Below are 55,470 nucleotides of genomic sequence, written 5' to 3'. Positions count from 1 at the left end.
AATAATCCAGCTTAGTATCTTATAATATTTCCCCATCCTTGCTCCCCCTCCCTAACTATTCCTCAATATATGGGACAAGGATGGGATTTATGCAACATTAATCAAGCTTAAGGCGACGTCTTATCTTTCCCTTCTCCATTCCAAGCGTCCACCATCTCTGAAAAAAATCTCGACAAATTCTCTCTCCCCGCAACGCAAACCACCCATTTCGAGCTGTAGCCTCCTGCCAATAATCTAGATAGTCATAAAAATCATAAACGATTGTATCCAGCTCTACTCTGTATCGGCTACTGACTTCCTTTACGTCATCTCCATTGCACAGATATTGACTAGCTTCTGCACCTAGTAAATAGGCTTCCATAGCCTGCTCTACGGCTTCTTCTCGAATAGCTGTATCATAAACGTAATAGGAAAGGAATAAAGACCGAAAGCTGCCTTCTACATCTTTTTGAACCTCATCTAAAGTAAGCTCACGCAATAAATTACGTTCAAATGCTAATTGTTTATTTAATCGAAGCTGTTCTAATGGTACAACAGACATACCGCTTCACCTCCGCTTGCCATTTAGTGTATTCGGTAAGCTGCTAAACCATTCTTTCCTATCACAGTTCCCTTAATTGGAAGAAATGGGCGGGTATGAGGACATAAAAAAACCCCAGGACCGATAAGGACCTGAGGTTTTGTATATAAGCGATACGATTAACGCTTAGAGAATTGTGGTGCACGACGTGCTTTCTTAAGACCGTATTTCTTACGCTCTTTCTTACGAGGGTCACGAGTTAGTAGACCTGCACGCTTAAGTGGAGTGCGGTATTCTGGATCAGCTTCTAGAAGCGCACGCGCCACACCGTGACGAATTGCACCAGCTTGACCAGTGAAGCCTCCTCCGTGTACATTTACAAGGATATCGTAATTACCTTCAGTCTCAGTAATAGCTAGAGGCTGTTTAGTAATCATGCGTAAAGTTTCATATGGGAAATAGTCTTCTGCATCGACGTTGTTAATTACAAGACGACCTGTACCTGGTACAAGGCGTACACGAGCAGTAGAGGTCTTACGACGACCAGTACCGTAGTATTGAACTTGTGCCACTATATTTACCTCCTTTGATTATCCGCGAAGCTCAAGTGCTTCTGGTTTTTGTGCTTCATGCTTGTGTTCTGGACCAGCATATACATGCAATTTCTTGCCCATTTGACGACCTAGTCTGTTTCCAGGAAGCATTCCTTTAACAGCTGTCTCGATCATTTCACGAGGATACTTCGTACGCATTTCGTATGCGGAACGAGTTCTCAATCCACCTGGGTAGTTAGAGTGGTTATAATACATTTTGTCATAGATCTTTTTACCTGTAAGATGAACTTTTTCTGCGTTTACGATGATTACGTGATCACCGGTATCAACGTGTGGTGTGTAGGTTGGCTTGTTTTTACCACGTAGGATAGTAGCTACTTCACTAGCCAAGCGGCCTAGAGTCTGGCCTTCCGCATCCACAACATACCATTTACGTTCAATGTTGTTCTCATTTGCCATAAAAGTTGAGCGCATTGGTCGGTTCCCTCCTAAATGTTTATATATTCGTTCGTTTTATTTTATCCTTAACACAATTAGATTTCCGGGGCTAATCATGGTTTAGAAATAAAATGCCATAGATTATATTATAATAGAATGACACCTAATGTCAAGAAAATGTTACGCCAGGACACGTTGTTTTTATTTGTATAAGACATCCCATAGAAATAATCCGTTAGCAGGAGCTGTCATGCCCGATTTCGTCCTATCCTTTGCCTCCAACATTTCTCTAACATCCTCCGGCTGAAAATAACCTTTGCCGACTGCTAGAAAAGTCCCCACCAGAATTCGGACCATGTTGTACAAAAATCCGTCTCCTTTAAAAGTAAAGATTAATTCATTTCCTTCCTTTATACAGGAAGCCTCTGAAATAGTTCTTACCTTCTCTCCTTTTATGTGGGTCTTCATGGAGCAAAAGGAGGTGAAATCGTGTGTTCCAAGCACATAGGTGCATGCCTCCTGTATCGCTGCTACATCTAAATCAAATGGTACATGATAGGTATAATGTCGTCTGAAGATATCTGTTTCCTTTTGATGCAGTACAAAGTAGCGATACTCTTTCCCGATGGTATCATGTTGGGCGTGGAACGTTTTCTCAGCCTTCTCTACGCTCTTCACCTTGATATCGGCTGGGAGGAGAGTTTGCAATGCACGTTTCCACTTAAAGGCTTCAATTTGTATAGTGGTATCGAAATGAATGACCTGTCCCATTGCATGAACGCCCTTATCGGTTCTTCCAGAAGGAATCACGCGGATATACTCTCCCTTATGCATCTTGGTCAGTGCCTGTTCTATTTTCCCCTGAATGGTAACTCCATTAGGCTGTATTTGAAACCCGGAATAATTTGTCCCGTCATATTGAATCACACACTTTAATCGTTCCATGATCATTCGCCTCTAGTTCCTTGTAAAAAATAATCCAATCACTAAAAGGATAAATAATCCTAAAGCTAAAAAATCCTTCGTTTCAAGCTTTAATTCACGGAGCTTGGTTCGTCCTTCTCCACCTTGATACCCTCTAGCTTCCATCGCCATTGCTAGTTCCTCTGCCCGTTTAAAGGCACTGACAAACAGCGGAACCAGCAAAGGAACTACAGCTTTTACTCGTTCTTTAATCGGACCACTGCGAAAATCAACACCTCTTGAAGCCTGGGCTTTAGAAATCTTCTCTGTTTCTTGCATTAAGGTCGGTATGAAACGTAAAGAAATCGACATCATTAATGCTAGCTCATGAACAGGAAAACGAACCTTCTTCAACGGACCTAACAAATCCTCCACCGCGTCTGTTATGGAAATGGGGGTCGTGGTGAGTGTAAGCATGGAGGTGACTAATATTAATAGAAAGAATCGTAAGGAGATGGACACTCCTTGTACTAAAGCACCCGAATAAATCGGGTAAGAGAATAACTCAAACATTACTTCTCCCTCTTTGGTCATAAAGACGTGGAGGAGAAATGTAAAAATAATAATAAACCATACGGGCTTTAGCCCTTTCGATATAAATCCAAGTGGAATTCTAGTTATCACTACACTACATATAGCAAAAAGAGTCAGCAGCGTATAGCTAGCTAGAGAGTTAGCCAAGAACACGATAATAACAAAGAAGAAAATGATTGATATCTTAGTCCTCGGATCTAACCGATGGATAAACGACTCTCCCGGCACGTATTGACCAATAACCATAGAGTTATTCATAAGTCGCAGCCCCCTTCTTTACCTGCTCCAATAGAGCTGCTGCTATTTCTTTAAGGGACTGACCTTGGTACTCCATCGTCATGCCAAGTTCATCATTCAATGTAGTAATTAGTTCAATGACCTCTGGCACTTCTAAACCAACCTTATTTAATTGCAGCTTCTGTGTGAATACCTCTAAGGGACTACCTTGCATGTACACCTCACCGTGATCCATCACGATAACATGATCAGCATATGCAAGAGCATCCTCCATGCTATGGGTCACTAAAACAGTGGTTAACCCTTTATCATGGTGCAAGTCATAAAACATATCCATAATATCGGTCTGTCCTTTAGGGTCAAGTCCAGCAGTCGGTTCATCCAGCACAAGTACTTCTGGATTCATGGCGAGCACACCTGCAATCGCAACACGACGCATTTGACCGCCACTTAAATCAAATGGAGACCGCTCCAGCATATCTGATGACAACCCCACGGCCTGCAAAGAAGTATAAATTCGTTCGTCTATCTCTTTTTCCTCCACACCGAAGTTAGAAGGTCCAAAGGCTATATCCTTGTAAATCGTTTCCTCAAACAGTTGATGCTCGGGATATTGAAACACAACCCCTACATGCTTTCGTAAGCTCTTCAGCTGTTTATTCTTTGCATCTGACTTCAGAGTGAATTCTCCAATACTTACTTCACCATGTGTTGGGGAGAGCAGACCATTTAAATGTTGAAGGAGTGTTGACTTACCAGAACCAGTATGACCAATAATCGCCACAAAAGATCCGGACGGAATAGTAAAGGAAACATCGTTTAAGGCTTTGTGTTCAAAAGGTGTATTGGGTTGGTATATATAGCTTACTTTGTCGAATGTGATTTCCATAGTACATCTACCAATTCCTTATGAGTTATAGGTTCTTCTTCCATCGTTAAGCCAAGCTCCTTTAGTTCATGGGCTACCTGCGTAACAAGAGGAACTCCAAGACCAATATCGTGCAGCTCTGATTTCTTAGCAAACACGTCCCTTGGTGTACCCTCATACCATATTTCACCCTTATTCATGACGATGACTCGATCAGCAAGGGTTACTTCGTTCACATCATGGGTAATGGTGACAACGGAAACGTCTCTTTGACTCCGAAGATGATGAATGGTACTCATAATTTCTCTTCTGCCATAGGGATCTAGCATAGCCGTAGCCTCATCCAGAATTATCATTTCAGGGGCAACTGCCAGTACACTTGCAATCGCAACTCTCTGTTTCTGTCCCCCAGATAGACGATGGGGTTCATGATTTTTATATTCTGTCATTCCAACTGCTTCCAGGCTGGAATTAATACGCTCAATCATCTCTTCACGGGGCACTCCATGATTCTCTAACCCGAAGGCGACATCATCCACGACAGTAGTACCAACAAATTGGTTGTCAGGGTTTTGAAACACCATTCCTACTTTTTTGCGAATCGACCATATATTCTCTTCCTGTAAGGATAAATCGTCTACTACAATTTGCCCTTCCTGTGGGAACAGCAATCCATTCATCAGCTTAGCGATGGTAGATTTTCCAGAACCGTTGTGGCCGATTATCGCAACCCACTCATTGGGGTGGATAGTCATATTCAATTGCTTGAGTATATTGGGCTGGTCTTCCTGATAGCGAAACGATACGTCTTGGAAAGACAAAAAACCACGCTCCATCTCACCCCTCCTCTTCTCTACTCCCATCCCTTATTAGGATCGGACCATCCAGGCCCCTCCATAAAAACAGAGCCTGGAACCCGTAACCCTAAAAAAAAAGGGCTGGGATTAACCTCGAATGAGATTTGCTCCTGCCCTTTTCTAACAAGGATTATACTAACTCGATAATCGCTGTTTTTGCACCGTCACCTTTACGTTCACCTAGTTTTAACACGCGAGTGTAACCACCTTGGCGCTCTTCATAACGGGGAGCGATGTCAGTGAATAGCTTTTGAAGTGCAGTTTGTTCACTGTCTTCTGCTTTTTCATTGTATAAGAATGATTCAGCCTGACGACGGGCATGTAGATCACCACGTTTACCTAGAGTGATCATTTTATCCACTACAGAACGTAGCTCTTTCGCTTTCGCTTCTGTTGTTTCAATGCGTTCATGAATGATCAGGTCAGTTGCAAGGTTACGTAGCAATGCCATACGAACGTCAGTTGTACGACCTAGTTTTCTAGCCATGTCAGTTCCCTCCTTTACAGCAAATCTCTATCGCAATTAATCTATTTTAATCATCTTTACGTAAGCCTAAGCCAAGCTCATGAAGCTTATGCTTCACTTCTTCCAGGGATTTACGGCCAAGATTACGAACCTTCATCATATCCTCTTCGGATTTCTGAGCTAGTTCTTGAACCGTATTGATTCCTGCACGCTTCAGGCAGTTGTAAGAACGTACGGATAAGTCCAGTTCTTCGATAGTCATTTCAAGAACCTTTTCTTTCTGGTCCTCTTCTTTTTCTACCATTATTTCAGCCTTCTGAGCTTCATCAGTAAGTCCAACAAAAATATTTAGGTGTTCCATATAAATCTTAGCACCTAAAGATACTGCTTCTTCTGGTCGAATGCTTCCGTCAGTCCAAACGTCTAACGTCAGCTTATCAAAATTTGTTACCTGACCTACACGAGTATTTTCTACTTGGTAGGTTGCACGAGTGATTGGTGTGAAGATGGAATCAACTGGGATAACACCAATTGGTCTATCATCGCGTTTGTTTGCTTCAGCCGGACGATACCCACGTCCTTTTTCTGCAGTAATACGCATACGTAAACTAGCGTTAGTTTGCAGAGTAGCAATGTGAATATCAGGGTTTAGAATCTCAACATCACTATCATGCGTAATATCTGCTGCCGTAACTGATCCTTCTCCCTGAACATCAATCTCTAACGTCTTCGTTTCTTCTGAATAAATCTTCATTGCAAGCTTCTTCAGATTAATAATGATAGTAGTAACGTCTTCTACAACACCATCGATAGTAGAGAACTCATGGAGAACACTATCAATTTCAACTGATGTTACAGCTGCGCCAGGAAGTGAGGATAATAGGATACGACGCAAGGAGTTTCCAAGTGTAGTACCATACCCACGTTCAAGCGGTTCGACGACGAACTTTCCAAATGTTGCATCATCGCTGATCTCAACCGTTTCAATTTTTGGCTTTTCAATTTCGATCATTAAATATAACCCTCCTTCAAAACGTCGAAACCTCGGTTAGACCCACAGTCTAACCGAAATTCCTCAGGTAGGCAGTCCCCGATTTATGCGCTTCTCTTTTTTTGCTTTTGTCGATGCTGTTTAATAGCTATCATAACCCATTATAGACAGGGTGACAAATTCTATACAGGTAAATTACACACGACGACGTTTTGGTGGACGGCATCCATTGTGAGGTACTGGCGTAACGTCACGAATGGCTGTAACCTCTAGTCCTGCTGCTTGTAGAGAACGGATAGCCGCTTCACGACCTGCACCAGGGCCTTTAACTGTTACTTCTAGAGTTTTCATTCCGTGTTCCTGAGACGCTTTCGCTGCTGCTTCCGCTGCCATTTGGGCTGCGAAAGGAGTAGATTTACGGGAACCTTTGAAACCTAGGGAACCAGAACTGCTCCAGCTAATTACGTTACCTTGAACATCAGTAATAGAAACAATTGTGTTGTTGAATGTAGAACGAATGTGAGCTACACCAGATTCTATATTCTTTTTCACGCGTTTTTTACGTGTATTAGTTTTACGTGCCATAGAGTTAGCTTACCTCCTTTACTTATTTTTTCTTGTTAGCTACTGTACGACGTGGGCCTTTACGCGTACGAGAGTTGTTCTTCGTCTTTTGTCCACGTAGTGGAAGGCCACGACGGTGACGAACTCCACGGTAGGAGCCGATTTCGATTAGACGTTTAATATCAAGGGATTCTTCACGGCGAAGATCACCTTCTACTGTGAAATTCTCTAGCGCTTTACGGATGCTAGCTAGTTCGTCTTCTGTAAGATCACGAACGCGAGTGTTTTGAGAAACACCAGCTTCAGCTAGTACGCTCTTTGCTGTTGTATGACCAACACCATATACATACGTTAGAGAGATAACTACACGCTTGTCACGTGGAATATCTATACCTGCTACACGTGCCATAGTTTCGCACCTCCTTATTGATTAACCTTGTTTTTGTTTATGCTTAGGGTTATCACAGATAACCATTACTTTTCCTTTACGACGGACAACTTTGCATTTTTCGCAAATTGGTTTTACAGATGCTCTTACCTTCATCATCCATACCTCCTTTTAGACGGAGTATTTTACGCTATTTATAGCGATAGGTAATACGTCCTCTTGTTAAGTCATAAGGAGAAAGTTCAACCGTCACTTTGTCGCCAGGCAAAATACGAATGAAGTTCATACGAATTTTACCGGAAACATGGGCTAGCACAGTATGACCGTTTTCTAACTCCACTTTAAACATTGCGTTCGGCAATGTGTCAATAACGGTACCTTCTACTTCAATTACATCTTCTTTCGCCATCGAGTTGATCTCCCTTCTTCAGATCAGTCACTACTTCATTTCCAAATTTTGATAAGGCAAAGCGTAGTTTGCCATTCGTTACGCGACCAGTTTCTAGAAGGCTATTTTGGACTTCTGGAGAGACATAATCCATCAGTTCAATATGCTGAACGTTTTTCTTTTTAGGACGATCATACTTTCTCTTCTCTCCGTCAGCAAGCAGCAAAAAACGATCATCTATTATATCGATGATTATCATGAATTGCTCTACTTCACGCCCCTGTAAGACACGAACAACTTGACCCAATCGTGCTGGACTCGACTCCGATTCGTTCAACAACGATCACCTTCACTTAGGCTTTAGTTAGAATTTCAAAACCATCTTCTGTAATAGCAATCGTGTGTTCAAAATGAGCACACATCTTACCATCCTCTGTTACTACCGTCCAATTGTCATCAAGTGTTTTCACGTACCGTTCACCTGCATTGACCATTGGCTCAATTGCTAATACCATTCCTGGCTTTAACCTAGGACCTTTATTAGGAGGCCCAAAGTGTGGAATTTGCGGATCTTCGTGCAGGTCCTGCCCGACACCATGACCAACATATTCCCTAACAATTGAAAAGCCTTTAGGCTCTACATATGACTGTATCGCATGAGAGATGTTGGATAACCGAACAGCGGGCTTTGCTTCGTTGAGTCCTTTAAATAGGCTTTCTTCTGTAACATCTAGCAATTCCTGCGTCTCTTCATCGATCTCCCCTACGGGGTAAGTCCAGGCTGAATCACCATGATATCCTTTGTATTTAGCGCCAATATCAATAGAGATAATATCTCCATCATTCAAGACGCGCTCACTAGGGATACCATGAACAAGCTCTTCGTTCACGGAAACACAAATACTACCACGGAACCCATTATACCCTTTAAAAGAAGGAATTGCATCCATATCGCGGATGAATTTGTCTGCTATATCATCCAAATACTGGGTGGTAACACCAGGTTTAATATGCTTTTGCAATTCTTGGTGCGTTAGCGCAACGATTTTACCTGCGTGACGCATGATGTCGATTTCGCGTGGTGTCTTCGTAATGATCATTCAGCTAATCCTCCGAGCTTTTGGTCAACATCCTGGAATACTTTATCGATGTCCTGGTCGCCATCAATGGTAACAAGATAGCCTTTATCTTCATAGAAGTTTAATAGAGGCTGCGTGTTCTCCAAGCTGACTTCCAGACGCTTACGAACTGTCTCTGGTTTGTCGTCATCACGTTGAATGAGATCAGAACCATCGTGATCACATTTTCCTTCCACTTGTGGAGGGTTGTATTTCACGTGGTACGTTGCCCCACATGTCGGACATACACGACGACCGGTCAAGCGTTCAATAAGTTGTTCAGTATCAACGTCGATATAAAGTACATAATCAAGTGTAGTACCTAAATCTGATAATATAGTTTCTAATGCATCAGCTTGTGCAATGGTTCTTGGAAAACCATCAAGCAAAAAGCCTTCTTTACAATCATCTTTGGCAAGTCGCTCTCGAACTATACCTATTGTTACTTTATCCGGTACAAGCTCTCCAGCGTCCATATAGGACTTCGCTTCTTTTCCTAGCTGTGTTCCTTCTTTGATCGCAGAACGGAACATATCTCCTGTTGAGATATGAGGGATTTCATATTTTTCAACAATTCTTTCCGCCTGGGTGCCTTTTCCGGCCCCGGGAGGACCCATTAAGATTAAATTCAAAATGTTCCCCTCGCTCTCATATTACAGTTTTATTTAATGAAGCCTTTATAGTGACGTTTCACTAGCTGGCTCTCTAATTGTTTCATTGTTTCTAAAGCTACACCTACTACGATTAGCAGGGAAGTACCTCCGATTTGAACACTTTGCGGAAGACCAGCTAATCCACCGAGTAATATCGGTAAAATCGATATTGCTGCAAGGAAGATGGATCCTACAAAGGTTAAACGGTAAAGCACACGAGTAAGGTACGTTTCCGTATTCTTTCCTGGTCGAATACCCGGGATGTACCCACCCTGCTTTTTCAGGTTCTCTGCCATTTGCTCAGGATTTACCTGAACGAACGTATAGAAGTAAGTGAATGCTATAATAAGTGCAACATAAATCACCATTCCAGGCCAGTTTTGATAGTCAAAAATGTACTGGATGGTCGTTGCAATTTCATTATCTCCAAAAAATCCGGCAACTGTTCGTGGTGCTACAATAAATGAAATCGCAAAGATTACCGGAATAACACCCGCAGCATTTACCTTAATAGGTAGGTGCGTTGAATGACCACCTACTGGTGAACGGTTTACTAAACGCTTCGCATATTGGATTGGAATCTTGCGAAGTGCTTGTTGAATAAAGATAACACCTACGATGATACCCACTACAACAAGGGCAATGATTGCCAAAATAACGATGTTAATAAACAGCTGTTCTCCAGCATCTACGATATATTTCTCATAAAGCTGATTGACTCCACTAGGAATACCTGCAGCAATACCAGCAAATATCAGAATGGATATTCCATTACCTACACCATGTGCAGTGATTTGTTCACCTAACCACATTAAAAAGGCTGTTCCACTTGTTAAGACCAGTGCGATAACAAGAAACTTGAATACGCCTGGATCTTGAATCAATTGACCTTGTGTTAAGGTGTTAAACCCAATGGACATGCCAATTGCTTGAATAAAAGCTAGAACAACCGTTGCATAGCGGGTAAACTGAGCTAATTTACGACGTCCAACTTCACCCTGCTTTTTCCACTCAGCGAATTTAGGAACAACATCCATTTGCAAAAGCTGAATGATGATGGATGCCGTGATATACGGCATGATTCCCATCGCAAAAATAGAAAATTGCTGAAGTGCTCCTCCACCGAAAGTATTGAGAAAACCAAAGACATTATTTTCATTCATAAAGTCAATGGCTCCCTTATCGGTGAACGGAACAGGAATAAATGTTCCAAGTCGGAAGACAATCAGCATTACAAGTGTAAAGAAGATCTTCCGTCGTATGTCACCCACGCGCATAAAATTGGAGATTGTCTGAAACATTAAATCACCTCAGTTTGACCGCCCGCCGCTTCAATAGCTTCTTTAGCAGAAGCAGAGAACTTATGAGCCTTTACAGTCAATTTCTTTTCTACAGAACCTTTTCCAAGTACTTTAAGACCGGATTGTAGTTTGCTAACTACGCCAGTTTCCAGAAGAAGTTCTGGTGTTACTTCTGTACCTTCTTCGAATCGGTTAAGTGCATCAAGATTTACTACTGCAAATTCTTTACGGTGAATGTTTGTAAAGCCTCGTTTTGGTAGACGTTGGAATAAAGGCATTTGACCACCTTCGAAACCTGGACGTACACCGCCGCCGGAACGAGCTTTTTGCCCTTTATGACCACGGCCAGATGTTTTACCATTACCAGATGCCATTCCACGGCCTACACGGTTACGCTTTTTACGTGAACCTTCTGCTGCCTTCAACTCATGAAGTTTCATTAGAGCACCTCCTCTTTTTACGCTTTAAGTTTATTAAACTTCCTTAACCGTTACAAGATGAGATACTTTGTCTGCCATACCACGGATGGCTGGAGTATCGTCATGAGCTACGGTTTGACGGATTTTGTTAAGACCTAGAGCTTTTACTGTCGAACGTTGAGCTTCTGGTCTGCCAATTACGCTGCGCGTGAGGGTAATTTCTAATTTTTTAGACATGTCATTTCCCTCCTTATCCTAACAGTTCTTCTACAGACTTTCCACGAAGTTTCGCTACATCTTCAGCACGCTTCAGTTCGTCAAGTCCGTTTAATGTCGCACGTACCATATTAATTGGAGTGTTGGATCCTAGTGATTTGGATAGGATATCGCCAATACCTGCTAGTTCTAGCACGGCACGAACAGGTCCACCTGCGATAACTCCTGTACCTTCAGCTGCAGGCTTCATCAAGATGTTACCAGCACCGAAGCGTCCAACAATTTCATGCGGAATTGTAGTACCTACAGTTGGTACTTCAATTAAGTTTTTCTTCGCATCTTCAATAGCTTTACGAATTGCTTCTGGTACTTCAATTGCTTTACCAGTACCAAAACCAACATGACCATTCTTATCTCCTACTACAACCAATGCAGCAAAGCGGAAACGACGTCCACCTTTAACAACCTTCGCTACACGATTGACAGTAACAACGCGTTCTTCAAGATCTAATTTGCTTGGATCAACGTATGCACGCATGTGTGTCCCTCCTTTTTCTATTAAAATTCTAGACCAGCTTCACGAGCAGCGTCAGCTAATGCTTTCACACGTCCGTGATATAGATAGCCTCCGCGGTCAAATACGATTGCTTTAAAACCATTCTCTTGCGCACGTTTAGCAACTAGTTCGCCTACTTTGGATGCAGCTTCTACGTTACCAGTTTCGTTAAGTTCAAAGCCGTTATCCATTGTGGATGCACTAGCTACTGTTACACCATTCACATCATCAATAAGTTGTGCATAGATGTGTTTGTTTGAACGATAAACGTTTAAACGTGGACGTTCCGGAGTACCAGTTATTTTCTTACGTACGCGTGAATGTCTTTTCTTACGCACAGCGTTTTTATCAGCCTTTGTGATCATCCAGGTCACTCCTTTCTGTTCCCTACCGAACTTTATTTAGCAGTCTTACCTTCTTTACGACGAACAACTTCGCCTTCATAACGGATACCTTTACCTTTGTATGGCTCAGGTGGGCGGATAGCACGGATGTTTGCAGCTACTGCTCCAACCAATTCTTTATCGATACCTTTAATGGTAATCTTGGTTTGAGACGGTACTTCAATCTCGATACCTTCGCGCTTTTCAATTTCAACCGGGTGAGAGTAACCAGCATTTACAACAATTTTATCGCCTTGTTTTACAGCACGGTAACCAACACCTTGGATCTCAAGGCTCTTTTCATACCCTTTAGAAACACCTTCAACCATGTTTCCGATAAGGCTACGAGTAGTTCCGTGTAAAGAACGGTGCTCTTTGTTGTCGCTTGGACGTTCAACACTCAACACGTTGTCTTCAATTTTAACATTCATATCCGGGTGGATGGTACGAGTTAATTCACCTTTAGGTCCTTTAACTGAAACCTCATTCCCATCAATAGTAATTTCGACTCCTTCAGGAATCTGTAATAATTTTAAACCTACGCGGGACATTCTAGCACCTCCTGTCTTTAAAAAATGAATTACCAGATATAAGCTAGCACTTCGCCACCAACAGCTTGTTGACGAGCTTCTTTATCAGTTAACACACCGTTAGATGTGGATACTACAGCGATACCAAGACCGTTTAGTACGCGTGGTACTTCATCAGCTTTCGCGTAAACACGAAGACCAGGCTTACTGATACGTTTCAGGCCAGTAATTACTCGCTCATTGTTCGCTCCGTATTTCAAGAAAATACGTAGGATACCCTGTTTGTTATCTTCTACGAATTCGTAATCACGTACGAAACCTTCACGTTTTAGGATGTCAGCGACTTCCTTTTTAAGGTTTGAAGCAGGAACTTCAAGCTTTTCGTGACGTACCATGTTTGCATTACGAATACGAGTTAGCATATCTGCAATTGGATCTGTCATGACCATTCTAAATTACCTCCTTCCCTACTTTGGGATTACCAGCTTGCTTTTTTGACTCCAGGAATTTGACCTTTATATGCAAGTTCACGGAAACATATACGGCAAAGTTTAAAGTCTCGTAGTACAGAGTGCGGACGGCCACAGCGTTCACAACGTGTGTATTCGCGTACTTTATACTTTTGAGGTTTCTGTTGCTTTACGATCATTGATTTTTTAGCCACAATTTTCCCTCCTTTTAAAGCTTTCTAGCTTATTGTTGGAAAGGCATACCGAATTGAGTTAATAGTTCACGGGCTTCTTCGTCATTGTTAGCTGTAGTAACAACTACGATGTCCATTCCGCGTACTTTTGTAACTTTATCATAGTCAATCTCTGGGAAGATTAATTGTTCTTTAATTCCAAGAGTATAGTTCCCACGACCATCGAATGCTTTCTTAGAAATTCCACGGAAGTCACGAACACGTGGTAGAGATACATGAACTAGTTTTTGTAGGAACTCATACATGCGCTCTCCGCGAAGTGTAACTTTCGCACCGATAGGCATTCCTTCACGTAGACGGAAACCTGCGATAGATTTCTTCGCTTTCGTGATTAGTGGCTTTTGACCAGAGATAATAGATAACTCCTCAACCGCGTTGTCTAATGCCTTCGCGTTTTGAACTGCGTCACCAACACCCATGTTGATGATGATTTTCTCAACCTTTGGTACTTCCATAACTGATTCGTATTCGAATTTATTTTGTAAAGTTGGAATAATATCTTCTTTATATTGTTTCTTAAGTTCGTTCATCAAGTAGCCCTCCTTTCGTCGCTAATTATTTATCTAACGCTTCACCGGATTTTTTAGCGATGCGAACTTTCTTACCGTCACGTACTTCGTGTCCAACGCGAGTTGGTTCACCAGTTTTCGGATCGATTGGTAAGACGTTAGACACATGGATTGGTGCTTCCTGGCTAAGGATACCGCCTTGAGGGTTGTCTTGTGATGGCTTCGCATGTTTTTTAACAACATTTACGCCTTCAACAAGGACACGCTCTTTTTTCGGATAAGCTTCAAGGATCGTTCCTTGTGTTCCTTTATCCTTACCAGTGATCACCATAACTTTGTCACCTTTTTTTACGTGCATGGGAATGGCACCTCCTTACAAGGCAATATTCTTCACTATAATACTTCTGGAGCTAGAGATACGATTTTCATGAATTTACGATCACGTAATTCACGAGCAACCGGTCCAAAGATACGAGTTCCGCGTGGGCCTTTGTCATCCTTGATGATTACGGCAGCATTCTCGTCGAAACGAATGTAGGAACCGTCTTTACGACGCATACCAGACTTAGAACGAACGATTACAGCACGAACTACTTCGTTCTTTTTGACAACGCCTCCTGGTGTTGCTTGTTGCACTGAGCAAACAATAACATCACCAATATTAGCAGTTTTACGGCCAGAGCCACCTAGAACTTTAATCGTTTTTACTTCACGAGCACCAGAGTTGTCTGCAACTTTAAGCATGCTTTCCTGTTGGATCATACATGTTACCTCCCTTCGGCATACATTCCGAACGAAATCTCATCTCTATTAGATAATAACTGATTCTTCAATTACTTCTACTAAGCGGAAACGTTTGTTAGCTGATAGTGGACGAGTTTCCATGATTCTTACTACGTCACCCATCTTAGCTGTGTTATTTTCATCATGTGTTTTGAACTTCTTAGAGTACTTAACACGTTTGCCATATAGTTGGTGGAATTTATACGTTTCAACTAGAACCGTAATTGTTTTATCCATTTTGTCGGATACAACACGACCAACATATACTTTACGATTATTGCGTTCTTCAGTCATCGAGGGTAACCTCCTCTCTGTTATCTGTTATTTACGCCTACTTCACGTTCACGAACTACTGTCTTCATACGTGCAATAGACTTACGAACTTGACGAATACGCGCAGTGTTCTCCAGCTGACCTGTAGCAAGCTGGAAGCGTAAGTTGAAAAGCTCTTCTTTAAGAGATTTAACTTTTTGTTCAATTTCGGCAGTGGTTAATTCTCTGATTTCATTAGCCTTCATTGATTTCACCACCAATTTCTTCACGTTTTACAAACTTTGTTTTAATCGGCAGTTTGTGAGATGCAAGACGCAATGCTTCACGTGCAACTTCTTCAGATACACCTGCAATTTCAAACATGATCTTACCGGATTTTACGTTAGCTACCCAACCTTCTGGAGCACCTTTACCGGAACCCATTCGTACTTCAAGTGGTTTAGCAGTATAAGGTTTGTCTGGGAAGATTTTGATCCATACTTTACCGCCACGTTTCATGTAACGAGTCATGGCAATACGAGCTGCCTCAATCTGACGGCTAGTAATACGAGCTGAACCTACAGCCTGTAATCCAAATTCACCAAAAGCTACAGAAGTACCGCCTTTTGCACGGCCATCTAAACTCTCACGATGTTGCTTACGATATTTAACACGTTTTGGCATTAACATAATGCTGATCCCCCTTCCTTAGTTCTTTTTAGATGGAAGGACTTCTCCACGATAAATCCACACTTTAACACCTAGCTTACCGTAAGTGGTGTCTGCTTCTGCAGTACCGTAATCGATGTCTGCACGAAGTGTGTGAAGTGGTACAGTACCTTCGCTGTAATATTCAGAGCGAGCAATATCTGCTCCGCCAAGACGACCAGAAACCATTGTTTTGATACCCTTCGCTCCAGAACGCATAGCGCGTTGAATGGATTGCTTTTGAGCACGACGGAAAGAAACACGGTTTTCTAGTTGTTTTGCAATGTTCTCAGCAACTAATGCTGCGTCAAGATCTGGTTTCTTCACTTCAACAATGTTAATGTGAACTCGTTTGCCAGTCAACTCATTTAATGACTTACGAAGCGCTTCTACTTCAGAACCACCTTTACCGATTACCATTCCTGGCTTAGCAGTGTGAATGGAAACGTTAACGCGGTTCGCAGCACGTTCGATTTCAATAGTAGATACAGCTGCATCTACCAGACGATTTTCAAGATATTCACGAATTTTAATGTCTTCATGTAATAAATCTGCATAGTCTTTACCAGAGTACCATTTGGACTCCCAGTCACGAATGACGCCAACACGCAGACCTACCGGATTAACTTTTTGGCCCACTTCTTATCCCTCCTTCTTTTCTGATACAACTAAAGTGATATGACTTGTGCGTTTGTTGATTTGGCTTGCGCGGCCCATCGCACGTGGACGGAAACGTTTCAAGGTTACCCCTTCATTGACAAACGCTTCGGAAACCACCAAGTTGTCAGGGTCCATTTCATAGTTATGCTCCGCATTTGCAATAGCAGAGTTCAATACTTTTTCTACAACAGGAGAAGCTCCGCGTTGAGTATTGCGTAGAATCGCAACAGCTTCGCCTACGTTTTTTCCTCGAATTAAATCTACTACTAAACGAACTTTACGAGGAGCTATACGAACGGATTTCGCAACGGCTTTGGCTTGCATCTTGTGTGCCTCCTCTCTTTAGCGTTTTGTTTTCTTGTCATCGCCACTATGGCCTTTGAACGTACGAGTTGGTGCAAATTCACCAAGCTTATGACCTACCATGTCTTCTGTTACAAAAACAGGTACATGCTTACGACCGTCATAAACTGCAATTGTGTGTCCAACAAAATTAGGGAAAATTGTAGAACGACGAGACCATGTCTTGATTACCTGCTTTTTGTTGTCAGCATCTAGTGCTTCCACTTTTTTCATCAAGTGATCATCGACAAAAGGTCCTTTTTTAAGACTGCGTCCCATTTGTTAACCTCCCTCCGTATTGGACAGTCAGCTTGCTGCTAACTGCCTTTTTCAATTATTTTTTACGACGACGAACGATATACTTATCGGACTGCTTGTTACGTTTACGAGTCTTCTTACCAAGAGTAGGTTTACCCCATGGAGACATAGGAGATGGAAGACCGATTGGTGCACGTCCTTCACCACCACCGTGCGGGTGATCTACTGGGTTCATAACGGAACCACGAACTGTAGGACGAATACCTTTCCAACGAGAACGTCCAGCTTTACCTACTGTGATAAGTTCGTGTTCAAGGTTACCAACTTGACCTACTGTAGCGCGGCAAGTACCTAGAACTAGGCGAACTTCACCAGAAGTTAAACGAACTAGAGTATATTTACCTTCACGACCTAGGATCTGAGCTTGCGCTCCTGCGGAACGAGCAAGTTGACCGCCACGGCCTGGTTTTAATTCAATGTTGTGTACTGTAGTACCAACTGGAATATCTTTAAGTGGTAGAGCGTTTCCTACTTTAATGTCTGCAGCTTCACCAGAAACAATTGTTTCATCTACTTTAAGACCTTTAGGAGCAAGAATGTAACGCTTCTCACCATCAGCATAGTTAATTAATGCAATGTTAGCGGAACGGTTTGGATCGTATTCGATCGTAGCAACGCGGCCTGGTATTCCATCTTTGTCGCGTTTAAAATCGATAATACGATAATGACGCTTATGACCTCCGCCCTGATGACGAACAGTTAGACGACCTTGGTTGTTACGTCCACCTTTACCATGTAGTGGAGCTAGCAAGGATTTTTCTGGCTCGTTCGTTGTGATTTCTGCGAAATCGGAACCAGACATAAAACGACGTCCATTAGTTGTGGGTCTGAATTTTTTAATCGCCATCTTTTTTCCCTCCTTTATTTTTAGTATTTATTATGCGCCTTCGAAGAAGTCTAGTTCTTTGCTATCCTCAGAAAGTTTCACGATAGCTTTTTTACCGTTTGGACGGTAACCTCCATAACGACCCATGCGCTTGAATTTACCTTTAGTATTCATAGTGTTAACTTCCTCAACAGTTACATCAAAGATAGTCTCAATAGCTTCTTTGATTTCTGTCTTGTTAGAGTCAGTGTTAACAGAAAACGTATATTTTTTCTCAGCCATTAAATCAGCAGAGCGTTCTGTGATAATGGGGCGCTTAATAATATCACGTGGATCTTTCATTATGCAAGCACCTCCCCTGCTTTTTCAGCCGCATCTTGAGTCAAGATTAGCTTGTCATGCGTTAATAGGTCTAGGACACTGATTTGCTTAAGTGCTACTGCTTTCACACCAGGAATGTTGCTTGCAGAGCGTACAACATTTTCATCATGGTCAGCTGTAACAATTAGAGCTTTCTCAGCACTTAGGCCATTTAGAAGACTTACAACCTCTTTTGTTTTTGGAGCATCGATAGATAGGCTGTCAAGAACAAAAAGATCGGAGTCTACTGCTTTTTGAGAAAGAGCCGATTTAAGCGCTAAACGACGTACTTTCTTTGGTAGTTTGAAGCTGTAGCTGCGTGGTGTAGGACCGAATACAGTTCCGCCACCAACCCATTGTGGAGAACGAATAGAACCTTGACGGGCACGTCCTGTACCTTTTTGACGCCATGGTTTACGTCCACCGCCTCTTACTTCAGAACGGTTTTTTGTTTCGTGAGTTCCCTGACGAAGGGATGCACGCTGCATCACTACTGCCTGATGCATAACATGTTCATTTGGTTCAATACCAAAAACGGAGTCATTCAGTTCAACATCGCCAACCTGAGACCCGCCTTGGTTATAAAGAGTTACTTTAGGCATGACTTATCCTCCTTTCGTTTGGTAATTATTGAGCCTCGCTCGGGCTGTTAATTTCAACGTAAGATTTTTTAGCGCCTGGTACATTCCCTTTAACTAGTAGTAGATTACGTTCTTCATCTACTTTAACTACCTCAAGGTTTTGTAGAGTGACTGTTTTACCGCCCATGCGTCCTGGTAGATTCATACCCTTGAACACGTGCATGGAGTTAATGTCACCTAGAGTACCTGGGCGACGATGGTAACGAGAACCGTGAGTTTTTGGACCAGTAGATTGATTGTGGCGCTTAACTGCACCCTGGAATCCTTTACCCTTTGAAGTACCAGTTACATCAATTTTATCTCCTGCTGCAAAAGTATTAACAGAAACCTCTTGACCAATTTCATAGTCATCAAGGTTAATATCACGGAATTCACGAACGAAGCGCTTAGGAGCTGTGTTCGCCTTTTCAGCATGACCCTTTTCCGGGCTGTTAGCTAATTTATCACGTTTGTCAGCAAAACCTAATTGAATCGCTTCATATCCGTCGTTCTCAGCTGTTTTCTTTTGTAGAACTACGTTTGGTTCTGCTTGAATAACAGTTACTGGGACTAACTCGCCGCTCTCATCGAACAACTGAGTCATACCAATTTTACGACCTAAGATTCCTTTCGCCATCCGTTACACCTCCTATTTCTTTCCTATTTATTATAGTTTAATTTCGATATCCACACCGGATGGTAAATCTAAACGCATTAGAGAGTCAACCGTTTGTGGTGTCGGATTAACAATGTCGATTAAACGCTTGTGCGTACGCATTTCAAATTGCTCACGAGCATCTTTGAACTTGTGAGTCGCACGAAGTACAGTGTAGATAGAACGCTCAGTTGGAAGCGGGATTGGACCAGATACATTAGCACCGGAACGCTTCGCTGTGTCAACGATCTTCTCAGCGGATTGATCTAGAATACGGTGATCATACGCTTTTAATCGGATACGAATTTTCTCTTTTGCCATTATTTTCCCTCCTTTATTCGCCCATTTTTAAATAGACATTCTCCGCGAAAATTAAGCCTGATGCACCTTGCCATGGCAAAGGGGCCGGGTGTGTCAGCAACCTTTCGCTTCATCGCCTTTATGACCAACATTCTCCATTATAAAGAAAACTAGGCCACAATGCAAGAGGAATTCAATAATTATCTGATGAATTCACACTTAAAGTATTATACACGGGACATGCCCATTTTTCAAGGGTGCAGAAAAAATTGTTTTCTATAGATTCATATAGTTCTATAGAATAGAAATGCGTTTTCAAGTTGTGTGGTAGATCAAGCTAGATTTAGTGCTTCTTTTATATAATTATGACCTTCCTGTATAGCGCCCATATGTGGAAATTTTCCTTAAAAAGAATGGACAGAAATCACTCTGCTTCTCGGCCTTTCTTTCCTCCTGTATTCCTAAAGAAACCAAGTCATCCGCTATCTTATTTACTATATATTTAGTTACATAAATAAAAAAGCAGCGAGCTCGGAAGCTCACTGCTTTATATTTATCGAAGATTACTCAACGATTCTAGAAACAACGCCAGCGCCTACAGTACGTCCACCCTCACGGATAGAGAATTTAGTACCATCTTCGATAGCGATTTTAGAGATTAGCTCAACGTCCATTTCAACGTTATCGCCAGGCATAACCATTTCTACGCCTTCTGGAAGTTGAATTACACCAGTTACGTCCGTAGTACGGAAGTAGAACTGTGGACGGTAGTTGTTGAAGAATGGAGTATGACGTCCACCTTCTTCTTTAGAAAGTACATAAACCTCAGCTTTGTACTTGTGGTGTGGAGTGATAGTTCCAGGATGAGCTAGAACCTGTCCACGTTTGATATCGTCACGGTTAACACCACGAAGTAGCGCACCGATGTTGTCACCAGCTTCAGCATAGTCAAGAAGCTTACGGAACATTTCTACACCTGTAACTGTAGTCTTGAACGCATCTTCAGCCATACCGATGATTTCAACGTCTTCGCCAACTTTGATAGAACCACGTTCAACACGGCCTGTTGCAACAGTACCACGACCAGTGATAGAGAATACGTCCTCAACTGGCATCATGAATGGCTTGTCATGGTCACGTTCAGGAGTAGGAATGTACTCATCAACTTGATCCATTAGTTCAAAGATTTTGTTTACATACTCTTCTTCGCCTTCAAGAGCTTTAAGAGCAGAACCGGATACTACTGGTACGTCATCGCCAGGGAAGTCGTATTCAGATAGTAGGTCACGTACTTCCATTTCAACTAGTTCTAGTAGCTCTTCATCGTCTACCATGTCAACTTTGTTTAGGAATACTACGATTGCAGGAACACCAACCTGACGAGAAAGTAGGATGTGCTCACGAGTTTGTGGCATTGGACCGTCAGCTGCAGATACAACTAGAATCGCTCCGTCCATTTGTGCAGCACCTGTGATCATGTTTTTAACATAGTCAGCGTGACCTGGGCAGTCAACGTGTGCATAGTGACGTGCTTCAGTTTCATACTCAACGTGTGCAGTTGCGATTGTGATTCCACGCTCGCGCTCTTCTGGAGCACCATCGATTTGGTCATATGCCATAGCAGTTCCAGAACCAGAACGCTGGTGAAGGCATGTAGTGATTGCTGCTGTTAAAGTAGTTTTACCATGGTCAACGTGTCCGATAGTTCCAATGTTCACGTGGGATTTGGAACGGTCAAATTTTTCTTTACCCATTGAAAACTTCCTCCTTTAAATATGGAAAATTGTATTATTAGCTTAATTTATATGTGGCATAGAATCAAGATAGTGGCTTGTGACACACTACCTGATTCTATACTTACATTACAAGTTATACTTGAAGCAGGTCAAAAAATCAATTATTGGCCTGAATTTTTCTTAACGATTTCTTCGGAAATGCTCTTCGGTACTTCTTCATAATGAGAGAAGTGCATCGTGTACGTTCCGCGACCTTGTGTGTTAGAACGTAGACTTGTTGCGTAACCAAACATTTCAGAAAGTGGAACGAAAGCTTTTACAAGCTGTGCAGAGCCACGAGTATCCATGCCATCTACACGTCCACGACGAGATGTTACATCACCCATGATGTCTCCCATATATTCTTCTGGAATAACGATTTCTACTTTCATCATTGGTTCTAGAAGAACTGGCTTACATTTGTTCTTCGCTTCTTTAAGTGCCATAGAAGCTGCAACTTTATAGGCCATTTCACTGGAGTCAACATCGTGATAAGAACCGTCATATAGTGTTGCTTTGATGTCGATTAGCGGGTAACCGGCAACAACACCGTTTTCCATCGCTTCTTCCACACCTTGTTGAACAGAAGCAATGTATTCACGAGGGATTACACCACCGACGATCTTGTTTTGGAATTCAAAGCCAGCGCCTTCTTCGTTAGGTTCGAATGTCATCCAAACGTGACCATATTGTCCACGTCCACCAGACTGACGTACGAACTTACCTTCAACCTGAGCGGACTCACGGAAGGTTTCACGATAAGCAACCTGAGGGTTACCAATGTTCGCTTCAACTTTGAATTCTACTTTCATACGGTCAACGATAACGTCAAGGTGAAGTTCACCCATACCAGAAATGATGGTCTGACCAGTTTCTGGGTTCGTTTCGGTTTTGAAAGTTGGATCTTCTTCTGCAAGCTTCGTTAACGCGATTGCCATCTTGTCTTGGTCTGCTTTAGACTTCGGTTCGATAGCAACGGAGATAACTGGGTCTGGGAATTCCATAGATTCAAGAATTACAAGATTCTTCTCATCACAAAGAGTGTCCCCTGTTGCAGTATCCTTCAAGCCAACACCCGCAGCGATATCTCCTGCAAATACTTCGGAGATTTCTTGACGAGAGTTCGCGTGCATCTGTAGAATACGACCAATACGCTCACGCTTATCCTTAGTGGAGTTCTTCACGTAAGATCCGGAAGTTAATGAACCAGAATACACGCGGAAGAAGGTAAGTTTACCAACGTAAGGGTCTGTCATAACCTTAAAGGCTAGGGCAGAGAAAGGCTCACTATCGTCTGGACGACGCACTACTTCTTCCTCTGTACGTGGTACGAAACCTTCGATTGGAGGTACGTCTAGAGGAGAAGGTAGGTAATCGATAACGGCATCGATTAATAGCTGAACACCTTTGTTCTTGAATGCAGAACCACAAAGTACTGGGTAGAAATCTACGTTTACAGTAGCTTGGCGGATTGCAGCCATAAGTTCATCATTAGTGAACTCTTCACCTTCAAGGTATTTCATCATTAATTCTTCGTCAGATTCCGCAACTGCTTCAATAAGCTTATTGCGATATTCTTCAGCTTGCTCTTTGTATTCGTCTGGAATATCACGAGCTTCTGCACGTGTACCTAGATCATCAAGATAGAAGTAAGCCTGCATACCGATTAGGTCGATAACACCATCAAATTCGTCTTCAGCACCAATAGGTAGCTGGATTGGGTGCGCATTAGCACCAAGACGATCTTGAAGAGTTCCAACAGAATATATGAAGTCTGCTCCTACTTTGTCCATCTTGTTTACGAATACAATACGAGGAACACCGTAAGTAGTAGCCTGACGCCATACAGTTTCTGTCTGTGGTTCAACACCAGACTGTGCGTCAAGTACTGCTACAGATCCATCAAGAACACGTAGGGAACGTTCAACCTCAACTGTGAAGTCTACGTGACCTGGTGTGTCAATGATGTTAATACGATGGTCCTTCCACTGCGCTGTAGTCGCAGCAGATGTAATGGTAATCCCACGATCTTGTTCCTGGGACATCCAGTCCATTTGAGAAGCACCTTCGTGTGTCTCCCCTAACTTGTGAATACGTCCTGTATAGAAAAGAATACGCTCGGTAGCAGTGGTTTTACCTGCATCGATGTGCGCCATGATACCAATGTTACGCGTCTTTTCCAAGGAGAACTCTCTTGGCATGAATTCTTCTCCTTCCTATTGGGTGGTATAGTTTTGTTTTCGCTATTACCAACGATAGTGAGCAAATGCTTTGTTTGCTTCAGCCATCTTATGAACATCTTCGCGTTTCTTAACAGAAGCACCTGAGTTGTTAGCTGCGTCAAGAATCTCGTTAGCTAAACGCTCTTCCATTGTTTTCTCACCGCGAAGACGGGAATAGTTTACGAGCCAACGCAAGCCTAGTGCTTGGCGGCGCTCTGGACGTACTTCAACTGGAACCTGGTAGTTAGATCCACCTACACGACGTGCTCTAACCTCCAGTACTGGCATTACGTTTTTAAGAGCTTGCTCGAATGTTTCCATAGCGTCATTTCCGCTACGTTCTTGTACTAGGTCAAAAGCTTTGTACAAGATTTTTTGTGCTTTACCACGCTTGCCGTGCACCATGATTTGGTTAATCAGGCGAGTTACAAGCTTAGAGTTGTACATTGGATCTGGTAATACATCACGCTTTGGTACTGCTCCTTTACGTGGCATGTGTCCCCCTCCTTTCAATTTGAATAGTGTTTATCATGAGATGCATGAGGTTATGCATTACTTTTTAGGTTTCTTAGTTCCGTACTTGGAACGACCTTGCATACGTCCTTCAACACCTGCTGTATCAAGCGCACCACGAACAATGTGATAACGCACACCTGGTAAGTCCTTAACACGACCGCCACGGATAAGAACAACACTGTGTTCTTGTAGGTTGTGGCCAATACCAGGGATATAAGCAGTTACCTCGATGTTGTTTGTTAAGCGTACACGTGCATATTTACGAAGCGCGGAGTTCGGCTTCTTAGGAGTTAATGTTCCTACACGTGTGCAAACACCACGTTTTTGAGGTGAAGAAAGATCAGTTGGAGTCTTTCTTAAGCTGTTATAGCCTTTGTTAAGAGCTGGTGAGTCAGACTTTTTCGTCTTTGATACGCGCCCTTTACGTACTAATTGATTAATAGTAGGCATTCTATATCCTCCCTTCATTACTTTTTAGTAATACCACACATCCAGGTGGTTCATAAATGGGTAAAAAACAAAGCTTCAGCGATTATTCAAAAATAGTCGCTAAAACTTCATTGCTTTATAGCAACTACAGCTGCGGCTACGTCAATCCCGCAAGCTTTTCCTAGTTTTTTCATAGAATCCACTTGGTTTACCGGAGTGTTTAGCTGCTCCGCCAGACGTAACACATTGGTAGTAACTTGCCTATCAGCATCTTCAGCAATGATAACCTCTTGAACTTCACCATGTTTCATAGCCTTCATGGTTTGTTTCGTTCCAATAACTATATTTGCCTTAGCCTGTGCTACTTTTTCATAAGACATTGCTCATATCCTCCAAAGTAACAAGGATAAATGGAAGCACCTTGAATATATTATCACTCACTTTCTATAATGTCAACTTCGTTTGTGAGTTTTTTCAAGATGCATCCGTTATTATCACTTGCAAATGATCTTTATATCATTAAGATTGGGTAATCTCTTCAGGCTCTTCAGCCTTAATCATATCTTCTGTTAGTTCGTCAGAGGCAGGTTGAACACTGCGGTATCTAGGCATTCCAGTACCAGCTGGTACCAGCTTACCAATGATAACATTCTCTTTCAGACCTAGCAATTCGTCACGTTTTCCTTTAATAGCTGCATCTGTAAGGACACGAGTTGTCTCCTGGAAGGAAGCTGCTGATAAGAAGGAATCTGTTTCAAGTGACGCTTTCGTAATACCAAGTAATACAGGACCGCCAACAGCAGGCTGCTTGTTATTAATTAACGCAGACTCGTTTGCTTCCTTGAACTGGTGTATTTCCAGCAAGGAACCAGGCAGAACATCTGTATCCCCGGAATCAAATACACGTATTTTACGAAGCATCTGGCGTACCATAACTTCTACGTGCTTATCACCGATTTCAACACCCTGCATACGGTAAACTTTCTGTACTTCTTTCAACAGATACTTTTGTACGCCTTCGAGGCCTTGAATTTTAAGAAGTTCTTTCGGATCAATTGAACCTTCTGTTAGTGGTTCTCCTGCAGCCACCGCATCACCGACAGTTACTTTCATACGAGCACCGTATTGTGCAGTATAGCTGCGTTTTTCCACTTCTCCTTGAACTGTAATCTCTAGACGGTCTTTGACTTCATTTACTTCTTCCACAGTACCATGGATTTCTGTTATGACAGCCTGACCTTTCGGATTACGAGCTTCAAATAGCTCCTGGATACGAGGAAGACCTTGGGTAATGTCATCCCCAGCAACTCCACCTGTGTGGAATGTACGCATGGTAAGCTGCGTTCCTGGCTCACCGATAGATTGTGCAGCAATAATTCCTACAGCTTCTCCTACTTCTACTTCTGAACCAGTAGCAAGGTTTCTGCCGTAACATTTCTTACATACACCATGGTGAGTATTACATGTGAATACAGAACGGATGACAGCCTTCTCTACACCAGATTCAATGATATATTTAGCAATATCTTCTGTAATAAGCTCATCAGGCTTAATGATAACCTCCCCAGTTTCTGGGTGGTACACCGTCTGATAAGCAGTACGACCAATTAAACGATCAAAGAATGGTTCAATGGTCTCTGTACCTTCTGTTAGATTCATTACTTCCAGGCCGCGGTCTGTTCCGCAATCATCCTCACGGACAATTACATCCTGCGCAACGTCAACTAGTCGACGAGTTAGGTAACCTGAGTCCGCGGTCTTCAGTGCTGTATCGGCAAGACCTTTACGAGCACCGTGCGTGGAAATAAAGTATTCCAATACCGTTAGACCTTCACGGAAGCTAGATTTGATTGGTAGCTCAATGATCTTACCAGCCGGGTTGGCCATTAGACCACGCATACCAGCTAACTGTGTAAAGTTAGATGCGTTACCACGAGCACCAGAGTCACTCATCATAAAGATTGGGTTTGTAGGGTCCAGGGATTTCATTAAGCGATTTTGGATATCGTCTTTGGCAGCGGACCAAATAGCGATAACACGGTCATAACGCTCGTCATCCGTTATAAGACCTCTACGGAATTGCTTCGTTACGTTATCCACTTTATTCTGGGCTTCTTCTAGAATTTGTTGCTTTTCTGGAAGTACGACGATGTCAGATACACCAACGGTAATACCCGCTTTAGTGGAGTAAGCAAAGCCTAAATCCTTCATGCGGTCAAGCATGCGGGATGTCTCACTAATCTTAAAGCGTTTGAACACCTCTGCGATTACATTACCAAGGAATTTCTTCTTGAAAGGCTGAACAAGTTCACGCTGCTCGATGTTCTCCTTCACGTTTGTACCCTTAGGAATAAAGTAATGCGCTGGAGTTAACTCCTCTAAGTTTGTCTGAGACGGTTCATTTATATAAGGGAACGATTCAGGTAAAATCTCGTTAAAGATTAACTTACCAACCGTTGTTATTAACAATTGATTGTTCTGCTCTTCCGTAAAGGAATTATTATCTAAGGAGGAAGCCTGAACAGCTACACGAGTATGCAAGTGTACATATCCGTTCTGGTAAGCGATGAGAGCTTCGTTCGTATCCTTAAATGTCTTTCCTTCACCAATAGCATTTTCACGTTCAAGTGTAAGGTAGTAGTTACCTAAAACCATATCCTGTGATGGCGTAACAACCGGTTTACCATCCTTTGGATTAAGAATGTTCTGTGCTGCAAGCATTAGAATGCGTGCTTCAGCTTGAGCTTCTGCAGATAGAGGTACGTGTACAGCCATTTGGTCACCGTCAAAGTCCGCATTATATGCTGTACATACTAGCGGGTGCAGGCGAATAGCTCGACCTTCAACAAGAGTAGGCTCGAATGCCTGGATACCCAGTCGGTGAAGTGTTGGTGCACGGTTTAATAGCACTGGGTGCTCTTTAATTACCTCTTCTAGCACATCCCATACTTCTGGGTGGATGCGTTCAATTTTACGCTTAGCAGATTTGATGTTGTGTGCTAATCCGCGATCTACTAATTCACGCATCACGAATGGTTTAAATAATTCCAGTGCCATTTCCTTCGGCAGACCACACTGGTACATTTTCAAGCTCGGTCCAACTACGATAACCGAACGTCCAGAATAGTCAACACGTTTACCTAGTAGGTTTTGACGGAAACGACCTTGCTTACCTTTAAGCATGTGAGATAAGGATTTTAGTGGACGGTTTCCTGGTCCTGTAACTGGACGTCCACGACGACCATTATCAATTAACGCATCAACTGATTCCTGGAGCATACGCTTTTCGTTCTGGACGATGATAGATGGAGCTCCTAGGTCTAATAGACGCTTTAGACGATTGTTACGGTTAATAACACGACGATATAGGTCGTTTAAATCAGATGTAGCAAAGCGACCTCCGTCTAATTGAACCATAGGACGAAGCTCCGGTGGAATAACCGGCAGCACATCTAGAATCATCCAAGATGGATCGTTACCAGAATTACGGAATGCTTCTAATACTTCCAAGCGCTTAATAGCACGAGTACGACGTTGACCTTGTGCTGTCTTAAGCTCTTCTTTCAGTGTATCTACTTCTTTATCTAAATCGATGTCTTGAAGTAAACGACGAATGGCTTCAGCACCCATAGATGCCTGGAACGTTTTACCGTACTTCTCGCGATATGCACGGTATTCTTTCTCAGATAGAAGCTGTTTGTTTTCTAACGCTGTATCACCAGGGTCCGTTACCACGTATGCGGCAAAGTAAATAACTTCTTCAAGCGCACGTGGGGACATATCTAGAACAAGACCCATACGGCTTGGAATACCCTTGAAATACCAAATGTGAGATACAGGAGCAGCTAATTCAAGATGACCCATTCGCTCACGACGTACTTTTGCCTTGGTAACCTCTACTCCACAACGGTCACAAACAATGCCTTTATAGCGTACTCGCTTATATTTACCGCAGTGGCATTCCCAGTCCTTAGTAGGACCGAAAATGCGTTCACAGAACAAACCGTCTTTCTCTGGTTTCAACGTACGGTAGTTAATTGTTTCTGGCTTTTTCACCTCACCATAGGACCAAGAACGAATCTTGTCTGGAGAAGCTAAACCTATTTTCATATATTCAAAATTATTTACATCTAGCAAGGGGCCTACCTCCCTTATAGTATCCAGGTTTTACCCTAAGCTTTAGCAGGTTCAATTACTACTTATCTTAGTCCTCTAGTTGAGGATCTCCGTCTAAGTTAAGTTTCTCTGCAGATTGCGTCTCTTCTTCTTCTATATCGCGAATGTCAATTTCGGATTCATCAGAAGACAGGATTTTCACATCCATGCCTAGACTCTGAAGCTCTTTAATTAATACTTTAAAGGATTCTGGCACGCCAGGTTCTGGTACATTAGATCCTTTAACAATGGATTCATACGTCTTCACACGACCAACAACATCATCGGATTTAACCGTTAGGATTTCTTGTAGAGTATAAGCAGCACCATAAGCTTCGAGTGCCCATACCTCCATCTCACCAAAACGCTGTCCACCGAATTGTGCTTTACCACCGAGTGGCTGTTGCGTAACAAGAGAATATGGTCCAGTGGAACGAGCGTGAAGTTTGTCATCAACCATGTGCGCAAGTTTAATCATGTACATGACTCCTACAGAAACACGGCTGTCAAATGCTTCACCAGTACGCCCATCGTACAGAATGGTTTTCGCATCGCGAGCCATTCCGGCTTCATCAAGGATTTCCCAAACGTCTTCTTCACGAGCACCATCAAAGACTGGTGTTGCTACGTGAATACCAAGTTCTCTTGCTGCCATACCAAGGTGAAGCTCCAGCACCTGACCAATGTTCATACGAGATGGAACCCCAAGAGGGTTTAACATGACATCGATTGGTGTACCGTCTGGCATGTAAGGCATATCCTCTTCTGGAAGAATTCTAGAGATAACACCTTTGTTACCGTGACGACCTGCCATCTTGTCTCCTTCAGAGATCTTACGTTTTTGTACAATGTACACACGCACAAGCTGGTTCACGCCTGGAGGTAACTCATCTCCATCTTCTCTATTGAAAATCTTCACATCAAGTACAATACCGCCAGCACCGTGTGGCACGCGTAATGAAGTATCACGAACTTCACGAGCCTTTTCACCGAAGATAGCGTGTAATAAGCGTTCTTCAGCTGATAACTCTGTAACACCTTTAGGCGTTACCTTACCAACTAATAGATCACCATCGCTAACTTCTGCACCTACACGGATAATTCCACGATCATCAAGGTCACGAAGTGCATCCTCGCCTACGTTTGGTATATCTCTTGTGATTTCTTCAGGTCCAAGCTTAGTATCACGAGCTTCAGATTCATATTCTTCAATATGAATAGATGTGTACACATCATCTTTCACAAGACGTTCACTCATAATAATAGCGTCCTCGTAGTTATAACCATCCCATGTCATAAATGCCACGAGCGGGTTTTTACCTAACGCTAATTCGCCCTTCTCCATAGATGGACCGTCTGCTAGAATTTCGCCCTGTGTAACACGGTCGCCCGCACTTACAATTGGCTTTTGGTTATAGCAGGTACCTTGGTTGGAACGAATGAATTTCTGGAAACGATAGCGGTCTAAATCGCCTTGTACTTCTTTCCCATCAATCATAGAAATACGTCGTACTAATACCTCTTTAGCATCCACTCGTTCTACAATACCTTCATGTCTAGCAAGAACAGCAGCACCTGAGTCTTTACCAGATACGTACTCCATTCCTGTACCAACAATCGGGGATTCAGGCTCCATCAATGGCACTGCCTGACGCTGCATGTTCGCACCCATTAGAGAACGGTTGGAGTCATCATTCTCTAAGAAAGGAATACATGCGGTCGCAGCGGAAACTACCTGCTTTGGAGATACGTCCATATAATCGATACGATCTCTTTTTACTGCCGTGTTTTCACCACGGAAACGAGCAATAACTTCTTCATCCTGGAAGGAGCCGTCTTCGTTCAGCTTTGCGTTCGCCTGAGCTACAACGTAGTTATCCTCTTCATCAGCAGTAAGGTAGTCTATCTGTGCTGTTACTTTATTTGTTTCTGGATCAACGCGTCGATATGGCGTTTCAATAAATCCGAATTTATTTACCTTCGCATAGGAAGATAGGGAGTTAATTAGTCCGATGTTTGGACCCTCAGGAGTCTCGATTGGACACATACGACCGTAGTGGGAGTAGTGTACGTCACGAACCTCAAAACCGGCACGTTCACGAGTCAAACCACCAGGTCCTAGAGCAGAGAGACGACGTTTATGCGTCAATTCGGCTAACGGGTTGGTTTGATCCATAAACTGTGATAGCTGAGAGCTACCAAAGAATTCTTTGATAGAAGCAATAACCGGACGGATGTTAATTAATTGTTGTGGTGTAATGGAAGCAGTGTCCTGAATAGACATACGCTCACGCACTACACGCTCCATACGAGATAATCCGATACGGAACTGGTTTTGCAGCAATTCCCCAACTGAACGCAAACGACGGTTACCTAAGTGGTCAATATCGTCTGTTCCACCTACATTATGCAGGATGTTAAAGAAGTAGCTTACTGCTGCTAACATATCTGATGGAGTGATATTTTTTGTTTCATGATCGATCTGTGCATTGCCAATTACATCTAGTGTTTTCTCCCCTTCAGGATCTGTTGGGTCGATAATCTTAATAGACTGAATGCGGATTGGCTCATCTAGCACACCGTCATGCGGCTCCATTAATTCATCGCCTAGGTTTCCATCTTCGTTCCCTTCGATATATGGAAGGATTTTATCTAGCGTACGGCGATCTAGTTTGTCCCCCGCACTAGCAATAATCTCCCCTGTCTCAGGGTCAGCAAGCGTTTCAGCAAGCGTCTGGTTAAATAGACGATTCTTTATATGAAGTTTCTTATTAATTTTGTAGCGACCTACGTGAGCTAAATCATATCGCTTCGGATCAAAGAAACGAGAGATAAGCAGGCTCTTGGCATTTTCCACAGTAGGTGGCTCACCAGGACGTAAGCGTTCATAGATTTCAAGCAACGCTTTTTCACTGTTTTCTGTATTGTCTTTTTCAAGGGTGTTCTTCAAATATTCATTGTCTCCGATAAGATCAATGATTTCTTGATCACTACCGAAACCTAAAGCACGGAGAAGAACAGTAATAGGCAGCTTACGAGTACGGTCAATACGTACATGCACTACGTCCTTCGCGTCTGTTTCAAATTCCAACCATGCACCACGGTTTGGAATAACAGTTGCTGTGTAGCCGCGTTTTCCGTTTTTGTCTACCTTAGGACTAAAGTAAACACTCGGAGAACGAACTAGCTGAGATACAATGATACGTTCTGCACCGTTAATAACGAATGTACCTACATCTGTCATTAATGGGAAGTCACCCATAAACACTTCTTGCTCTTTTACTTCGCCAGTTTCTTTATTAAGTAAACGAACTTTCACACGAAGAGGAGCTGAATAAGTGACGTCTCGCTCTTTAGATTCATCGACTGGATACTTTGGCTCTCCGAGAGTGTAATCGACAAACTCTAGTGATAGATTTCCTGTGAAATCTTCAATTGGAGAAATATCCTTAAACATCTCTCGCAATCCTTCTTGTAAGAACCAATCATAAGAAGCAGTTTGAATTTCAATTAAGTTCGGTAATTCAAGTACTTCGCTGATGCGCGCAAAGCTTCTACGTTGGCGGTGTCGTCCATACTGAACTAGTTGACCTGTCAACTGATTCACCCCTCAAATCAAGCATTTTAATAAAGAAAAAATCGTCCGGCAAAAAACACATGCCGAACTAACTCGCACAGACCTCTTGCTTACACACCTGTGCCAGTAATATATGATACATTTGTCATAGACAAATGTAATAGAAATTTTTCATTTCTCTCTAACGTTAGACAAAAAGAAAAAGGGTTTTATACAAAACCACTACTCTTTATTACGATCATTCGATTTTACCATTCTTAACTATAGCTATATGGTTTATACATAAATAAATAGAAAAAATACCTTGACAAACTATTTACTTATTGGCATTTTTCAATACTATCATAGCTAATTATCCAAGTCAAACTTTTTTGCTTTGTACACATAGTAGCCTTTATCCCGCTCAGCTACCTCTACTGTATCGAACATTTCTTCCATAAGAGCCCTTGCAGAAGGAGCCCCTTGCTTCTTTTGAATGACTACCCACAACTCTCCATCTGGAAGTAACTGTTCATAGCTTTGACGCAAAATAGAATGCACTACTTGTTTACCAGCACGAATTGGTGGATTAGTTAAGATGGCAGCAAACTGTCTATCTTTAATATTTTCATATTGATCACTAGCCGTGATCACTGTATTGTCAGCTTGGTTGCTCACAGCGTTTCTCTTCGCTAAATCAATAGCTCTTTCATTTACATCGACCATCACAATATTTCGATCAGGAAAATGCAGGGCCAGCGCTATACCAATCGGACCATACCCACACCCCATATCCAGTATATCCCCATCTATGTCAGGTGATTGGAATGCTTCAATAAGCACTCTAGATCCATAATCTACTTCTTCTTTAGAAAACACTCCGTAATCAGTCGTGAAGGATATCTTGCGCCCCCTCAGCGTGAAGTTCCAGTGTTTCTCAGCACTTTTTGATTCGGGATTTTTTGAATAATAGTGTTCTGACACCCTAGTCACCTACCCGTATTTATTTTCGGCGAATATGCATGGTCGCTCTCCCATAAACGAGTCAGGCAATGGATATCCAAGGAAATAATAGGTGGGAGATTGAGAATCTCTTTAATCGGGCCTTGCCTATTAAAGACTCTATCTCTATTTGACTCGAGATGTTATGGGGGTCATAAAGCAAAAGCAAAGCTCGCCGATAATCAGCGAGCCTTTTTGCTTTCATTACTTAATTTCGATCTTAGCGCCAGTTTCTTCTAGCTTAGCTTTCATTTCTTCAGCGTCTTCTTTAGATACGCCTTCTTTGATTGCTTTAGGAGCGTTGTCTACTACTTCTTTAGCATCTTTAAGACCTAGGCCAGTGATTTCACGAACTGCTTTAACAACTTTAATCTTAGAAGCACCTGCATCTTCAAGTACTACGTCGAATTCAGTTTGCTCTTCTTCCTCTTCAGCAGCTCCGCCGCCAGCTACAGCTACAGGTGCAGCAGCAGTTACTCCGAATTCTTCTTCAATTGCTTTTACTAGATCATTAAGTTCAAGAACGTTCATTTCTTTGATCGCGTCAATAATTTGCTCTTTAGTCATGATATTTCCTCCTTAAATTTTTTAAAAATTATATAGCCGACTTCAGGCGATTAAGCGCCTTGCTCTTCTTTCTGGTCCGCCACTGCTTTTGAAGCAAGTGCGAAGTTGCGCATTGGAGCTTGTAGTACAGATAGAAGCATAGATACAAGACCGCTTTGATCTGGTAGTTCTGCAAGTTCTTTCATCTGAGCTACAGTAGCTACGTTACCTTGAACAACGCCACCTTTGATTTCTAGAGCGCTATTCTCTTTTGCGAAATTGTTAATGATTTTAGCTGGAGCTACAGCGTCGTCTGCACTGAATGCAAGAGCTGTCGGGCCAACTAATGTTTCATCAAGTTCAGTAAGGTTAGCTTCTGCAGTAGCACGGCGAGTCATTGTGTTTTTATACACTTTGAAATCTACGCCTGCTTCACGCAATTGTTGACGAAGACTTGTTACAGTATCAACGTCTAAGCCACGGTAATCAACAAGTACAGTTGATTTACTGTTTTGAAGCTTTTCAGCAATGTCAGAGACAATCTGCTTTTTGTGCTCAATTACTTTGCTCATCATTCCACCTCCTATTGAATTGTCATCATACCGTCCTGGTGTTCATTTTATTGTAGAATGTTATTTCGACAGTAAAAATGCCCCCATGTAGACATGGAGGCACATACATGAGAGATAGATCACGACGGTCACTATCTCAGCAATATGATTAACACCTCGGTAGGTCTATTTAAGCGATCTCTCGCACCCACTGTCTACGGTACAACGTATTCATTTATATGACAAAAGCTATTATAGCTTAAGGTTTATTGGATGTCAACAAACAATTACTTAGCTTTTGAAGCCAGAAACATCAACGCGTACGCCAGGTCCCATCGTAGAAGCGATAGAAGCATTACGCATGTAAGTTCCTTTAGCAGCTTGCGGTTTAACCTTCATAAGTGTTTCCGTAATGGCGTTAAAGTTCTCAGCGATTTTCTCGTTATCGAAAGATACTTTACCAATTGGAACATGAATGTTACCAGCTTTATCAACGCGGTATTCTACTTTACCAGCCTTGATTTCGTTAACTGCTTTTTCTACTTCGAAAGTTACAGTACCAGTTTTAGGGTTCGGCATTAGGCCTTTAGGTCCCAACACTCGACCTAGCTTACCAACTTCCGCCATCATATCTGGAGTCGCAACAACTACATCAAAGTCGAACCAGCCTTGGTTGATTTGGTTAATTAGATCTTGCTCTCCAACATAATCAGCTCCAGCAGCTTCTGCTTCTTTCGCCTTGTCACCCTTCGCAAATACTAGTACACGCTGGGATTTACCAGTACCGTGTGGTAGTACTGTTGCACCACGAATTTGTTGGTCCGCTTTTTTAGGGTCAACCCCAAGACGGAATGCAGCTTCTACTGTTTCGTCGAAGCTAGCTTTAGATGTTTGCTTAATAAGCTCTACAGCTTCAGATACGTCATACGATTTTGTTTTATCAACAAGCTTTACAAGCTCTTGATATCTTTTACTTCTGTTTGCCATTTTAATTTCCTCCTTTGTGGTTTTAACGGTTTTACCTCCCACGAATAAAGGTTGCGAAATGGTAAAACTCCATCCTCGCAACCTTCTCCTTAACACAGAACCGCTGTGGGATTAATCTTCGATTACAAGTCCCATACTGCGCGCTGTACCTTCAACCATGCGCACAGCTGCATCTACGTCAGCGGCGTTTAGGTCAGGCATTTTTGTTTCAGCAATTTCGCGTACTTTGTCGCGATTAATTGTGCCAACCTTGTTGCGGTTTGGTTCGCCTGATCCTGATTTAAGACCAGCCGCTTCTTTTAGAAGAACTGCAGCAGGTGGAGTTTTAGTAACGAATGTAAATGAACGGTCTTCAAAAACCGTAATTTCAACCGGAATAATCATGCCAGCTTGATCCGCTGTACGTGCGTTAAATTCCTTACAGAATCCCATGATATTAACACCTGCTTGACCAAGTGCTGGTCCTACTGGTGGCGCTGGGTTAGCTTTCCCTGCTGGAATCTGAAGTTTTACAACTTTAATAACTTTTTTAGCCACGAGACACACCTCCTTAAGTCCGTGATGTGGTTACAGGAGCTTAGCTCCTCCCACTCATTCATATACACATAAATCCTCATACTCGAGGCATAAAGAACATAAAAATTCTAGCATTTTTCCAAGTAGAATGCAAGGGGGATGATTATAATTTTTCTATCTGAGAAAAATCAAGCTCAACCGGAGTTTCACGTCCAAACATATTTACATGCACTTTTACCTTCTGCTTGTCCACATCGATATTTTCGATAGTGCCTGTAAAATCTGCGAAAGGACCCTCGTTAACTCGTACACTTTCTTTCAATTCGAAGTCAACATCGTGCACCGGTTCGTTCATGCCCATGCGCTTCAGCACTGTTTCAATTTCTTCAGGTAAGAGAGGAGTAGGCTTGGAACCAGAACCAGTCGATCCTACGAAACCTGTCACACCAGGAGTGTTGCGAACGACATACCAGGAATCGTCCGTCATCACCATTTCTGCCAGTACATAACCAGGAAACACTTTTTTCTTTTGCACTTTGCGTTTTCCATTCTTAATTTCAGTTTCTTCATCTTCTGGAACAAGGACACGGAAAATCTTATCTTCCATCCCCATGGACTCCACTCGCTTATCTAAATTTTTCTTCACTTTATTCTCATATCCTGAATAAGTGTGAACGACATACCATCTTTTCTCCATAGTCTCAGGACAAACGGTTTGCCCTTCCCTCCCTTGTCTAAAATTCGCAATGCTATTTTAAACCACATTAAAAAACCCGTAAAACGGGTTTTAGAACGCGAAATAATATTAACATTATAACATAATCATAAGTGCTTTATTCCATAATCACAAAAGAACGAGATTTATTCTGAGAAAAGTACTTCAAGAATCTGAGAAATCCCTAAGTCAACTAGCGCGAAAAAGATCGTAATAAATATCAAGGTAGTTAATACGGTAACTGTATATTTAGACAATTCGCGTCCGCTGGGCCAGCTAACCTTCTGCATTTCTCTAGACACGTTTCTCAAAAACTTGAACATGATAGTACCCCCAAACTTTCACCTAAATAGCTTGCTTCCACTCTTACTTGGTCTCCCGATGAAGGGTATGCGTACTACAATGCTTGCAATATTTTCGTACCTCTAGTCTATTGCTATCCGTTTTAGGATTTTTTGTAGTAGTGTAATTCCTCGACATGCAGATTGAACATGCTAAAGCGACTTTCTTATTCAACGTACTTCACCCCTATCCAGGGTTTATCACTTCCAATAATGTATCACGCTACTATAGTCCTGTCAACGTCATCATAATGTGATTTCGCTGATTTCAAGGTATCGCTCCAGCTTTCGTTTGACGCGTTGTAAAGCGTTATCAATTGATTTTACATGCCGATTAAGATCAACGGAGATCTCCTGGTAAGAACGACCATCCAGATAAAGGGCGAGTACTTCTCTTTCCAGCTCGCTTAATAATTCAGACATTTTCGTTTCCATATCACCGAAGCGTTCCCGATTGATAATCATTTCCTCTGGATCAAGTGCCTTGGCACCAGCAATAACATCTAACAGTGTTCTGTCTGACTCTTCGTCATAAATAGGCTTATCAAGAGATACATAGGAGTTAAGCGGGATATGCTTTTGTCGTGTGGCGGTTTTAATTGCAGTGATAATTTGGCGAGTTACACATAGTTCTGCGAAGGCTTTAAACGAGGAGAGCTTGTCCTCCTGATAATCTCTGATGGCCTTATACAGGCCAATCATTCCTTCCTGCACAATATCTTCGCGATCCGCTCCGATTAGAAAATATGTCCGAGCCTTGGCACGTACGAAATTTTTGTATTTGTTGATTAAATGTTCCAGCGCTCTGCTATCGCCTTTATGAACAAATACCACAACTTCCTCATCAGATAAAAGGCCTAAATCTTTGCTGTCAGTATCTACTTGACCGATGCTCACGTTAAGGATCCCCCCGACCGTACTGCCATGGATATAGAAATATTATACAGTAACTTTTTTGAAAGCGTCAACAGCGCTTCTTTTTACTTTTCACCTCTACGCCACTTTTCGAACACATCAAGCACTTCTTTTTTTATCGGTATCTTAGGCTTATAATGAAGCTGGTTCTGGGATTCTACTTCTTTCTGAATTTCTTTTTCAATATTTTTTGTTTCAATATATAATTCTCTTGCGGATTTACGTAAGGCCCCTTGTGCAAAAATTGTCCGCTGCTCCGTATAATCCGACGTTGCCACATACACCTGGTTCCTTACATGCTTTCGTTCTTTGGCTAATTTTTCAATCCGTTCATCAGCCGTTTCATTCTCTTTCGTGTACACAATCTCTATCTTATGATTATCTACTTTTTTCTCTATCCCAGGGACATAATGTGCATCAAACACCACTACGACTTCGTAGCCAGCGTAAGCCTGATATTCGGCCATCTTCTCTACAAGCTCATATCTTGCACTTGCTAAATCCTTATCTCTCAGAGCTTTCAGTTCCGGCCATGCTCCTATGATGTTATATCCATCAACGATTAGTACATCCATTTGTTATTCACCCTAATGGATGACGTTTCCGATGGATTTCATACATGAGAAGACTTGCTGCCACAGAAGCGTTTAAGGAAGTTACATGCCCCTTCATCGGTAAGTTAACAGTCCAATCACACTTCTCTTTAACTAATCTGCTAATTCCTTTCCCTTCACTTCCGATTACAAGAGCTATGGCCATATCACCTTCTAACCTGCGGAAATCCTCATCCCCTTCAGCGTCGGTACCAACCACCCATACTTGCTGCTCTTTTAACTCTTCAATTGTTCTTGCAATATTCGTGACCCGAACGACAGGGATGTATTCAATAGCTCCAGTCGAGGTTTTCGCTACTGTTCCTGTAAGACCAACCGATCTCCGCTTCGGTATGATGACGCCATGAACACCAGCAGCATCCGCAGTCCGAAGTATAGAACCTAGGTTGTGAGGGTCTTCCATCTCATCCAAAATCATAATGAAGGGTTGTTCCCCTTGGGATTCAGCCTTTTGGAATATATCCTCCATTTCACTATACTCGTAGGCAGCCACCGAAGCGATAACTCCTTGGTGATTACCTTCCACTAGCTGATCTATTTTCTTCTTTGGTACCTTTTGAACCTGAACACCGTTTTGCTTTGCTTGCTTATGAATCTGCTGACTAGCTTGAGCCTGCATTTGCTCCGACACCATTACTTTATTGATGGAGCGTCCTGATTTAATGGCTTCTAGCACAGAGTTCTTCCCTAAGATCCATTCCTCTTTCATGATGATCCCCTTTCTTCTACGTGATGTATGGCATCTCTCACTAATGTCTCCAACCGTTCTGTTTGTCCATCCAAGTACAAATATCCTAAAAGTGCTTCAAACGCTGTGCTATAGCGATATGTCTGCACATCTAAATTCTTTGGTACAGCACCTGACTTTGCATTTCGGCCTCTGCGGACCACTCCTTGTTCTATGTCTGATAGCTTGTCTGTTTCTTGCCAGTAGTATAGCACATTTGCCTGGGAGCGACCCGATACAAAGCGAACCGCAGCTTTATGCAATTGCTGCGGCTTCACTTCTCCTGTTTTAATCAAGTATTCACGTACATAGTGTTCATACACCACGTCTCCCATATAGGCCAAGGTCAGACTCTTTACCTGTTTAGCATCAATCTCATTCCCATTCATGATTAGCCTCTTTTCCAACGAATCCCTTGTGGAGTATCCTCTAAAATAATATTTCTTTCCTTCAATTCATCTCTAATTTGGTCTGCTGTTTGGAAATCACGATTTTTACGAGCTTCAATCCGTTGCTGGATCATTGCATCAATTTCTTCATCCAACAGTTCTTCTTGTCCAACAAGATCTATTCCAAGTACCTTCGTCAAATCCGTGAGAAGTTTTTGAAATGCTTCAATCACTTTGCTGGAAGTATGACTGGATTGCAAATAGACGTTCGCGTCCTTCGCAATATCAAACAGTACCGAAATTGCGTTCGCGGTATTGAAGTCGTCATCCATTTCAGCCATAAACCGCTCTTGATGCTCCGTTAATTTTGCAAGCCAAGCTTGCTCTTCTGAATCCATATTCGTAGCCGCCTTCAGACGGTGTTCTAGATTTTGATACGCATTCTTAATACGATCAAAACTATTTTTAGCACCTTCTAACAGCTCCTCTGAGAAGTTAATAGGGTTCCGATAGTGCACACTTAGCATAAAGAAGCGGATAACTTGCGGGTCATGTATCTTTATAATGTCATGAGCCAGCACGAAATTGCCAAGCGATTTAGACATTTTTTCATTCTCTATTTTAATATATCCATTGTGCATCCAATAATTAGCAAATGTCTTCTCATTCATTGCCTCTGATTGAGCAATTTCATTTTCATGGTGCGGGAATGTTAAATCCTGTCCACCTGCATGAATATCAATCGTGTCCCCCAGGTATTTCTTCGCCATAGCAGAGCATTCGATATGCCAACCAGGGCGTCCGGTCCCCCAAGGACTTTCCCAGGATATCTCTCCATCCTTCGCATCTTTCCAAAGCGTGAAATCAAGTGGGTCCTCTTTCTTTTCCCCAACTTCAATACGAGCACCTGACCGTAACTCATCAACGGATTGATGGGACAGCTTGCCGTAAGAATCAAAGGATCGAGTACGGAAATATACATCCCCCCCTGATTCATACGCAAAGCCCTTTTCAATTAGGGTTTGAATGAAGGTGATGATCTCTTCCATGTTTTCGGTTACTCTCGGGTGATCGACCGCTTCCTTCACTCCAAAAGCACCGACATCCTCTTTATAGGCGGTGATGAACCGCTCTGCGATGTTCGGCACTTCGTCTCCCATTTCCCTCGCCGCTTTAATCAGCTTATCGTCGACATCGGTAAAGTTTAGCACATAATGCACATCATAGCCTTTGTATTCAAAATAACGTCTAACTGTATCAAATACGATAGCCGGACGAGCATTACCAATATGAATATAGTTATATACAGTCGGACCACATACGTACATTTTCACCTTTCCCTCTTCCAAGGGCTGGAATGTTTCTTTTTGTCGAGTTAATGTATTATAAATTTGAATGCTCATCGTTCTTCACTCCTTGTTTAAGCTCTTGTACTTCATTTTGAAGGGCATCAACCTGCTGCTGCATTTCCTTGAACTTATCCGCTACAGGGTCTGGCATTTTGTGGTGGTCTAAATCATTTCGGACTTTTTTGCCGTTCTGGACAACGACCTGTCCTGGTATTCCAACAACTGTAGAATGATCCGGCACATCATGAAGCACAACCGACCCCGCTCCTACTTTGGAGTTTTCTCCAATGGTAATGGAGCCTAACACCTTTGCTCCCGTGGCAACCAAAGAGTGATCTTTCAGTGTAGGATGGCGCTTCCCCTTCTCCTTACCAGTCCCTCCAAGGGTCACTCCCTGAAACAAGGTAACGTTATCTCCTATTTCACATGTCTCTCCAATTACAACACCCATCCCATGGTCAATGAAAAACCTTCTGCCTATCTTGGCACCGGGATGGATTTCAATTCCGGTAAAAAAACGACTTACTTGCGAAATCACGCGGGCTAGAAAAAAGAATTTTCGTTTATAGCAAGCATGGGCAATTCTGTGTGCCCAAATGGAGTGTAGGCCTGCATAGGTCAATATCACTTCTGTCCGACTACGAGCCGCCGGATCCTGATCAAACACAACATCTACATCTTCTTTAAACATCTTGAACCATCCGCCCATACCTATACCCCCCATATTCTGTAGTACTAAAATAAAAAAAGCGTCTCTGTGTCCAATGACACAGAGACGCTTGTGGCGCGGTTCCACTCTGTTTAAGAAAGGCAATTCGCCTCTTCTTCAGCTTCACTCTCGTTAACGGGAGAGACCCGCTTCTGTGTACTAAGCTTCCACAAAAGACTCTGAGGTGCATTTCAATAAGGTTCCAACAATCACTCTCAGCCTATGGTGATTTTCTCTGGGTTTGGAGAGCCTTATTTACTTATCCTCTTCTTCGTTCTATGATACGTTATTTGATTTATACTCTTTAGATAGTTCTAATATATTACATATCACTGTAAATGTGAACTATTATTGCTCAAGCTGGCGGAGCGCACTCGTTAACCGGGCTTGTACGGTGTCTATCCCAAGCAGATGAATAGCATTTGGCAATTCAGGTCCATGAGTTTCTCCCGTCGTTGCTACACGAATAGGCATAAAGAGCTTTTTACCCTTATGGCCTGTTTCTTTTTGAACGGCCTTAACGGCTTTTTTAATATGATCCGGCTCAAATGCTTCTAATTCTGCAAGCTTTCTGCTAAAGGAATCCAGTACTTCTGGGACCTGTTCTCCCCGAAGGACTTCCATTGCTTCTTCTCCATAGTCAATCTCTTGGCGGAAGAATAATTCCGTCAATTCGACAATTTCCGCTGCATAGTTCATTTGTTCTTGATAAAGTGAAATCAATTCACGAGCCCAGTCCTTCTGCTCCTGACTCATATCTTTCGGTAAACGGTCTGCTTCTACTAGATGAGGAAGGGCCATATCTACAACTCGATCTAAGTCCGACGCTTTAATATACTGGTTGTTAATCCACTTCAGCTTCTGTGGATCAAATACGGCCGGTGAAGATGCCAAACGATCTGGGTCAAAGATATCAATCAGCTGACTGCGAGTGAAGATTTCTTCTTCGCCGACAGGGGACCAGCCAAGTAAGGTAATAAAATTAAACAATGCTTCCGGCAAATAGCCCAGCTTTTCATACTGACCAATGAACTGCAGGATATGCTCATCTCGTTTACTTAACTTCTTGCGCTGTTCATTGAGAATCAATGCCATATGCCCAAACTGTGGAGGAGTCCAACCGAACGCTTCATAAACCATCATTTGCTTAGGCGTATTTGGAATATGCTCCTCCCCACGAAGTACGTGAGTAATATCCATTAGATAATCATCGACAGCTACTGCGAAATTGTACGTTGGAGTACCGTTTTTCTTTTGAATAACCCAGTCGCCGAAGTCGCTGGATTGGAAAGTAATCTCTCCCCGCACCATATCTTCAAACGTGTACGTATGATTTGCAGGCACACGAATACGAATACTCGGCTGCCGGCCTTCTGCCTCTAACGCAGCACGTTGATCAGCAGTAAGATCGCGGTGAGCACCAGAGTACATTGGCACCTCTCCTCGAGCACGCTGAGCTTCTCGTTCCTCTTCTAATTCTTCTTCTGTCATATAACATTTATAGGCAAGACCCTTGTCCAGTAGCTCGTCAATATAGTTCTGATAGAGATCAAGTCGCTCCATTTGACGATAAGGGCCATATCCCCCGTCTAAATCGATGCTTTCATCCCAATCAATTCCCAGCCATTTCAAAAATTCCATCTGGCTTTGTTCTCCACCAGCAACATTTCTCTTTTCATCGGTATCCTCTATTCGAATTACAAACTTGCCATCAAAGCGTCTAGCGTATAAGTAATTAAATAGCGCAGTTCTTGCATTTCCGATGTGAAGGTGTCCAGTAGGACTCGGTGCATAACGAACGCGTACTTGTTTTGTCATAATTTGTCTCCTTCCTATCTATAACAACCGTTTTCGGTAACCCTATTTTATCACGGGTGTCCATGCTATGCTTTAGTTGTGCACTTTATTTCATAGCTTATTATAGCGATTCCTTCTGTTGAAGTAAAACAACCGCTTGAGCAGCAATTCCTTCTTTGCGCCCCGCAAAGCCCAGCTTCTCTGTAGTGGTCGCCTTTACATTCACGCGAGATGCTTCTGTCTGCAGAAGACGGGCAATATTTTCTCTCATTTCCTCAATGTAAGGTGCCATTTTAGGAGCCTGGGCGATTACAGTACAATCGACATTTCCCAGGAAATACCCACGTTTTTCGACTAATTTCCACACGTGCTCTAGTAGCTTTTGAGAGTCTGCATCCTTGAATTCCGGGTCTGTGTCAGGGAAATGCTTTCCAATATCTCCTTCCCCTATCGCACCGAGGCACGCATCTGCTACTGTATGTAATAACACATCCGCATCGGAGTGACCTTCCAATCCTTTCTCATAAGGAATCGTCACCCCGCCAATAATACACGGACGCCCTTCTGCTAGCTGATGGACATCAAAGCCTTGTCCGATTCGAAACATAATAGATTCCTCCTCTCCTGACTAATCGTATTTGGATAAGATAGCATGAGCTTTTTCCACATCTTCCGGTGTCGTCAGCTTCATATTATCATAGCTTCCTTGAACAATTTCTACAGGCTGGTTAAGCCGCTCCACAAGGGAAGCATCATCTGTACCTAAGTATCCCTCTTCCTTCGCTTGTTTATGAGCATGCAATATGACGGAATATCGAAATGCCTGCGGTGTTTGAGCAGCCCATAACTCTTTACGATCCAAAGTAGTAACACCTGATTCGGTAACACGCTTAATGGTGTCCGTCACTGGAACAGCTAATAGTGCCGCCCCCTTCTCATAAGCCTTATTTACAAGCGTTGCAACATTCTCCAGCGAGACAAACGGACGAGCGCCATCATGAATCAAGATAATCCCTTCCTCTGCAGTACATGCTGCTAAGCCTGCAAATACGCTATCTTGACGTTCAGCACCACCGTGAACAACCGCTATGCGCTCTTGATAACCATATTCCTTCAGCAGCGTCTGAATGTCCGCTTCCTCTTTAGGATTAACGACGAGCTGAATCGATTGGCAGTACGGATCCTGATAGAAGATATCCAACGTATGTATGATTAAGGGCTTTCCCTTCAGCATCAAGAATTGCTTATTTTTATCTGATTTCATTCTTTTTCCTTGCCCTGCGGCAAGGATAATTATTTGGTAAGATAACATGGAATCCACCCTATATATATAATGACAATCACATTTATATGTACGGACATAACAAAAGCGATAACGAGCCCGTTATCACTTTTGTTGTCCTCTATTTGTTTATACCGTTTTTATAATGCTTTTTCAAGTAATTTCGGCTTAGCAAAAATCATACGGCCAGCTGAGGTTTGCAGCACACTCGTTACTAGCACCTCAATAGTCTGTCCAATGTAATCTTTACCTTCCTCTACCACAATCATGGTTCCGTCGTCCAAGTAGGCAACTCCCTGATTTTGTTCCTTTCCATCTTTAATCAAATGGACGGTTAACTCTTCTCCTGGAAGCACTACTGGCTTGACGGCGTTGGCAAGATCATTAATATTTAATACCTGTACATGCTGAAATTCACATACTTTATTCAAATTGAAATCATTGGTTACTACAACGCCATCGATAAGCTTTGCCAGTTTAACGAGCTTACTATCTACTTCCTGGATGTCTTCAAAGTCCCCTTCATAGATTTCCACGTTGACTGGAATTTCCTTTTGCATGCGGTTTAGAACATCAAGTCCTCTTCGCCCGCGATTTCGTTTGAGTACGTCTGATGAGTCAGCGATATGCTGCAGCTCTTCTAGAACAAATTGCGGAATTAACACGGTTCCTTCTAGAAAGTGCGTTTGACAAATATCTGCGATACGACCATCAATGATAACACTAGTATCTAATATTTTTGCTTTTGGTTGATTCGATCCGCTGGCGTCTTCTGAATGCTCACCATCAGATGCTTTCTTTTTCTTTGTCGCCATGGAAAGCAGACTAATAAATTCGTCTCGGCGCTTAAAGCCAACCTGAAACCCTAAATAACCTAAAATAGCAGTTAGAAAGATAGGTATTACTTGCGAAACTACTTTAATACTAATATCTGTTAATGGAATATTCACAAGATACGCCACAATCAGACCTAAGATTAGCCCTAGACTCCCAAATAATAAGTCTGCTACTGGAATATTCACTAACGTTTCCTCTACCCAGCGTAGAAAATCCACAATATAATCTACAGACCAAAACGTAATGAGATAAAGAATAATAGCTCCTACAATTGTTGTTGTCACCTGATTGCTCAACCAAACCGTATTTTCCAGCCCCATCAATTCTAATAGATTGGGCAGATACAAAAATCCAATGGTACCTCCAGCAATAATAATAAATAATTGCACAACCCTCTTGAGCACCACGGTCACCTCCTAACAAGCAGTATTACCAAGTATATTAAAATATAACCTAATAAGTTCATGAAACACATATGATATGTCGCAACATTATCATATTTTACAATTTCAGTCAAATGTTTAACATGACATCTTACCATATTTAATCATTATATGTCAATTTTACTAGATGTGGCGATCGATAAATAATTGCTCCTGAATTCGGTTTAACCCCTCTTTAATCTTAGAGGCCCTTACTTCTCCAATTCCATCTACCTTTACAAGCTCTTTCGGTGATGCTTTTACCACTTCATTTAATATTCCAAATTTTACTATAATATGCTCTACAATTAAGAAAGGAAGCCTCGGGATTTTAGCCAAAATTCGATAGCCTCTTGGAACCACTGGATCATCTAATTTCGTAGTAGACGAATAGCCAAGTAGCTTGAGAATTTGCACATCCTCGATTAATTCATTGTTGGTAACTTCCTGTAATTTCTTAATCATATAAGATGGCTCATAATCGCTCCGTTTACTATAATCCTTAATGAGCATCTCCGCTTCGTCCTCAATATTTGCCACTAATTCCGTAAGCTGCAACTGAATTAATCGACCTTCTGTTCCTAGTTCATTTACATAATTCAGTATTTCATTCTTAATCCGAAGCACCATCTCAATTCGGTGAATAACCTGCACTACCTCTGAAAAAGTAACCATATCTTCAAACTCTAACGCGCCAAGGTTGGTAATCCCTTGATCCAGAACATTTTTGTATTTTTCCAGCGTCTGCATAGCTTGATTAGCTTTGGTAAGGATTACCCCGATATCCTTAAGAGAATAGCGAAGGTTCCCTTTATACAACGTAATAACATTCCGTCGTTGTGAAATAGCAATGACAAGCTCGCCCGTTTGTTTAGCAACTCGTTCTGCTGTGCGATGACGCATTCCTGTTTCAGAGGAATGAATGGACGGATCTGGAATTAATTGGGCGTTAGCATACAGTATTTCCGATCCCTCATCGTTTAAAATCAATGCTCCATCCATCTTAGCAAGCTCATATAGATTGGCGGGAGAGAAAGAGGAGTGGATATGGAAGCCGCCGTCTACTAGTGATTGCAGCTTTTCATTGTAGCCAACAACAATCAATCCACCTGTCTTCGCTCGTAATATATTATCGATTCCTTGCCTAAGTGGTGTTCCAGGAGCGACAAATCGTAAAATGTCACCAATGACTGTCCCTCTCATCTCATACCATTCCATCTAAGCTCCTCCCAACGTTGCCTTTAAAGCCTCTTGCACGGAATTTACACCAATGACCTCCAGGCCATCGGGTGGATTCCAGTCGCCGATGTTTTTCTTCGGGATAATAGCCCTTTTGAAACCTAGCTTGGCAGCCTCTTGGACGCGTTGCTCAATGCGTGCTACCCTTCTAATCTCACCTGTTAATCCTACCTCTCCTACCAATACATCGTCTGGTTTAGAGGCTCTATTCTGAAAGCTTGAAGCAATGGAAACGGCTACTGCTAAATCAATGGCTGGCTCATCCAGCTTCACACCGCCAGCAACCTTCACATAGGCGTCTTGGTTTTGCAATAACAGCCCTACCCTTTTCTCTAATACGGCCATTAAAAGAGGAACGCGATTATTATCAAGGCCTGTCGCCATCCTGCGCGGATTCCCATATGCAGTTGGGGAGATTAGGGATTGGATTTCAACGAGCACAGGTCGGGTCCCTTCCATCGAGGCAACTACGACAGAGCCAGCCGCACCTTGCGAACGTTCCTCAAGGAATATTTCTGAAGGGTTTTCGACTTCCTGCAGCCCTTTCTCCTTCATTTCAAAAATACCCATTTCATGTGTACTGCCGAAGCGATTCTTCACACTACGAAGGATACGGAATGTGTGATGACGTTCTCCTTCAAAATAAAGAACCGCATCCACCATATGCTCTAGCAGCCTTGGCCCTGCTATCGATCCTTCCTTTGTCACGTGTCCCACAATGAAAATAGGAATTCCCTTACTCTTAGCTATACGCATAAGTTCGCTTGTACATTCACGAACTTGCGAAACACTTCCCGGAGCTGAAGTAACTTCTTCCTTAAAAATGGTCTGAATAGAATCGATTACAACAAAAGACGGGTTAATATGATCAATTTGATTCGATACATCCAACATGTTCGTCTCTGCTAATACATACAGGTTATCAGAGGAAGCATGGAGGCGATCTGCCCGTAATTTGGTTTGTTTGATGGATTCTTCACCAGATATATATAAAACATTCAAATCCTTTTGAGCCAATTGCGAAGATAATTGCAGTAGTAAGGTAGACTTTCCAATGCCAGGGTCTCCCCCAATAAGGACAAGAGAGCCTGGAACAATTCCACCGCCGAGTACTCTATTCACTTCTGGCATATCCGTCGCTATTCTTGGTTCTTTCTCTGTACTTATATTCGTTATTTTTTCAGGTTTCTTTCTATCATTCTGATCACTTGTTACAAATGTATGTCTGCTAGAAGACTTGGAGCCTGCTAATTCTTCTACAAATGTATTCCACTGATTACAGGAAGGGCATTTCCCCATCCACTTAGGGGATTCATATCCACATTCCTGACAGACAAACTTTACTTTTTGTTTAGCCAAAATCTCTCTCTCCTTTTGGCAAGAGGTTTCCCTCTTCCATTATCTCATACGATTGAGTTGTTGAAGGGTTACAATGTATTTACAAAATCATTACTTTTTTATGGGTTCCTTCAGATTTTCTCCAGAAAAGGACATATTACCGAAATGCCATATGTTCATCTTATGTCCTGTATGTCTATGTAGCAAGCCATAATGTAAGTATTAGTCACTTGTTCATACATAACTGATCATGTATGGAATGGGAAAGCGTGTGCCCGTGCCAGACACACTCAAAAAAAATCGAGAGGCTATTAGCCTCCCGATTTTATACATTTACTGTGCTGATTGAATACTTTCTGTTCCAGAAACGTAAAATTCACCGTCTTCATTAATATCAATCGTTACTTTTTGACCAGTGGAGATAGATTCTCTTAACAGCGCTTCAGACAAGAGGTCTTCTACATTTTTCTGAATGGAGCGGCGTAATGGTCGTGCTCCGTATTCAGGATCAAAGCCTTCATCTGCTATCTTATCTAGCGCCTTCTCTGTTAATTCAAATTCTACTTCCTGTTCTGTCAATCGTTTTTGCAGCTGATTTACCATTAAGGATACGATTTCTTTCATGTGTTTCTTCTCGAGGGAATGGAACACAATAATTTCATCGATACGGTTTAGGAATTCAGGACGGAAAGTACGTTTCATTTCATCCATTACCTTGGATTTCATATCCTTATAGTCCTGACCGCTATCTCCCATACTGAAGCCAACGTATTTATTACGCTTCAGCTCGGTAGCGCCGACGTTTGAAGTCATAATGACTACTGTATTCCTAAAGTCAACCGTACGTCCTTTAGAATCTGTTAAGCGCCCATCCTCTAGTACTTGAAGAAGTGTATTGAATACATCTGGGTGCGCTTTTTCAATTTCATCAAGAAGGATAACGGAATATGGTTTCTGACGTACTTTTTCTGTCAGCTGTCCACCTTCTTCATATCCTACATACCCTGGAGGAGAACCTACCAGACGAGACGTAGAGTGTTTTTCCATATATTCGGACATGTCGATGCGAATCATCGCATCCTCTTCCCCAAACATTGTTTCAGCTAGTGCACGAGCTAGCTCTGTCTTACCAACACCAGTTGGTCCTAAGAAGATAAAGGAACCAATTGGACGCTTCGGATCTTTAAGTCCAGCACGGGCACGACGAATCGCCTTCGAGATGGAGTTGACGGCATCATCTTGACCAATAACTCGATCATGAAGGACACCTTCTAGGTTTAGAAGACGTTCGCTTTCGTCTTTTGCCAGCTTAGATACAGGAACACCAGTCCACGTGGATACGATAGCAGCAATATCCTCGGTCGTTACTTCAGAGTTTTCCTGACCCTGCTGTTCTTTCCATTCATCCTTCGTTTTATCTAATTCCTCACGCAGCTTCTGCTCGTTATCGCGTAAGGATGCGGCCTTTTCAAATTCCTGACTTTGAACAGCTGCATCTTTCTCTTTTCTAACTTCATCTAGCTTCTGCTCTAATTCTTTCAAGTTCGGTGGAGCAGTATAAGAGCGTAAGCGAACACGAGACGCAGCTTCGTCAATTAAGTCAATCGCTTTATCCGGAAGGAAACGATCCTGGATATAACGGTCAGATAGTTTTACAGCTGATTTAATTGCCTCATCCGTAATCGTTACACGGTGGTGTGCTTCATAACGGTCACGAAGCCCTTGAAGAATTTGAACAGATTCTTCCGATGTTGGCTCATCTACTTGAATAGGCTGGAAGCGGCGCTCTAGAGCTGCATCTTTCTCAATATACTTACGGTATTCATCTAATGTGGTTGCCCCGATACATTGAAGGTCTCCACGAGCTAGAGAAGGCTTTAGAATGTTGGAGGCATCAATTGCTCCCTCTGCGCCACCTGCTCCAATAAGAGTATGAAGTTCATCGATGAATAAAATGATATTGCCTGCTTGACGAATTTCTTCCATTACTTTTTTCAAACGGTCTTCAAACTCACCACGATATTTGGTACCTGCAACAACCGTACCCATATCAAGTGTCATGACACGCTTATCGCGAAGAATTTCCGGCACTTCATTGTTAACAATTTGCTGCGCTAACCCTTCTGCGATAGCCGTCTTTCCTACACCAGGCTCTCCTATTAGAACTGGATTATTCTTCGTCCGGCGGCTTAGAACCTGAATGACACGCTCAATCTCTTCACTACGGCCGATAACTGGATCGATGTTGCCTTCTTTTGCAACAGAAGTTAAATCCCGCGCCAAGGAATCCAGTGTAGGTGTATTAGCATTTGCAGACTGTCTGCCGCTTGAATTGTTAGCAGTAGACTCATTGCTGCCAAGCAGCTGAAGCACCTGCTGACGAGCTTTATTTAAGCTCACACCAAGGTTGTTGAGTACACGTGCTGCTACTCCTTCTCCTTCTCTAATTAACCCTAGAAGGATGTGCTCTGTGCCAACATAAGAGTGACCTAACTTTCTTGCTTCATCCATGGAAAGTTCAATCACCTTTTTCGCACGAGGTGTATAATGGATGGTCTGAGAAACCTTATCTCCAGAACCTATTAATTGTTCTACTTCTTCCTGAATTTTATCTGCCGCAAGACCTAGCGCACTTAATGCTTTAGCTGCGATACCTTCTCCTTCTCGTACCAATCCAAGAAGGATATGCTCTGTTCCGATATTGTTATGCCCTAAACGAACAGCTTCTTCTTGCGCTAACGCCAATACTTTCTGTGCTCTTTCTGTAAAACGCCCAAACATCATAGGGCCTTCCCTCCTAACTATAATTGTTTTCTAAGTTTAGTCTTTCTCTGATTAAGGATGCTCGACGTATGTCTCGCTCCTCTGGTGTCAATGTTTTTTGTGCATATTGTTGTAGAAAGCCAGGTTGAGTTAAGATCATCAACTCATTCAAAATGGTCTTTGAAATATCGTTGATGTACCCTAAGTCTATGCCCAAACGAACATCAGATAAACATTTGGATGCTTCTTTTGATTCAATTATTCTACTGTTGGATAAAATACCGTAAGACCGGAATATTTTATCCTCTAGTTGAACCCCTGATTGATCCATAATTCGTTTTCTGGCATTTCGTTCTTGCTCAATAAGCTGATGAACAACACTTTTTAAATCTTCAACAATATCTTTTTCGGATTTACCTAATGTTATCTGGTTTGAAATTTGAAAGATATTACCTAATGCTTCGCTGCCTTCTCCGTAAATTCCTCTAACAACTAATCCCAATTGATTAATCGCCGGAATTAACCGACTCATTTGCTGGGTCATCGTCAATGCTGGTAAGTGCATCATCACAGAGGCTCTCATCCCTGTCCCTACATTCGTAGGGCAGCTCGTTAAATAGCCTCTATTTTCATCGAAAGCATAATTCACTTTCTCTTCTAACCAATCATCCAACTGAAATGCTTGCTCCAGAGCTTTATCCAATTGAAACCCTGGTACATACAATTGTATGCGAAGATGGTCCTCTTCATTGACCATTATAGAAACTTGCTCATTTTTAGAGATTAGCGCTGCTCCATGGTTAGAGTGATCAACTAAATGCGGACTAACTAGATGCTTTTCTACCAATACACGCTTCTCGATTGACTGCAGTCCACTCATCCGGACTAGTTCAAAATTTTGATAGTTTTGGAATGAGTGACTAGCATATTCCTGTTCAAAAAAATCTAATATATGATCTAAATCCTCCTGATTCGCAAGGATTGGAAAGGCCACTTGATCAAAGTTTCGCGCTAACCGAATACGACTGCTCAACACAATGTCATTATCAGGACCTTCCTCTTGCATCCAAGGACTAATTGCTTCATTCATAAACTGCTGTAGGGACATTAGTCTTCACCATCCCCTTTGTCAGAATAAATTTCTCGCTCCAATGTTCTTATATGGTCACGAACATGAGCAGCCTCTTCAAATTCCTCTTGTTGTATAAGCTGATTCAAATGCTGACGTTGTTCTTCAATTTGTCGCTTAACGTGTAAATCCCCGCCAATTCGCTTCGGAACTTTTCCATCATGGGATGTATTTCCACTATGCACACGTCTAAAAATAGGGTTTAGTTTGTCACCAAATGTTTTGTAGCATTCCGCACATCCAAACTTCCCAATCCTAGTGAACTCCTCATACGTTAATCCACATTTACCACACTGAAGTCTCTTTGGAGGCTCGTAGGATTGTTGATTGGTAGAGTCAGAAACCGGATAAGTATCAAAATTAAACAGGCCGGACAAAAGGTTATGAAGTGAGAAAGAATCACTGTTCTCTGACATATATCCTTTTTCATAAGCACAAGTATCACAGACATGAACTTCTTTCTTATGATCATTAATTACTTGAGTAAAATGCAAGGTTGCTGGGCGCTGATGGCATTCTTGACATTCCATGCAACTATATCCCTCCCTATTCCTTATATTTTAAGGTAGTTAGCATAGAAACCATAATTCGGGACCTGAGCTCATCACGAAGTGCTATTTGTACATTTAACACATTGCGGCCAATGGCGCTAACCATCAGCTTAGCTTCGCGTTCTGTAATGACTTCTTCTTCAAGCAGCCGTTCCATGATATCAATAGCTCCTTGCTGGCTGATCTTTGGCTGGGCCAGCTTCATCAGATCATCTAGCAGCTTATATTTATCCTGTGGCTCTACCCTGATAATACGAATATACCCACCGCCACCGCGCTTACTTTCCACAATGTAGCCCTTCTCTACGGTAAATCTCGTATTAATGACGTAATTAATTTGAGATGGTACACATTGAAACAAGTCAGCAATTTCGCTTCTTTTAATTTCAACTGCATTCTGTTTCGTAGAGGCTATGATTTTCTTTAAATGAGCTTCTATGACATCAGATATATTAGCCAAGGTCCCTCCTCCTCTTCTTTGACTTTGACTATCTTTGACTATACTTTTATTATACTAATTTTTTTATTGAATGCAACCGAAATGCACAGTAGTGTACATGCTCGATTTTACCTCTAATAGCATTAACAGCTAACAGTTGGTATATACCATAAAACCTTATTTAGAACCCCTTGAAACATAAGTTACGGAAGGGAGGTGAGAAATTTCGTCGAATAATGTCATTTCATTATTATTTCCTTTTGTCAAAAGTTCGACATATACTGCTCTTTGTCGAGTTTGCTCCCTTGATATGGTAAGCGAAGATAAGGAAGCGTTATGTTGTTCTAAAATAGCAACCAAATCGGTCATATTCAATTCATCCTTAACTTGTATATAGAGGAGCAAAGAAGATCGTTTAACGAATAAGCGTTCCACATTATTTAAAACAATTAAGCTGACCAATACCACTATGGTGGCTAAAATAGCCGGGCCATACATCCCTGCACCAATTACAAGTCCAAGGCCCGCGACGGTCCAGATGGAAGCTGCTGTCGTTAATCCGCGTATAGTTAAACCATTTACGATAATGGTACCTGCTCCTAAGAAACCAATGCCACTGATGACATAGGAAGGAATACGTGCAGGGTCGAATCGAATGGTCTCATGCTCATCCAGAAAAGGCTCAAACCCATATAGAGAAAGCAGCATCATTAAACAGGCTCCCACACCTACTAAAATGTGTGTTCTAAACCCAGCAGATCTATTTTTTATTTCCCGTTCAAACCCGATTAGACCACATAAGAGTACAGCTGTAATCAACCGGGTTGTCATTAAGATAAAATAGTCGTCCAAAAATTCTTCAAAAGACACTCCAGGTTCTCCTTTCCAAACGCTAACCATTCGAATAGAGTCATAAAGGAATGTATCAGTCTTATAACTATGTACCCGAATGATATAATAGAAAAACAGTGGATTAGAAGTTTTATTCTATACACCTCAATAGGAGGGAATCCTACATGCCCATTATCAAACAAGAAATATATATAGACGCTCCTCGAGAAATTTGTTTTCAGTTAGCGAGAGATATTGAGACCCATACGCGGACTACTGCTTCTTCAAAGGAGAAAGCAGTAGGCGGCAAAACATCTGGTCTGTTAGAAAAGGGAGATACGGTTACGTGGGAAGCAACCCATCTTGGAATACGTCAACAACTGACAGCTAAAATTACGGAAATGGAAGAGCCTCATCGTTTTATAGATGAAATGGTTACCGGAGCCTTTCACTCCTTCACTCATATTCATACGTTTATCAGCAGTGGCAGAGGTACCATCATGAAGGACAGGTTTGCGTATAAATCCCCACTAGGTTTATTCGGCATTTTAGCAGATAAAGTGATAGTCAAGAAATATATGCAAAGGTTTCTCGCAAGCAGGGCTGATGAATTGAAAAGAATAGCTGAGGAAGAACATCGAGGATAGCATGCACGTTCTTTTGCTATATTTAGGGATAAACGAAAAAATCCCTTCCGATTATGTCGGAAGGGATTGCTTGGGTGCATGGCGGCGTCCTACTCTTGCGGGGGAAAACCCCGACTACCATCGGCGCTGAAGAGCTTAACTGCTGTGTTCGGCATGGGAACAGGTGTGACCTCTTCGCTTAAGCCACCATACTTCGATTAT

72 protein-coding genes, 1 rRNA gene and 2 other annotated features (1 of these 75 only partly in view) are annotated in these 55,470 nt (G+C 42.2%); of the genes, 1 reads left to right on the top strand and 72 read right to left on the bottom strand.

The features are described 5' to 3' along the window. The 71 genes from cwlD to ACFFGV_RS18965 form a co-directional block, all read right to left on the bottom strand. On the bottom strand, positions 1-36 hold the beginning of the coding sequence (cwlD, locus tag ACFFGV_RS19315) for an N-acetylmuramoyl-L-alanine amidase CwlD (RefSeq protein ID WP_377351409.1). Its footprint begins 687 nt before the window's first position; the window shows 36 of its 723 coding nt (coding positions 1-36); it begins with the start codon at positions 34-36; the stop codon falls past the left edge of the window. 61 nt (positions 37-97) lie between these two features. After that, entirely contained in the window at positions 98-541 is a 444-nt protein-coding gene (locus ACFFGV_RS19310; RefSeq protein WP_377351407.1) for a DUF2521 family protein, read from the bottom strand. A gap of 158 nt (positions 542-699) precedes the next feature. After that, entirely contained in the window at positions 700-1,092 is a 393-nt protein-coding gene (gene rpsI / locus ACFFGV_RS19305; RefSeq protein WP_377351405.1) for a 30S ribosomal protein S9, read from the bottom strand. Between the two features lie 18 nt (positions 1,093-1,110). Then, positions 1,111-1,548, bottom strand: coding sequence for a 50S ribosomal protein L13 (gene rplM / locus ACFFGV_RS19300; RefSeq protein WP_377351403.1), 438 nt, complete (start codon positions 1,546-1,548; stop codon positions 1,111-1,113). 165 nt (positions 1,549-1,713) lie between these two features. Next, entirely contained in the window at positions 1,714-2,457 is a 744-nt protein-coding gene (gene truA / locus ACFFGV_RS19295; RefSeq protein WP_377351401.1) for a tRNA pseudouridine(38-40) synthase TruA, read from the bottom strand. 12 nt (positions 2,458-2,469) lie between these two features. Continuing rightward, on the bottom strand, positions 2,470-3,267 hold the full coding sequence (locus ACFFGV_RS19290) for an energy-coupling factor transporter transmembrane component T family protein (protein ID WP_377351399.1): 798 nt from the start codon (positions 3,265-3,267) through the stop codon (positions 2,470-2,472). After that, positions 3,260-4,135 (bottom strand): energy-coupling factor ABC transporter ATP-binding protein, encoded by an 876-nt coding sequence (locus ACFFGV_RS19285; RefSeq protein ID WP_377351397.1) that lies wholly within the window; start codon positions 4,133-4,135, stop codon positions 3,260-3,262. The genes ACFFGV_RS19290 and ACFFGV_RS19285 overlap by 8 nt, the downstream gene beginning before the upstream one ends. Further along, entirely contained in the window at positions 4,111-4,950 is an 840-nt protein-coding gene (locus tag ACFFGV_RS19280) for an energy-coupling factor ABC transporter ATP-binding protein (protein WP_377351395.1), read from the bottom strand. The genes ACFFGV_RS19285 and ACFFGV_RS19280 overlap by 25 nt, the downstream gene beginning before the upstream one ends. A gap of 151 nt (positions 4,951-5,101) precedes the next feature. Next, positions 5,102-5,458 carry a 50S ribosomal protein L17 gene (gene rplQ / locus ACFFGV_RS19275; protein WP_377351393.1) on the bottom strand — a complete coding sequence of 119 codons (357 nt, stop codon included), beginning with the start codon at positions 5,456-5,458 and terminating at the stop codon, positions 5,102-5,104. Between the two features lie 46 nt (positions 5,459-5,504). After that, positions 5,505-6,449 (bottom strand): DNA-directed RNA polymerase subunit alpha, encoded by a 945-nt coding sequence (locus ACFFGV_RS19270; RefSeq protein WP_377351391.1) that lies wholly within the window; start codon positions 6,447-6,449, stop codon positions 5,505-5,507. A gap of 174 nt (positions 6,450-6,623) precedes the next feature. After that, entirely contained in the window at positions 6,624-7,013 is a 390-nt protein-coding gene (gene rpsK, locus ACFFGV_RS19265; protein WP_377351389.1) for a 30S ribosomal protein S11, read from the bottom strand. Positions 7,014-7,035: 22 nt separating this feature from the next. Then, positions 7,036-7,401, bottom strand: a complete 366-nt coding sequence (gene rpsM, locus ACFFGV_RS19260; RefSeq protein WP_377351387.1) for a 30S ribosomal protein S13 — start codon at positions 7,399-7,401, stop codon at positions 7,036-7,038. A gap of 21 nt (positions 7,402-7,422) precedes the next feature. Further along, entirely contained in the window at positions 7,423-7,536 is a 114-nt protein-coding gene (rpmJ, locus tag ACFFGV_RS19255) for a 50S ribosomal protein L36 (RefSeq protein WP_036819759.1), read from the bottom strand. 34 nt (positions 7,537-7,570) lie between these two features. Beyond that, positions 7,571-7,789: a translation initiation factor IF-1 gene (gene infA, locus ACFFGV_RS19250; RefSeq protein WP_036835536.1), complete on the bottom strand. Its 219-nt coding sequence runs from the start codon at positions 7,787-7,789 to the stop codon at positions 7,571-7,573. Continuing rightward, a complete protein-coding gene (locus ACFFGV_RS19245) occupies positions 7,767-8,105 on the bottom strand; it encodes an RNA-binding protein (protein ID WP_377351384.1) in 339 nt (112 codons plus the stop codon). The genes infA and ACFFGV_RS19245 overlap by 23 nt, the downstream gene beginning before the upstream one ends. 16 nt (positions 8,106-8,121) lie before the next feature. Then, positions 8,122-8,868, bottom strand: coding sequence for a type I methionyl aminopeptidase (map, locus tag ACFFGV_RS19240; protein ID WP_377351382.1), 747 nt, complete (start codon positions 8,866-8,868; stop codon positions 8,122-8,124). Beyond that, entirely contained in the window at positions 8,865-9,518 is a 654-nt protein-coding gene (locus ACFFGV_RS19235) for an adenylate kinase (protein WP_377351380.1), read from the bottom strand. Before ACFFGV_RS19235 ends, map begins: the two co-directional genes overlap by 4 nt. Positions 9,519-9,547: 29 nt before the next feature. Continuing rightward, complete coding sequence (gene secY / locus ACFFGV_RS19230) at positions 9,548-10,840, bottom strand: preprotein translocase subunit SecY (protein ID WP_377351378.1); 1,293 nt, start codon at positions 10,838-10,840, stop codon at positions 9,548-9,550. Further along, positions 10,840-11,280 carry a 50S ribosomal protein L15 gene (gene rplO / locus ACFFGV_RS19225; RefSeq protein WP_377351376.1) on the bottom strand — a complete coding sequence of 147 codons (441 nt, stop codon included), beginning with the start codon at positions 11,278-11,280 and terminating at the stop codon, positions 10,840-10,842. Before rplO ends, secY begins: the two co-directional genes overlap by 1 nt. Positions 11,281-11,313: 33 nt before the next feature. Further along, positions 11,314-11,496 (bottom strand): 50S ribosomal protein L30, encoded by a 183-nt coding sequence (gene rpmD / locus ACFFGV_RS19220; protein ID WP_377351373.1) that lies wholly within the window; start codon positions 11,494-11,496, stop codon positions 11,314-11,316. A 13-nt stretch (positions 11,497-11,509) separates the two neighbouring features. Then, entirely contained in the window at positions 11,510-12,013 is a 504-nt protein-coding gene (gene rpsE / locus ACFFGV_RS19215) for a 30S ribosomal protein S5 (RefSeq protein WP_377351371.1), read from the bottom strand. A 20-nt stretch (positions 12,014-12,033) separates the two neighbouring features. Then, on the bottom strand, positions 12,034-12,396 hold the full coding sequence (rplR, locus tag ACFFGV_RS19210) for a 50S ribosomal protein L18 (RefSeq protein WP_377351370.1): 363 nt from the start codon (positions 12,394-12,396) through the stop codon (positions 12,034-12,036). A gap of 32 nt (positions 12,397-12,428) precedes the next feature. After that, positions 12,429-12,965, bottom strand: a complete 537-nt coding sequence (gene rplF, locus ACFFGV_RS19205) for a 50S ribosomal protein L6 (protein WP_377351368.1) — start codon at positions 12,963-12,965, stop codon at positions 12,429-12,431. 29 nt (positions 12,966-12,994) lie between these two features. Then, positions 12,995-13,393: a 30S ribosomal protein S8 gene (gene rpsH / locus ACFFGV_RS19200; protein WP_377351366.1), complete on the bottom strand. Its 399-nt coding sequence runs from the start codon at positions 13,391-13,393 to the stop codon at positions 12,995-12,997. Positions 13,394-13,422: 29 nt separating this feature from the next. Further along, a complete protein-coding gene (locus ACFFGV_RS19195) occupies positions 13,423-13,608 on the bottom strand; it encodes a type Z 30S ribosomal protein S14 (RefSeq protein ID WP_377351364.1) in 186 nt (61 codons plus the stop codon). A 29-nt stretch (positions 13,609-13,637) separates the two neighbouring features. Beyond that, positions 13,638-14,177, bottom strand: a complete 540-nt coding sequence (gene rplE, locus ACFFGV_RS19190; RefSeq protein ID WP_377351362.1) for a 50S ribosomal protein L5 — start codon at positions 14,175-14,177, stop codon at positions 13,638-13,640. A gap of 25 nt (positions 14,178-14,202) precedes the next feature. Continuing rightward, positions 14,203-14,514 (bottom strand): 50S ribosomal protein L24, encoded by a 312-nt coding sequence (rplX, locus tag ACFFGV_RS19185; protein WP_377351360.1) that lies wholly within the window; start codon positions 14,512-14,514, stop codon positions 14,203-14,205. 35 nt (positions 14,515-14,549) lie between these two features. Continuing rightward, positions 14,550-14,918 carry a 50S ribosomal protein L14 gene (rplN, locus tag ACFFGV_RS19180; RefSeq protein ID WP_377351358.1) on the bottom strand — a complete coding sequence of 123 codons (369 nt, stop codon included), beginning with the start codon at positions 14,916-14,918 and terminating at the stop codon, positions 14,550-14,552. Between the two features lie 48 nt (positions 14,919-14,966). Beyond that, on the bottom strand, positions 14,967-15,233 hold the full coding sequence (gene rpsQ, locus ACFFGV_RS19175; protein WP_377351356.1) for a 30S ribosomal protein S17: 267 nt from the start codon (positions 15,231-15,233) through the stop codon (positions 14,967-14,969). Positions 15,234-15,253: 20 nt separating this feature from the next. Then, positions 15,254-15,457 carry a 50S ribosomal protein L29 gene (rpmC, locus tag ACFFGV_RS19170; protein WP_036819803.1) on the bottom strand — a complete coding sequence of 68 codons (204 nt, stop codon included), beginning with the start codon at positions 15,455-15,457 and terminating at the stop codon, positions 15,254-15,256. Beyond that, entirely contained in the window at positions 15,447-15,881 is a 435-nt protein-coding gene (rplP, locus tag ACFFGV_RS19165) for a 50S ribosomal protein L16 (RefSeq protein WP_377351353.1), read from the bottom strand. Before rplP ends, rpmC begins: the two co-directional genes overlap by 11 nt. Before the next feature lie 18 nt (positions 15,882-15,899). Continuing rightward, positions 15,900-16,538 carry a 30S ribosomal protein S3 gene (rpsC, locus tag ACFFGV_RS19160; RefSeq protein WP_377351352.1) on the bottom strand — a complete coding sequence of 213 codons (639 nt, stop codon included), beginning with the start codon at positions 16,536-16,538 and terminating at the stop codon, positions 15,900-15,902. A gap of 3 nt (positions 16,539-16,541) precedes the next feature. Then, a complete protein-coding gene (rplV, locus tag ACFFGV_RS19155) occupies positions 16,542-16,883 on the bottom strand; it encodes a 50S ribosomal protein L22 (protein WP_377351350.1) in 342 nt (113 codons plus the stop codon). Positions 16,884-16,901: 18 nt separating this feature from the next. After that, entirely contained in the window at positions 16,902-17,180 is a 279-nt protein-coding gene (gene rpsS, locus ACFFGV_RS19150; protein ID WP_377351348.1) for a 30S ribosomal protein S19, read from the bottom strand. 55 nt (positions 17,181-17,235) lie between these two features. Then, the gene (gene rplB, locus ACFFGV_RS19145; protein ID WP_377351346.1) at positions 17,236-18,066 is read right to left on the bottom strand and encodes a 50S ribosomal protein L2; all 831 of its coding nucleotides are present in this window, start codon (positions 18,064-18,066) and stop codon (positions 17,236-17,238) included. 30 nt (positions 18,067-18,096) lie between these two features. Continuing rightward, on the bottom strand, positions 18,097-18,387 hold the full coding sequence (rplW, locus tag ACFFGV_RS19140) for a 50S ribosomal protein L23 (RefSeq protein ID WP_377351344.1): 291 nt from the start codon (positions 18,385-18,387) through the stop codon (positions 18,097-18,099). Beyond that, on the bottom strand, positions 18,387-19,007 hold the full coding sequence (gene rplD / locus ACFFGV_RS19135; protein ID WP_377351341.1) for a 50S ribosomal protein L4: 621 nt from the start codon (positions 19,005-19,007) through the stop codon (positions 18,387-18,389). The genes rplW and rplD overlap by 1 nt, the downstream gene beginning before the upstream one ends. 25 nt (positions 19,008-19,032) lie before the next feature. Further along, positions 19,033-19,662, bottom strand: coding sequence for a 50S ribosomal protein L3 (rplC, locus tag ACFFGV_RS19130; protein WP_377351340.1), 630 nt, complete (start codon positions 19,660-19,662; stop codon positions 19,033-19,035). Between the two features lie 30 nt (positions 19,663-19,692). Beyond that, positions 19,693-20,001 (bottom strand): 30S ribosomal protein S10, encoded by a 309-nt coding sequence (gene rpsJ, locus ACFFGV_RS19125; RefSeq protein ID WP_027446539.1) that lies wholly within the window; start codon positions 19,999-20,001, stop codon positions 19,693-19,695. Between the two features lie 542 nt (positions 20,002-20,543). Beyond that, positions 20,544-21,734, bottom strand: a complete 1,191-nt coding sequence (tuf, locus tag ACFFGV_RS19120) for an elongation factor Tu (RefSeq protein WP_377351337.1) — start codon at positions 21,732-21,734, stop codon at positions 20,544-20,546. 143 nt (positions 21,735-21,877) lie between these two features. Then, positions 21,878-23,956, bottom strand: coding sequence for an elongation factor G (gene fusA / locus ACFFGV_RS19115; protein ID WP_377351335.1), 2,079 nt, complete (start codon positions 23,954-23,956; stop codon positions 21,878-21,880). A 45-nt stretch (positions 23,957-24,001) separates the two neighbouring features. Next, positions 24,002-24,472: a 30S ribosomal protein S7 gene (gene rpsG / locus ACFFGV_RS19110; RefSeq protein WP_377351333.1), complete on the bottom strand. Its 471-nt coding sequence runs from the start codon at positions 24,470-24,472 to the stop codon at positions 24,002-24,004. 57 nt (positions 24,473-24,529) lie between these two features. Continuing rightward, the gene (gene rpsL / locus ACFFGV_RS19105) at positions 24,530-24,943 is read right to left on the bottom strand and encodes a 30S ribosomal protein S12 (RefSeq protein ID WP_377351331.1); all 414 of its coding nucleotides are present in this window, start codon (positions 24,941-24,943) and stop codon (positions 24,530-24,532) included. Between the two features lie 107 nt (positions 24,944-25,050). Then, positions 25,051-25,302 (bottom strand): 50S ribosomal protein L7ae-like protein, encoded by a 252-nt coding sequence (locus ACFFGV_RS19100; protein ID WP_377351329.1) that lies wholly within the window; start codon positions 25,300-25,302, stop codon positions 25,051-25,053. 139 nt (positions 25,303-25,441) lie between these two features. Further along, positions 25,442-29,059, bottom strand: a complete 3,618-nt coding sequence (rpoC, locus tag ACFFGV_RS19095) for a DNA-directed RNA polymerase subunit beta' (RefSeq protein ID WP_377351327.1) — start codon at positions 29,057-29,059, stop codon at positions 25,442-25,444. Between the two features lie 67 nt (positions 29,060-29,126). After that, a complete protein-coding gene (gene rpoB / locus ACFFGV_RS19090) occupies positions 29,127-32,675 on the bottom strand; it encodes a DNA-directed RNA polymerase subunit beta (RefSeq protein ID WP_377351324.1) in 3,549 nt (1,182 codons plus the stop codon). 327 nt (positions 32,676-33,002) lie between these two features. Beyond that, complete coding sequence (locus tag ACFFGV_RS19085; RefSeq protein ID WP_377351323.1) at positions 33,003-33,617, bottom strand: class I SAM-dependent methyltransferase; 615 nt, start codon at positions 33,615-33,617, stop codon at positions 33,003-33,005. Positions 33,618-33,839: 222 nt separating this feature from the next. Continuing rightward, complete coding sequence (gene rplL, locus ACFFGV_RS19080) at positions 33,840-34,202, bottom strand: 50S ribosomal protein L7/L12 (protein WP_377351320.1); 363 nt, start codon at positions 34,200-34,202, stop codon at positions 33,840-33,842. Positions 34,203-34,252: 50 nt separating this feature from the next. Next, on the bottom strand, positions 34,253-34,753 hold the full coding sequence (gene rplJ, locus ACFFGV_RS19075; protein WP_377351317.1) for a 50S ribosomal protein L10: 501 nt from the start codon (positions 34,751-34,753) through the stop codon (positions 34,253-34,255). A 63-nt stretch (positions 34,754-34,816) separates the two neighbouring features. Continuing rightward, positions 34,817-34,971 (bottom strand) — a sequence feature (ribosomal protein L10 leader region). 52 nt (positions 34,972-35,023) lie between these two features. Beyond that, positions 35,024-35,719 (bottom strand): 50S ribosomal protein L1, encoded by a 696-nt coding sequence (rplA, locus tag ACFFGV_RS19070; RefSeq protein ID WP_377351315.1) that lies wholly within the window; start codon positions 35,717-35,719, stop codon positions 35,024-35,026. A gap of 111 nt (positions 35,720-35,830) precedes the next feature. Then, entirely contained in the window at positions 35,831-36,256 is a 426-nt protein-coding gene (gene rplK, locus ACFFGV_RS19065) for a 50S ribosomal protein L11 (RefSeq protein WP_377351313.1), read from the bottom strand. Positions 36,257-36,398: 142 nt separating this feature from the next. After that, a complete protein-coding gene (gene nusG / locus ACFFGV_RS19060; RefSeq protein ID WP_377351311.1) occupies positions 36,399-36,932 on the bottom strand; it encodes a transcription termination/antitermination protein NusG in 534 nt (177 codons plus the stop codon). Positions 36,933-37,096: 164 nt separating this feature from the next. Then, complete coding sequence (gene secE, locus ACFFGV_RS19055; RefSeq protein ID WP_377351309.1) at positions 37,097-37,273, bottom strand: preprotein translocase subunit SecE; 177 nt, start codon at positions 37,271-37,273, stop codon at positions 37,097-37,099. 43 nt (positions 37,274-37,316) lie between these two features. Beyond that, positions 37,317-37,466 (bottom strand): 50S ribosomal protein L33, encoded by a 150-nt coding sequence (gene rpmG, locus ACFFGV_RS19050; RefSeq protein WP_377351307.1) that lies wholly within the window; start codon positions 37,464-37,466, stop codon positions 37,317-37,319. A gap of 71 nt (positions 37,467-37,537) precedes the next feature. Next, on the bottom strand, positions 37,538-38,188 hold the full coding sequence (sigH, locus tag ACFFGV_RS19045; protein WP_377351305.1) for an RNA polymerase sporulation sigma factor SigH: 651 nt from the start codon (positions 38,186-38,188) through the stop codon (positions 37,538-37,540). A gap of 83 nt (positions 38,189-38,271) precedes the next feature. Next, a complete protein-coding gene (locus ACFFGV_RS19040) occupies positions 38,272-38,781 on the bottom strand; it encodes an NYN domain-containing protein (protein WP_377351302.1) in 510 nt (169 codons plus the stop codon). A 7-nt stretch (positions 38,782-38,788) separates the two neighbouring features. After that, complete coding sequence (rlmB, locus tag ACFFGV_RS19035) at positions 38,789-39,529, bottom strand: 23S rRNA (guanosine(2251)-2'-O)-methyltransferase RlmB (protein ID WP_377351300.1); 741 nt, start codon at positions 39,527-39,529, stop codon at positions 38,789-38,791. Further along, positions 39,526-39,936, bottom strand: coding sequence for a Mini-ribonuclease 3 (locus tag ACFFGV_RS19030; RefSeq protein ID WP_377351297.1), 411 nt, complete (start codon positions 39,934-39,936; stop codon positions 39,526-39,528). Before ACFFGV_RS19030 ends, rlmB begins: the two co-directional genes overlap by 4 nt. 2 nt (positions 39,937-39,938) lie before the next feature. Next, positions 39,939-41,339, bottom strand: coding sequence for a cysteine--tRNA ligase (gene cysS / locus ACFFGV_RS19025; protein ID WP_377351294.1), 1,401 nt, complete (start codon positions 41,337-41,339; stop codon positions 39,939-39,941). Further along, positions 41,320-41,994 carry a serine O-acetyltransferase gene (gene cysE / locus ACFFGV_RS19020; protein ID WP_377351291.1) on the bottom strand — a complete coding sequence of 225 codons (675 nt, stop codon included), beginning with the start codon at positions 41,992-41,994 and terminating at the stop codon, positions 41,320-41,322. The genes cysS and cysE overlap by 20 nt, the downstream gene beginning before the upstream one ends. Before the next feature lie 59 nt (positions 41,995-42,053). Then, positions 42,054-42,275, bottom strand: a binding site (T-box leader). Between the two features lie 67 nt (positions 42,276-42,342). Continuing rightward, entirely contained in the window at positions 42,343-43,812 is a 1,470-nt protein-coding gene (gene gltX, locus ACFFGV_RS19015) for a glutamate--tRNA ligase (protein WP_377351289.1), read from the bottom strand. Between the two features lie 100 nt (positions 43,813-43,912). After that, positions 43,913-44,398: a 2-C-methyl-D-erythritol 2,4-cyclodiphosphate synthase gene (gene ispF, locus ACFFGV_RS19010; protein WP_377351287.1), complete on the bottom strand. Its 486-nt coding sequence runs from the start codon at positions 44,396-44,398 to the stop codon at positions 43,913-43,915. 21 nt (positions 44,399-44,419) lie between these two features. Continuing rightward, positions 44,420-45,103, bottom strand: coding sequence for a 2-C-methyl-D-erythritol 4-phosphate cytidylyltransferase (ispD, locus tag ACFFGV_RS19005; protein WP_377351284.1), 684 nt, complete (start codon positions 45,101-45,103; stop codon positions 44,420-44,422). 110 nt (positions 45,104-45,213) lie between these two features. Further along, entirely contained in the window at positions 45,214-46,314 is a 1,101-nt protein-coding gene (locus ACFFGV_RS19000) for a PIN/TRAM domain-containing protein (RefSeq protein ID WP_377351282.1), read from the bottom strand. 162 nt (positions 46,315-46,476) lie between these two features. Then, entirely contained in the window at positions 46,477-47,550 is a 1,074-nt protein-coding gene (gene disA, locus ACFFGV_RS18995) for a DNA integrity scanning diadenylate cyclase DisA (RefSeq protein ID WP_377351280.1), read from the bottom strand. After that, positions 47,551-48,930: a DNA repair protein RadA gene (radA, locus tag ACFFGV_RS18990; RefSeq protein WP_377351278.1), complete on the bottom strand. Its 1,380-nt coding sequence runs from the start codon at positions 48,928-48,930 to the stop codon at positions 47,551-47,553. Between the two features lie 312 nt (positions 48,931-49,242). Next, a complete protein-coding gene (gene clpC, locus ACFFGV_RS18985) occupies positions 49,243-51,693 on the bottom strand; it encodes an ATP-dependent protease ATP-binding subunit ClpC (RefSeq protein ID WP_377351276.1) in 2,451 nt (816 codons plus the stop codon). A 13-nt stretch (positions 51,694-51,706) separates the two neighbouring features. After that, positions 51,707-52,780 (bottom strand): protein-arginine kinase McsB, encoded by a 1,074-nt coding sequence (mcsB, locus tag ACFFGV_RS18980; protein WP_377351274.1) that lies wholly within the window; start codon positions 52,778-52,780, stop codon positions 51,707-51,709. Next, positions 52,780-53,331, bottom strand: coding sequence for a protein-arginine kinase activator protein McsA (mcsA, locus tag ACFFGV_RS18975; protein WP_377351271.1), 552 nt, complete (start codon positions 53,329-53,331; stop codon positions 52,780-52,782). Before mcsA ends, mcsB begins: the two co-directional genes overlap by 1 nt. Before the next feature lie 16 nt (positions 53,332-53,347). After that, positions 53,348-53,812: a CtsR family transcriptional regulator gene (locus ACFFGV_RS18970; RefSeq protein WP_377351269.1), complete on the bottom strand. Its 465-nt coding sequence runs from the start codon at positions 53,810-53,812 to the stop codon at positions 53,348-53,350. 156 nt (positions 53,813-53,968) lie between these two features. Further along, positions 53,969-54,622 carry an MgtC/SapB family protein gene (locus ACFFGV_RS18965; RefSeq protein WP_377351419.1) on the bottom strand — a complete coding sequence of 218 codons (654 nt, stop codon included), beginning with the start codon at positions 54,620-54,622 and terminating at the stop codon, positions 53,969-53,971. 185 nt (positions 54,623-54,807) lie between these two features. On the opposite strand from ACFFGV_RS18965, the gene ACFFGV_RS18960 reads away from it, so the two are divergent. Beyond that, entirely contained in the window at positions 54,808-55,269 is a 462-nt protein-coding gene (locus ACFFGV_RS18960; protein WP_377351267.1) for an SRPBCC family protein, read from the top strand. 76 nt (positions 55,270-55,345) lie between these two features. On the opposite strand, the gene rrf is transcribed toward ACFFGV_RS18960, so the two are convergent. Further along, positions 55,346-55,460: ribosomal RNA gene (gene rrf / locus ACFFGV_RS18955) — 5S ribosomal RNA — on the bottom strand. Positions 55,461-55,470: the final 10 nt, after the last annotated feature.

This window comes from Pontibacillus salicampi (assembly GCF_042434395.1).
GTDB classification, from domain to species: domain Bacteria; phylum Bacillota; class Bacilli; order Bacillales; family BH030062; genus Pontibacillus; species Pontibacillus salicampi.
This window is presented reverse-complemented; position numbering and strand designations above follow the sequence as displayed.

Excerpts from the sequence above, each read along its gene's own strand:
- cysS (WP_377351294.1), bottom strand. The coding sequence starts at position 41,339 with ATGAGCATTCAAATTTATAATACATTAACTCGACAAAAAGAAACATTC.
- rplQ (WP_377351393.1), bottom strand. The coding sequence starts at position 5,458 with ATGGCTAGAAAACTAGGTCGTACAACTGACGTTCGTATGGCATTGCTA.
- infA (WP_036835536.1), bottom strand. The coding sequence starts at position 7,789 with ATGGCGAAAGAAGATGTAATTGAAGTAGAAGGTACCGTTATTGACACA.
- mcsA (WP_377351271.1), bottom strand. The coding sequence starts at position 53,331 with ATGGAATGTCAAGAATGCCATCAGCGCCCAGCAACCTTGCATTTTACT.
- mcsB (WP_377351274.1), bottom strand. The coding sequence starts at position 52,780 with ATGTCCCTACAGCAGTTTATGAATGAAGCAATTAGTCCTTGGATGCAA.
- secY (WP_377351378.1), bottom strand. The coding sequence starts at position 10,840 with ATGTTTCAGACAATCTCCAATTTTATGCGCGTGGGTGACATACGACGG.
- rlmB (WP_377351300.1), bottom strand. The coding sequence starts at position 39,529 with ATGAAAGAGGAATGGATCTTAGGGAAGAACTCTGTGCTAGAAGCCATT.
- secE (WP_377351309.1), bottom strand. The coding sequence starts at position 37,273 with ATGTTCAAGTTTTTGAGAAACGTGTCTAGAGAAATGCAGAAGGTTAGC.
- ACFFGV_RS19100 (WP_377351329.1), bottom strand. The coding sequence starts at position 25,302 with ATGTCTTATGAAAAAGTAGCACAGGCTAAGGCAAATATAGTTATTGGA.
- rplF (WP_377351368.1), bottom strand. The coding sequence starts at position 12,965 with ATGTCCCGCGTAGGTTTAAAATTATTACAGATTCCTGAAGGAGTCGAA.
- ispF (WP_377351287.1), bottom strand. The coding sequence starts at position 44,398 with ATGTTTCGAATCGGACAAGGCTTTGATGTCCATCAGCTAGCAGAAGGG.
- rpsH (WP_377351366.1), bottom strand. The coding sequence starts at position 13,393 with ATGGTCATGACAGATCCAATTGCAGATATGCTAACTCGTATTCGTAAT.
- ACFFGV_RS19310 (WP_377351407.1), bottom strand. The coding sequence starts at position 541 with ATGTCTGTTGTACCATTAGAACAGCTTCGATTAAATAAACAATTAGCA.
- fusA (WP_377351335.1), bottom strand. The coding sequence starts at position 23,956 with ATGCCAAGAGAGTTCTCCTTGGAAAAGACGCGTAACATTGGTATCATG.
- rpsJ (WP_027446539.1), bottom strand. The coding sequence starts at position 20,001 with ATGGCAAAAGAGAAAATTCGTATCCGATTAAAAGCGTATGATCACCGT.
- ACFFGV_RS19290 (WP_377351399.1), bottom strand. The coding sequence starts at position 3,267 with ATGAATAACTCTATGGTTATTGGTCAATACGTGCCGGGAGAGTCGTTT.
- rpmD (WP_377351373.1), bottom strand. The coding sequence starts at position 11,496 with ATGTCTAAAAAATTAGAAATTACCCTCACGCGCAGCGTAATTGGCAGA.
- ispD (WP_377351284.1), bottom strand. The coding sequence starts at position 45,103 with ATGTTATCTTACCAAATAATTATCCTTGCCGCAGGGCAAGGAAAAAGA.
- rplB (WP_377351346.1), bottom strand. The coding sequence starts at position 18,066 with ATGGCGATTAAAAAATTCAGACCCACAACTAATGGACGTCGTTTTATG.
- rplL (WP_377351320.1), bottom strand. The coding sequence starts at position 34,202 with ATGACTAAAGAGCAAATTATTGACGCGATCAAAGAAATGAACGTTCTT.
- ACFFGV_RS19040 (WP_377351302.1), bottom strand. The coding sequence starts at position 38,781 with ATGGATGTACTAATCGTTGATGGATATAACATCATAGGAGCATGGCCG.
- rplA (WP_377351315.1), bottom strand. The coding sequence starts at position 35,719 with ATGGCAAACAGAAGTAAAAGATATCAAGAGCTTGTAAAGCTTGTTGAT.
- rplP (WP_377351353.1), bottom strand. The coding sequence starts at position 15,881 with ATGTTAATGCCAAAACGTGTTAAATATCGTAAGCAACATCGTGAGAGT.
- rplD (WP_377351341.1), bottom strand. The coding sequence starts at position 19,007 with ATGCCTAAAGTAACTCTTTATAACCAAGGCGGGTCTCAGGTTGGCGAT.
- rpsK (WP_377351389.1), bottom strand. The coding sequence starts at position 7,013 with ATGGCACGTAAAACTAATACACGTAAAAAACGCGTGAAAAAGAATATA.
- nusG (WP_377351311.1), bottom strand. The coding sequence starts at position 36,932 with ATGGAGAAAAGATGGTATGTCGTTCACACTTATTCAGGATATGAGAAT.
- truA (WP_377351401.1), bottom strand. The coding sequence starts at position 2,457 with ATGGAACGATTAAAGTGTGTGATTCAATATGACGGGACAAATTATTCC.
- ACFFGV_RS19270 (WP_377351391.1), bottom strand. The coding sequence starts at position 6,449 with ATGATCGAAATTGAAAAGCCAAAAATTGAAACGGTTGAGATCAGCGAT.
- tuf (WP_377351337.1), bottom strand. The coding sequence starts at position 21,734 with ATGGGTAAAGAAAAATTTGACCGTTCCAAATCCCACGTGAACATTGGA.
- rpsE (WP_377351371.1), bottom strand. The coding sequence starts at position 12,013 with ATGCGTGCATACGTTGATCCAAGCAAATTAGATCTTGAAGAACGCGTT.
- rplE (WP_377351362.1), bottom strand. The coding sequence starts at position 14,177 with ATGAACGAACTTAAGAAACAATATAAAGAAGATATTATTCCAACTTTA.
- rplW (WP_377351344.1), bottom strand. The coding sequence starts at position 18,387 with ATGAAAGATCCACGTGATATTATTAAGCGCCCCATTATCACAGAACGC.
- ACFFGV_RS18960 (WP_377351267.1), top strand. The coding sequence starts at position 54,808 with ATGCCCATTATCAAACAAGAAATATATATAGACGCTCCTCGAGAAATT.
- rplJ (WP_377351317.1), bottom strand. The coding sequence starts at position 34,753 with ATGAGCAAAGTAATTGAGCACAAAAAGCAGATTGTCTCTGACATTGCT.
- rplR (WP_377351370.1), bottom strand. The coding sequence starts at position 12,396 with ATGATCACAAAGGCTGATAAAAACGCTGTGCGTAAGAAAAGACATTCA.
- rplN (WP_377351358.1), bottom strand. The coding sequence starts at position 14,918 with ATGATCCAACAGGAAAGCATGCTTAAAGTTGCAGACAACTCTGGTGCT.
- gltX (WP_377351289.1), bottom strand. The coding sequence starts at position 43,812 with ATGACAAAACAAGTACGCGTTCGTTATGCACCGAGTCCTACTGGACAC.
- rplX (WP_377351360.1), bottom strand. The coding sequence starts at position 14,514 with ATGCACGTAAAAAAAGGTGACAAAGTTATGGTGATCACTGGTAAGGAT.
- cysE (WP_377351291.1), bottom strand. The coding sequence starts at position 41,994 with ATGGGCGGATGGTTCAAGATGTTTAAAGAAGATGTAGATGTTGTGTTT.
- rpsM (WP_377351387.1), bottom strand. The coding sequence starts at position 7,401 with ATGGCACGTGTAGCAGGTATAGATATTCCACGTGACAAGCGTGTAGTT.
- rplM (WP_377351403.1), bottom strand. The coding sequence starts at position 1,548 with ATGCGCTCAACTTTTATGGCAAATGAGAACAACATTGAACGTAAATGG.
- rplO (WP_377351376.1), bottom strand. The coding sequence starts at position 11,280 with ATGAAACTTCATGAGTTGAAGGCAGCAGAAGGTTCACGTAAAAAGCGT.
- rpmC (WP_036819803.1), bottom strand. The coding sequence starts at position 15,457 with ATGAAGGCTAATGAAATCAGAGAATTAACCACTGCCGAAATTGAACAA.
- ACFFGV_RS19030 (WP_377351297.1), bottom strand. The coding sequence starts at position 39,936 with ATGAATGGGAATGAGATTGATGCTAAACAGGTAAAGAGTCTGACCTTG.
- rplV (WP_377351350.1), bottom strand. The coding sequence starts at position 16,883 with ATGCAAGCCAAAGCCGTTGCGAAATCCGTTCGTATAGCTCCTCGTAAA.
- rpmJ (WP_036819759.1), bottom strand. The coding sequence starts at position 7,536 with ATGAAGGTAAGAGCATCTGTAAAACCAATTTGCGAAAAATGCAAAGTT.
- rpsL (WP_377351331.1), bottom strand. The coding sequence starts at position 24,943 with ATGCCTACTATTAATCAATTAGTACGTAAAGGGCGCGTATCAAAGACG.
- rplC (WP_377351340.1), bottom strand. The coding sequence starts at position 19,662 with ATGGCGAAAGGAATCTTAGGTCGTAAAATTGGTATGACTCAGTTGTTC.
- map (WP_377351382.1), bottom strand. The coding sequence starts at position 8,868 with ATGATCATTACGAAGACACCACGCGAAATCGACATCATGCGTCACGCA.
- ACFFGV_RS18965 (WP_377351419.1), bottom strand. The coding sequence starts at position 54,622 with ATGACAACCCGGTTGATTACAGCTGTACTCTTATGTGGTCTAATCGGG.
- disA (WP_377351280.1), bottom strand. The coding sequence starts at position 47,550 with ATGGAATGGTATGAGATGAGAGGGACAGTCATTGGTGACATTTTACGA.
- rpsS (WP_377351348.1), bottom strand. The coding sequence starts at position 17,180 with ATGGGACGCAGTCTTAAAAAAGGACCTTTTGTCGATGATCACTTGATG.
- ACFFGV_RS19280 (WP_377351395.1), bottom strand. The coding sequence starts at position 4,950 with ATGGAGCGTGGTTTTTTGTCTTTCCAAGACGTATCGTTTCGCTATCAG.
- rpsG (WP_377351333.1), bottom strand. The coding sequence starts at position 24,472 with ATGCCACGTAAAGGAGCAGTACCAAAGCGTGATGTATTACCAGATCCA.
- clpC (WP_377351276.1), bottom strand. The coding sequence starts at position 51,693 with ATGATGTTTGGGCGTTTTACAGAAAGAGCACAGAAAGTATTGGCGTTA.
- ACFFGV_RS19285 (WP_377351397.1), bottom strand. The coding sequence starts at position 4,135 with ATGGAAATCACATTCGACAAAGTAAGCTATATATACCAACCCAATACA.
- rpsQ (WP_377351356.1), bottom strand. The coding sequence starts at position 15,233 with ATGACTGAAGAACGCAATAATCGTAAAGTATATGTTGGTCGTGTTGTA.